At 58.9% G+C, this 57,671-nt stretch carries 51 protein-coding genes, 1 rRNA gene and 6 pseudogenes; 42 read left to right on the forward strand and 16 right to left on the reverse strand.

The annotated features are described in order from the left end of the window. Positions 1–847 (reverse strand): 16S ribosomal RNA (locus MA07_RS09610); the annotation flags it as partial. Between the two features lie 381 nt (positions 848–1,228). Next, positions 1,229–1,471, reverse strand: coding sequence for a hypothetical protein (locus MA07_RS09615; protein WP_152568804.1), 243 nt, complete (start codon positions 1,469–1,471; stop codon positions 1,229–1,231). A gap of 718 nt (positions 1,472–2,189) precedes the next feature. Here MA07_RS09615 and MA07_RS09620 point away from each other — a divergent pair. Next, on the forward strand, positions 2,190–2,552 hold the full coding sequence (locus MA07_RS09620) for a hypothetical protein (protein ID WP_152568805.1): 363 nt from the start codon (positions 2,190–2,192) through the stop codon (positions 2,550–2,552). A 31-nt stretch (positions 2,553–2,583) separates the two neighbouring features. On the opposite strand, the gene MA07_RS09625 is transcribed toward MA07_RS09620, so the two are convergent. Next, on the reverse strand, positions 2,584–3,237 hold the full coding sequence (locus MA07_RS09625; RefSeq protein WP_036349960.1) for an SOS response-associated peptidase: 654 nt from the start codon (positions 3,235–3,237) through the stop codon (positions 2,584–2,586). 209 nt (positions 3,238–3,446) lie between these two features. On the opposite strand from MA07_RS09625, the gene MA07_RS09630 reads away from it, so the two are divergent. Together MA07_RS09630 and MA07_RS09635 are read left to right on the forward strand one after the other, a co-directional pair. Further along, positions 3,447–6,344 (forward strand): DEAD/DEAH box helicase family protein, encoded by a 2,898-nt coding sequence (locus MA07_RS09630; protein ID WP_081928881.1) that lies wholly within the window; start codon positions 3,447–3,449, stop codon positions 6,342–6,344. 216 nt (positions 6,345–6,560) lie between these two features. After that, on the forward strand, positions 6,561–10,505 hold the full coding sequence (locus MA07_RS09635; RefSeq protein WP_036349963.1) for an Ig-like domain-containing protein: 3,945 nt from the start codon (positions 6,561–6,563) through the stop codon (positions 10,503–10,505). 206 nt (positions 10,506–10,711) lie between these two features. Here the strand turns inward: MA07_RS09635 and MA07_RS09640 are convergent, their stop codons facing one another. The 3 genes from MA07_RS09640 to MA07_RS28810 form a co-directional block, all read right to left on the reverse strand. After that, on the reverse strand, positions 10,712–10,984 hold the full coding sequence (locus tag MA07_RS09640) for an SWIB/MDM2 domain-containing protein (RefSeq protein WP_036349964.1): 273 nt from the start codon (positions 10,982–10,984) through the stop codon (positions 10,712–10,714). A 106-nt stretch (positions 10,985–11,090) separates the two neighbouring features. Beyond that, the gene (locus MA07_RS09645; protein ID WP_036349965.1) at positions 11,091–11,354 is read right to left on the reverse strand and encodes a hypothetical protein; all 264 of its coding nucleotides are present in this window, start codon (positions 11,352–11,354) and stop codon (positions 11,091–11,093) included. Between the two features lie 471 nt (positions 11,355–11,825). Continuing rightward, positions 11,826–13,421 (reverse strand): HWE histidine kinase domain-containing protein, encoded by a 1,596-nt coding sequence (locus MA07_RS28810; protein ID WP_244445214.1) that lies wholly within the window; start codon positions 13,419–13,421, stop codon positions 11,826–11,828. Between the two features lie 236 nt (positions 13,422–13,657). On the opposite strand from MA07_RS28810, the gene MA07_RS09655 reads away from it, so the two are divergent. Continuing rightward, positions 13,658–14,002, forward strand: coding sequence for a hypothetical protein (locus tag MA07_RS09655; protein WP_036349967.1), 345 nt, complete (start codon positions 13,658–13,660; stop codon positions 14,000–14,002). Between the two features lie 10 nt (positions 14,003–14,012). On the opposite strand, the gene MA07_RS09660 is transcribed toward MA07_RS09655, so the two are convergent. After that, the gene (locus MA07_RS09660) at positions 14,013–16,346 is read right to left on the reverse strand and encodes a bifunctional diguanylate cyclase/phosphodiesterase (protein WP_052003012.1); all 2,334 of its coding nucleotides are present in this window, start codon (positions 16,344–16,346) and stop codon (positions 14,013–14,015) included. 333 nt (positions 16,347–16,679) lie between these two features. Here MA07_RS09660 and MA07_RS27690 point away from each other — a divergent pair, with 333 nt between their 5' ends. From MA07_RS27690 to MA07_RS09680, 4 genes are all read left to right on the forward strand, one after another. Next, the gene (locus MA07_RS27690) at positions 16,680–18,356 is read left to right on the forward strand and encodes a cache domain-containing protein (RefSeq protein WP_152568807.1); all 1,677 of its coding nucleotides are present in this window, start codon (positions 16,680–16,682) and stop codon (positions 18,354–18,356) included. 246 nt (positions 18,357–18,602) lie between these two features. After that, a complete protein-coding gene (locus MA07_RS09670; protein ID WP_036349971.1) occupies positions 18,603–20,300 on the forward strand; it encodes a HAMP domain-containing methyl-accepting chemotaxis protein in 1,698 nt (565 codons plus the stop codon). A 108-nt stretch (positions 20,301–20,408) separates the two neighbouring features. After that, complete coding sequence (locus MA07_RS09675) at positions 20,409–20,630, forward strand: hypothetical protein (RefSeq protein WP_036349973.1); 222 nt, start codon at positions 20,409–20,411, stop codon at positions 20,628–20,630. Positions 20,631–21,093: 463 nt separating this feature from the next. Beyond that, the gene (locus tag MA07_RS09680) at positions 21,094–21,570 is read left to right on the forward strand and encodes a YiiD C-terminal domain-containing protein (protein WP_036349975.1); all 477 of its coding nucleotides are present in this window, start codon (positions 21,094–21,096) and stop codon (positions 21,568–21,570) included. A gap of 181 nt (positions 21,571–21,751) precedes the next feature. Here the strand turns inward: MA07_RS09680 and MA07_RS09685 are convergent, their stop codons facing one another. The 3 genes from MA07_RS09685 to MA07_RS30085 all read right to left on the reverse strand — a co-directional run bounded on the left by MA07_RS09685 (position 21,752) and on the right by MA07_RS30085 (position 23,081). Beyond that, positions 21,752–22,207 (reverse strand): nuclear transport factor 2 family protein, encoded by a 456-nt coding sequence (locus tag MA07_RS09685; RefSeq protein ID WP_036349977.1) that lies wholly within the window; start codon positions 22,205–22,207, stop codon positions 21,752–21,754. A 141-nt stretch (positions 22,208–22,348) separates the two neighbouring features. Next, entirely contained in the window at positions 22,349–22,825 is a 477-nt protein-coding gene (locus tag MA07_RS28815; protein ID WP_244445215.1) for an acetyltransferase, read from the reverse strand. 112 nt (positions 22,826–22,937) lie between these two features. Beyond that, entirely contained in the window at positions 22,938–23,081 is a 144-nt protein-coding gene (locus tag MA07_RS30085; RefSeq protein ID WP_160195414.1) for a hypothetical protein, read from the reverse strand. Positions 23,082–23,540: 459 nt separating this feature from the next. Here MA07_RS30085 and MA07_RS09695 point away from each other — a divergent pair, with 459 nt between their 5' ends. Further along, complete coding sequence (locus MA07_RS09695) at positions 23,541–23,795, forward strand: hypothetical protein (protein WP_152568808.1); 255 nt, start codon at positions 23,541–23,543, stop codon at positions 23,793–23,795. 311 nt (positions 23,796–24,106) lie between these two features. Here MA07_RS09695 and MA07_RS09700 read toward each other — a convergent pair whose 3' ends face one another. Then, a complete protein-coding gene (locus MA07_RS09700; RefSeq protein WP_152568809.1) occupies positions 24,107–24,529 on the reverse strand; it encodes a hypothetical protein in 423 nt (140 codons plus the stop codon). A 415-nt stretch (positions 24,530–24,944) separates the two neighbouring features. On the opposite strand from MA07_RS09700, the gene MA07_RS30445 reads away from it, so the two are divergent. From MA07_RS30445 to MA07_RS09715, 3 genes and pseudogenes are all read left to right on the forward strand, one after another. Next, entirely contained in the window at positions 24,945–25,163 is a 219-nt protein-coding gene (locus MA07_RS30445) for a winged helix-turn-helix domain-containing protein (RefSeq protein ID WP_036349984.1), read from the forward strand. A 99-nt stretch (positions 25,164–25,262) separates the two neighbouring features. Beyond that, positions 25,263–26,132: pseudogene (locus tag MA07_RS30800) on the forward strand (site-specific DNA-methyltransferase). Positions 26,133–26,760: 628 nt separating this feature from the next. Continuing rightward, positions 26,761–27,144 (forward strand): hypothetical protein, encoded by a 384-nt coding sequence (locus MA07_RS09715; protein ID WP_036349986.1) that lies wholly within the window; start codon positions 26,761–26,763, stop codon positions 27,142–27,144. Between the two features lie 86 nt (positions 27,145–27,230). Here the strand turns inward: MA07_RS09715 and MA07_RS09720 are convergent, their stop codons facing one another. Next, positions 27,231–27,629, reverse strand: a complete 399-nt coding sequence (locus MA07_RS09720) for a hypothetical protein (RefSeq protein WP_036349988.1) — start codon at positions 27,627–27,629, stop codon at positions 27,231–27,233. A 790-nt stretch (positions 27,630–28,419) separates the two neighbouring features. Between MA07_RS09720 and MA07_RS30460 the strand changes: the two genes are divergently transcribed. The 8 genes and pseudogenes from MA07_RS30460 to MA07_RS09760 all read left to right on the forward strand — a co-directional run bounded on the left by MA07_RS30460 (position 28,420) and on the right by MA07_RS09760 (position 33,525). Continuing rightward, positions 28,420–28,560, forward strand: coding sequence for a ribbon-helix-helix domain-containing protein (locus MA07_RS30460; RefSeq protein ID WP_200879350.1), 141 nt, complete (start codon positions 28,420–28,422; stop codon positions 28,558–28,560). 175 nt (positions 28,561–28,735) lie between these two features. Next, a complete protein-coding gene (repC, locus tag MA07_RS09730) occupies positions 28,736–29,890 on the forward strand; it encodes a plasmid replication protein RepC (protein WP_036349990.1) in 1,155 nt (384 codons plus the stop codon). Positions 29,891–29,974: 84 nt separating this feature from the next. Further along, positions 29,975–30,157, forward strand: a pseudogene (locus tag MA07_RS30805) (helix-turn-helix transcriptional regulator); the annotation flags it as partial. A 172-nt stretch (positions 30,158–30,329) separates the two neighbouring features. Further along, positions 30,330–30,631 (forward strand): annotated as a pseudogene (locus tag MA07_RS09740) (HU family DNA-binding protein). A 154-nt stretch (positions 30,632–30,785) separates the two neighbouring features. Continuing rightward, the gene (locus MA07_RS09745) at positions 30,786–31,064 is read left to right on the forward strand and encodes a hypothetical protein (protein WP_036349992.1); all 279 of its coding nucleotides are present in this window, start codon (positions 30,786–30,788) and stop codon (positions 31,062–31,064) included. Between the two features lie 107 nt (positions 31,065–31,171). Continuing rightward, a pseudogene (locus MA07_RS28820) lies at positions 31,172–31,399 on the forward strand (GapR family DNA-binding domain-containing protein). Positions 31,400–31,813: 414 nt separating this feature from the next. Continuing rightward, positions 31,814–32,560, forward strand: a pseudogene (locus MA07_RS30810) (phosphatase PAP2 family protein). 311 nt (positions 32,561–32,871) lie between these two features. Continuing rightward, entirely contained in the window at positions 32,872–33,525 is a 654-nt protein-coding gene (locus MA07_RS09760; protein WP_052003014.1) for an outer membrane protein, read from the forward strand. An 86-nt stretch (positions 33,526–33,611) separates the two neighbouring features. Here the strand turns inward: MA07_RS09760 and MA07_RS30090 are convergent, their stop codons facing one another. Beyond that, complete coding sequence (locus MA07_RS30090) at positions 33,612–34,112, reverse strand: DUF1236 domain-containing protein (protein WP_052003015.1); 501 nt, start codon at positions 34,110–34,112, stop codon at positions 33,612–33,614. A gap of 1,445 nt (positions 34,113–35,557) precedes the next feature. On the opposite strand from MA07_RS30090, the gene MA07_RS30095 reads away from it, so the two are divergent. The 16 genes and pseudogenes from MA07_RS30095 (at position 35,558) to MA07_RS09865 (ending at position 50,648) form a co-directional block, all read left to right on the forward strand. Beyond that, positions 35,558–35,986 (forward strand): hypothetical protein, encoded by a 429-nt coding sequence (locus MA07_RS30095; protein WP_160195416.1) that lies wholly within the window; start codon positions 35,558–35,560, stop codon positions 35,984–35,986. 240 nt (positions 35,987–36,226) lie between these two features. After that, positions 36,227–36,496, forward strand: coding sequence for a hypothetical protein (locus tag MA07_RS09775; RefSeq protein ID WP_036349998.1), 270 nt, complete (start codon positions 36,227–36,229; stop codon positions 36,494–36,496). 61 nt (positions 36,497–36,557) lie between these two features. Continuing rightward, the gene (locus MA07_RS09780; protein WP_036349999.1) at positions 36,558–36,992 is read left to right on the forward strand and encodes a low affinity iron permease family protein; all 435 of its coding nucleotides are present in this window, start codon (positions 36,558–36,560) and stop codon (positions 36,990–36,992) included. Positions 36,993–37,034: 42 nt separating this feature from the next. Continuing rightward, complete coding sequence (locus MA07_RS09785; protein ID WP_036350002.1) at positions 37,035–37,259, forward strand: hypothetical protein; 225 nt, start codon at positions 37,035–37,037, stop codon at positions 37,257–37,259. A gap of 745 nt (positions 37,260–38,004) precedes the next feature. Then, entirely contained in the window at positions 38,005–38,343 is a 339-nt protein-coding gene (locus tag MA07_RS09790) for a hypothetical protein (protein WP_036350004.1), read from the forward strand. Positions 38,344–38,814: 471 nt separating this feature from the next. Continuing rightward, entirely contained in the window at positions 38,815–38,970 is a 156-nt protein-coding gene (locus MA07_RS30100; protein ID WP_160195417.1) for a hypothetical protein, read from the forward strand. Positions 38,971–39,040: 70 nt separating this feature from the next. Next, the gene (locus tag MA07_RS30815; RefSeq protein WP_244445216.1) at positions 39,041–39,601 is read left to right on the forward strand and encodes a hypothetical protein; all 561 of its coding nucleotides are present in this window, start codon (positions 39,041–39,043) and stop codon (positions 39,599–39,601) included. Between the two features lie 62 nt (positions 39,602–39,663). Continuing rightward, positions 39,664–40,251, forward strand: a complete 588-nt coding sequence (locus MA07_RS09805; protein WP_036350011.1) for a DUF1643 domain-containing protein — start codon at positions 39,664–39,666, stop codon at positions 40,249–40,251. 45 nt (positions 40,252–40,296) lie between these two features. Further along, positions 40,297–40,596: a hypothetical protein gene (locus tag MA07_RS09810; RefSeq protein WP_036350013.1), complete on the forward strand. Its 300-nt coding sequence runs from the start codon at positions 40,297–40,299 to the stop codon at positions 40,594–40,596. 203 nt (positions 40,597–40,799) lie between these two features. Next, positions 40,800–41,171 (forward strand): annotated as a pseudogene (locus tag MA07_RS09815) (response regulator); the annotation flags it as partial. Between the two features lie 772 nt (positions 41,172–41,943). Continuing rightward, entirely contained in the window at positions 41,944–42,612 is a 669-nt protein-coding gene (locus tag MA07_RS09820; protein ID WP_036350014.1) for a response regulator transcription factor, read from the forward strand. 450 nt (positions 42,613–43,062) lie between these two features. Further along, positions 43,063–43,332, forward strand: coding sequence for a hypothetical protein (locus MA07_RS09830; RefSeq protein ID WP_036350018.1), 270 nt, complete (start codon positions 43,063–43,065; stop codon positions 43,330–43,332). A 2,498-nt stretch (positions 43,333–45,830) separates the two neighbouring features. Further along, the gene (locus tag MA07_RS09850; RefSeq protein ID WP_036350025.1) at positions 45,831–46,961 is read left to right on the forward strand and encodes a sugar ABC transporter substrate-binding protein; all 1,131 of its coding nucleotides are present in this window, start codon (positions 45,831–45,833) and stop codon (positions 46,959–46,961) included. A gap of 81 nt (positions 46,962–47,042) precedes the next feature. Further along, complete coding sequence (locus MA07_RS09855) at positions 47,043–48,572, forward strand: sugar ABC transporter ATP-binding protein (RefSeq protein WP_036350026.1); 1,530 nt, start codon at positions 47,043–47,045, stop codon at positions 48,570–48,572. Then, on the forward strand, positions 48,565–49,665 hold the full coding sequence (locus tag MA07_RS09860; RefSeq protein ID WP_081928890.1) for an ABC transporter permease: 1,101 nt from the start codon (positions 48,565–48,567) through the stop codon (positions 49,663–49,665). Before MA07_RS09855 ends, MA07_RS09860 begins: the two co-directional genes overlap by 8 nt. Positions 49,666–49,685: 20 nt before the next feature. Beyond that, positions 49,686–50,648, forward strand: a complete 963-nt coding sequence (locus tag MA07_RS09865; RefSeq protein WP_036350090.1) for an ABC transporter permease — start codon at positions 49,686–49,688, stop codon at positions 50,646–50,648. Positions 50,649–50,891: 243 nt separating this feature from the next. Here the strand turns inward: MA07_RS09865 and MA07_RS28845 are convergent, their stop codons facing one another. Further along, entirely contained in the window at positions 50,892–51,179 is a 288-nt protein-coding gene (locus tag MA07_RS28845; RefSeq protein ID WP_081928891.1) for a tyrosine-type recombinase/integrase, read from the reverse strand. Between the two features lie 1,238 nt (positions 51,180–52,417). Between MA07_RS28845 and MA07_RS09880 the strand changes: the two genes are divergently transcribed. The 4 genes from MA07_RS09880 (at position 52,418) to MA07_RS09895 (ending at position 54,683) form a co-directional block, all read left to right on the forward strand. Then, entirely contained in the window at positions 52,418–52,618 is a 201-nt protein-coding gene (locus MA07_RS09880; RefSeq protein WP_036350032.1) for a hypothetical protein, read from the forward strand. A gap of 91 nt (positions 52,619–52,709) precedes the next feature. Beyond that, on the forward strand, positions 52,710–53,075 hold the full coding sequence (locus tag MA07_RS09885; protein WP_036350034.1) for a nuclear transport factor 2 family protein: 366 nt from the start codon (positions 52,710–52,712) through the stop codon (positions 53,073–53,075). 498 nt (positions 53,076–53,573) lie between these two features. Then, positions 53,574–54,170 (forward strand): hypothetical protein, encoded by a 597-nt coding sequence (locus MA07_RS09890; protein WP_036350036.1) that lies wholly within the window; start codon positions 53,574–53,576, stop codon positions 54,168–54,170. 54 nt (positions 54,171–54,224) lie between these two features. After that, entirely contained in the window at positions 54,225–54,683 is a 459-nt protein-coding gene (locus MA07_RS09895; RefSeq protein ID WP_036350038.1) for a hypothetical protein, read from the forward strand. 174 nt (positions 54,684–54,857) lie between these two features. Here MA07_RS09895 and MA07_RS27695 read toward each other — a convergent pair whose 3' ends face one another. After that, positions 54,858–55,310, reverse strand: a complete 453-nt coding sequence (locus tag MA07_RS27695; RefSeq protein ID WP_052003018.1) for a hypothetical protein — start codon at positions 55,308–55,310, stop codon at positions 54,858–54,860. A gap of 829 nt (positions 55,311–56,139) precedes the next feature. On the opposite strand from MA07_RS27695, the gene MA07_RS09905 reads away from it, so the two are divergent. Then, a complete protein-coding gene (locus MA07_RS09905) occupies positions 56,140–56,838 on the forward strand; it encodes a hypothetical protein (protein ID WP_052003019.1) in 699 nt (232 codons plus the stop codon). Between the two features lie 14 nt (positions 56,839–56,852). After that, complete coding sequence (locus MA07_RS09910; RefSeq protein ID WP_036350040.1) at positions 56,853–57,107, forward strand: WGR domain-containing protein; 255 nt, start codon at positions 56,853–56,855, stop codon at positions 57,105–57,107. A 25-nt stretch (positions 57,108–57,132) separates the two neighbouring features. Here MA07_RS09910 and MA07_RS09915 read toward each other — a convergent pair whose 3' ends face one another. Next, positions 57,133–57,474, reverse strand: coding sequence for a hypothetical protein (locus MA07_RS09915; protein WP_036350042.1), 342 nt, complete (start codon positions 57,472–57,474; stop codon positions 57,133–57,135). Positions 57,475–57,671 lie beyond the last annotated feature (197 nt).

The following is a 57,671-nucleotide window of genomic DNA, read 5'->3' on the forward strand; positions in this document are numbered from 1 at the left end:
AATCTTGCGACCGTACTCCCCAGGCGGAATGCTTAAAGCGTTAGCTGCGCCACTGAGCAGCAAGCTGCCCAACGGCTGGCATTCATCGTTTACGGCGTGGACTACCAGGGTATCTAATCCTGTTTGCTCCCCACGCTTTCGCGCCTCAGCGTCAGAACCGGACCAGTCAGCCGCCTTCGCCACTGGTGTTCTTGCGAATATCTACGAATTTCACCTCTACACTCGCAGTTCCACTAACCTCTTCCGGTCTCAAGCCATACAGTATCGAAGGCAATTCTGTGGTTGAGCCACAGGCTTTCACCCCCGACTTATAAAGCCGCCTACGCGCCCTTTACGCCCAGTGATTCCGAACAACGCTAGCCCCCTTCGTATTACCGCGGCTGCTGGCACGAAGTTAGCCGGGGCTTCTTCTGCGGGTACCGTCATTATCGTCCCCGCCGAAAGAGCTTTACAACCCTAAGGCCTTCATCACTCACGCGGCATGGCTGGATCAGGCTTGCGCCCATTGTCCAATATTCCCCACTGCTGCCTCCCGTAGGAGTTTGGGCCGTGTCTCAGTCCCAATGTGGCTGATCATCCTCTCAGACCAGCTACTGATCGTCGCCTTGGTGAGCCATTACCTCACCAACTAGCTAATCAGACGCGGGCCGATCCTTCAGCGATAAATCTTTCTGCTCTCGCACGTATCCGGTATTAGCCCAAGTTTCCCTGGGTTATTCCGAACTGAAGGGCACGTTCCCACGCGTTACTCACCCGTCTGCCACTCACCCCGAAGGATGCGTTCGACTTGCATGTGTTAAGCCTGCCGCCAGCGTTCGTTCTGAGCCAGGATCAAACTCTCAAGTTGAAGAATTTGATCTCGACTATAGTCACTACGCAAATTGACAGAGTACCTCCATACTCCAGCGTTTCCACTGAAGCGGTGTACTCACCAAAGCATAGAACTGGTCGATGTATCTTACAGCAGCTCGTAAAAGCTGCCCGCAAGGACACCGCCGCCTACGCTTCTCTTCCCCTCTCAACAATGTCAAAGAGCAAAATTCCCCGCCACCAAAGACGAAGAACAGAACCTCGAACCATCCTGCCGCTCGAAGCGCCAGGATCCTCAAGGCCCCGTCAGGCCAGCCACCTCAGTGGCCGCCGTCGATGAACCCTATTTAGTCAAAGCCCGGACCGGTGTCAACAGCATTCGAAAAGAATTTCGAAGAGTTTCTGAGATTTGCCGTCTCTAGAAAAGTGCAGACACAGCGATAGCCTTCACAGAAATGATGAAATTTCTGTGTTGTTCTTCAGCAAAAGACATGAAATCTTCAGCTAATTTGCGGATTGTCGCCAGAGGAGCCGGATGAACGCTTCGAATGACCTTCGAACCTTCATCGCTCATGGAGTAGCCAAACACACAGAGCTTCACCCTCAGAATCTGCCCCCGAGCCGTCAGGTCTCGAACTGCATGCGTCTGAAGGCGCAACATCGCTCCCAGGCAAGGGCTTAGGAACTGATCGTCGCCGTGTCTAGAAAAGGACGCCTGCCTGCTCTCGCAGCGGCGCGGGAGAAGACACATAAGCGATCTCCCGGCGAATGCAAGGGAGATCTATCGCGCATCCACAGAGCCTCATGCCGCAGGGTCCAATCGAGCTGATCGATCAAAATCCACGGGCAATGCAGAGGAGGCTTCGAAGCCTGCCAAACCGGCAGCGCCCACAATAGATATCTGGTAACGGATCTCGAAAATCCAAGGGGTGAGCCAACGGGCGCTTCACCGGAATCGCTCATCAGGCAGCCTGGCGTCGGCTCCGGTCATGCCGGGTTGGCACAAACACCAACTGCCAGTGCCAGTAGCACCAGCTGGACATTTCCGATGCCGGCGCCCCGCAGCAGACTGCCTCATCAGCAGCCGCATCGGAGACGATGAACCGGCACTGCCTGCCCGGGCATCAACAAATCGCGTCTGATAACGCGCAGACGGCTCCGCGACATTGCTTGCAGCCATAGGTCTGAACTCAATGTTAGGAAGGCAAAAGCTAATGACCACGCTGGCCGAGAGGTGCGCGCAAATCCGGCGTCGTCTCTCGGCTCGTGGCCGTCCTCCGGCCAAGCGCAAGATCGCAACCGGCTGAACCTCAGATGGGGACAACGCCCGGATTTGCAGGACGTTGGTCGAAACGGGCCTGAACGGAACCAGACCGCAAATGATCCGTCTGACCGGCATGTCGCATCACGAGCCGAAGCGCTCTAGATCCCGGCGCAACCGGAACTGCCATCCCTCAGGCCGTCCCCTCCCGGTGCCCAGGTCAGAGATCCTGGCCCGCGGCCCTGTGGCCGGCGCCATCGGCGTGACGGTCATGGCCCTGGCTGAGAAGCTGGGGCAGGCGTTCGCCAAACAACCGAGCTCCTACGTTCCAGCTCATATACTGGAGCGGCTACTTGGTCTGTCACACCGGGCCGATCACGAGCGGCTGCTGCTGAACTGGGCCATGCACGTGTGCCTGCCGCTCCTCGATAACGGGCGCATGGAGCCTGTTCGCCGAACTAGACTTCGAGAACGAGGTTAGCGCCGCGGATTCCTGCTGTGACAGTGAGCATTCAAACCGGCACCTTGGCTTGATCTGATCTTTCCCCCTCTGCAACAATTCGCAACATTTCGTCGGGAAGCGGTCTCTGAAGTTTTAGGGCTTCTTCAGTCGGTGCGTTGAGCCAGACGTCATATTCCTCCGGCGTGGTCAGGATGACCGGCATCGCCTTCGGATGGATCGGCCCCACCACGCCATTCGGCTCTGATGTCAGAAATGAATAGAGCAGGTGTTCGCCTTCAACAGGATCAGCCTTCGTTCCACGTACGCCGGTCCATGGCCGCCAAATACCAGCAAACGCGGCAAGGGGGCGCTCTTCATTGAGGGCAAACCAAACGGGTGTCTTTCGTGGACGAGTATCCTTGTATTCTGAGAACGATGTTAGGGGCACTAAGACGCGGTACTGTGGCTTGAGCCAGGCACGCCAGAACGGCGAGGCAACATTCCGCACGTTCGTCACCGGATGATTGCCAACCTGCGGGGGAGGGGGGAAGCCCCAGCGCATCTGGATCAGCTCTCGCTCTCCATCATGCATTCTGATGACCGGCGCCATCTGGTCCGGGAAAATTGCCGACAGGGGAGGGACGTTGCCCGCGCTGTCACGGGTCACGTTGAACGCCTGGCGCATCGCGGCTTGGGTGGCATAGGAACTATAGAGATTGCACACGGGTGGAACCTTTCGTCTCGGCATCCTTGAGTTTTGTCTCGGTCCGGCAACTGTGTCGCTGTGAACCTGACAATAACCGCTGCCTCGCGCAACCCTCTGGAGTATAATCAGAGCTCCTAACCGGCGGCGTTTATGATTTGCGAATCATGATGCGCGGCTTGCCCGATCCGCCCTTCTGATTTTTCGATTGTTTCTCAAGAATTTGACTGATGCGGCCCTCTTCGAATTCCTCTGATGCTTTGTCCCAAACGTCTGTTCCGGCGCTGTCCCGAAGGATCGGTGACAAGCAGGCAGAGCCCTATCAAGCCCGGATTGCCGCGTCAGTACGAGAAGCCATTCAGCGTGGACGCTCGGGCGCGGTCTTAGCTCCCACGGGAAGCGGCAAGAGCCTGCTTGCGGCCGGTGCGGCAGAGGACGCGGTATCCCTCAGCAAGCCGATCCTGGTCCTGCATCCTGACGTCTCCCTGCTGCGCCAGAACTATGCCCAGTTCCAGACCGTTCCCGCGGTGAAGAGCGCGCAAACAGCATTCTACGTTGCCAAGAACGAATCCATCGGCGACAGCCCGATGCTGCGTAATTCGCTGGATGCTGACGTCATCCCTGCGACGAACATGTCGCTGGTCAACAAGCTCGATGACGAGGACTTCCTGCGCTCCCTCGATCGCTTCGGCAAGAGGGGAGGAGTCGTCCTCATCGACGAGGGCCATAAGGCCGCGGCGGACGAGCTCGCAAGAGTCCTCTCTCGCGTCGCTCTTGCCGGCGGCTCGGGTATTGTTCTGACCGCCACACCATTCAGGACCGACGGCAAGGATCCGCTGGACGCTTTCGGCGCCAGCATCGAGCACGACCTGATCGACGTTGCCACCTATGACGAGGTCCTGGCGACGGGCCGCACGGTTCCCACCAGGTTTGACATCGCCACCGGTGAGTTCGAGGCTCACCTGGGTACGGATGCGGTCCGGCTCATCGAGAGGGCATTTCTCGCGCTGCTGGCCGAGAACAAGTCGGTCGATCAGGCCTCCCAGCAGGCGTTCTCCCGGTTCTTCAAGGAAGGGGCCAGTGAGGGCGACAAGGCGATTGCCGCCCTCATCGTGGCGGCTGTTGCTCGGATCTGGGCCAAGCGTGCAGCCAACTCCACCCTGGCGATGATCCATTGCGACAGCGTAGAGTTCGCCAAGGAGCTCTCCAGCTACCTGGCTCAAGAAAAGCTCCCTCCCAGGCATGAAAGGGCAGAGGAGAAGCCCCGCGTGGCCTTTGTGGTGGCCGGCGAAATCCGGATCTGGCGCAACGGCGCCGAGGAGGGGCTGAAAGAGGGCGAGCCCGTCGGTCGCAAGATCAAACGCGACGATCTCCTCGACGCGGCCCGTGCCGGCGGCTTCGACATTCTGGTCAACGTGAATGCTCTTGGCGTTGGTACCGACGTTCCCCAGACAGACCTCAACATCCTGGCCTGCCAAGAGCGTTCCATCGGACCGGTAAAGCAGATCAGCGGGCGAGGCGAACGCGCTCACAAGATTTCCGGCAAGACACACCAAGTCCTCGTTGATGTCGGCAACTCGATCCTGCGCATATTCAGCGACATCGACGCCATGCGCCGGAACGATCCGGAGCGCTGCCGCCGCCAGGTCCGCGGGCTAGCGGCTCCGATCCGGGAGCAGTTCGAGGCTTGGTTCGACAAGGATCCCAGCCTTCGCGAGCAGATCGAGGAGCGCCAGCGTCAAATCCGGCTGCGGATGGGCGAGGGCGACAGCGAGCAGTACGACGATCCTCTCGACCCGACCATGGAGATCGGCGAGGAGGAAACCCTCCCGGTGCCAAAGCCTTTCGCCCGCGGTCTCATGACCACTGGCATGCGCCGCTACGACTCCGAGACCAAGAAGTTCTCCAGCCGTGTAGCCCTGTTCTGCGATCTGCAGGAGTTCGGCCTGTTCGACCAGGACACTGCCCCGGACCTTCCACGCTGGCTGGTAGCCACGCACGATGAGCGAACGGGTGCCCAGCAGGCGTTCCTGTGCAAGACGCAGGACGTCGCCCGTAAGTATGTCGCCTTCGTGGGCATTCGGCACGATGGCGATTATGAGAGCGCCAGCCCGACCGACAAGCAGCGCAAGTTCCTGAAGAGCCTACAGCAGGCGCGGCCTCTGGCCTTGCCCTGGCTCACTGGCTTTGCCGACCCGTCCAGCGCGACCCACATGTCAGCCGCTATCGATCTCCTGAAGGACAAGGCGGCGCTCCTGGCCAGGTTGCTCAACATCGCTGCAACCCGTCTGATCGAGCGTGCTACGGGCGCTCACAGCCTCCGGACCGACCTGCGCTCGGTTGTCTTGGATCGCCCCAACCAGCTCACGCCGCAGCGTCGCGACCTACTCGCGGCCTATTGCCGGCTGCGCCAGCGCTTTGCCGACCTTTACCCTTATGCCGTCGGCGGCAAGGCCACGGCTTTTTCCATCACCACCTTCGACCCGTCGGTCCTTCCCGAAATCAAGGAAATCGTGGCAAACACGAGCATCCGCTTCTTCATTATCGACAACGCGGAGAAGGAAGAGCAACTCCGCCCCAGCCTGGCCGAGGGACTGATCAAGTCATCGATTGTGGCGGTCGGCCCTAAGGGGCCTACCGAGCAGTGGATCCGGCAGAAGGCAGGCTTTGGTCGGCACGATGAAGCGGCTCGGGCGCGGGAGCAGATCTTCCGACAGGCTCTCCACGACCTTGCCGATGGTCCGCTCACCAGGGACCACTCCCTGAGCATCACGCTATCCCGCACCGAGTATCTTGAGATCGCCGCTGCCACACCAGGCAAGGAGCTCGTTCGCGCTATGCCATCGGCCGTGATGAACCTGCTGCTCTTGACTGGTGGGGAGAGCGGATCACCGCTGCCCGAGGAGCAGGTGGGTCTGATCCAAGCGGCCATACCAAAGAACCGGACCGAACTCGCTGTCCCATTCTCGCTCCCGCGTCTGTGCGCCAGATATGCCCAGCAGCCGGTACCAGCACAGAAGAAGCTTCTGAAGGATCTGGAGAAAGCCGCCACATTCAAACGCAATCGGGACGCCTATCTTCAGGCACAATCAAGCATAGAGAGCCGGGCGCATCGGCTCCATGGTTGATACCGCCATGTGGAAGTTGCCATCTGATCTTGGCTGTGAACTCGTAAGCGCTCTACTAAGGCATGGTCCAAAACCTACCTCTTTCGAGATAAGATTATTGTCTTGATTCCTCCGGGTGGGTCCCTCATAGGTAGTATTCCCGCGCGAAACATCCTGATCCGCCCTGTCCCTTGCGACAGCAGGCCTTGGTAGCCCTTTCAGAGAGCGAACGTTCCTATGGCAAGCACCATCTACCCGGCTCTGACGTTCACGAGCATCGGAGGCTCCGCATGGAGCGATGGCATCGCCGAGGATGGGGAAGGCGGATCGTACAATCTGCCACTGGACATCCAGATCGGACTGCTTGGCACCAGTCCGGGCACGCCGATCGAGTGGAGAGACAACTACGAACTAGGAATGCCCCGCAATCAATTCACGGGGCTGACTACCTTCTGGGGACCCGACGGGTATTCGCCGTGGCAGGGCTTCTTCGTCAGAAGCAAGGACTCTTCCGCATTCCAGTTGGACAGTTTTCAGTGGTACGACTGGAACTATGAAGGCGCCGTGGTCACGGTCCAGGGCTTTCTGGACGGTGCTCAGGTTGCCCAATCCAGTTTCCAGGCGAATTTTGATGAATCTGTTGTGACGGTAAGCCTCGGCACTAACTTCGACCTGGTCGACGAGGTCCGCATCACCTACGCAACTACGGGCTACGGAACCATCAACAATCTGCAGATCGCGAGTGCCGATACTTTCGGTCCGTCGGTCACATCCCTCTCCGTGCCCGCGAACGGCAGCTACGTTCCTGGTCAATTGCTCGAGTTCCGGGTCAACTTCGATGAAGTTGTATTGGTCAAAGACAATGGAGGTCGACCGCAACTGGTGCTGGTGATCGGCGAACAGACCGTTTACGCAGATTATGCTTTTGGTTCGGGATCAAGTGCTCTGGCCTTCCGTTACGCGGTGCAGCCGGGCCAGTTGGATGCAGATGGCATCACTATCTCGTCTCTCCAACTCAATGGTGCGACCCTCATCGACCTCGCCGGCAATGCCGCAACGCTGACCTTGAACAATGTCGGCTCCACATCTGGCGTGCTGGTTGACGGAGTGCCCCCGGCCAATGTGATCAGCAGCGCGGCCCTTTCAGCCGATACTGGGCAGTCGGCGACTGATTTCGTGACCCGCACGGCGGCGCAGAGCATCAGCGGTACTCTCTCAGGTCCCTTAGCTTCCGGCGATGCCGTTCACCTCTCTCTCGACAACGGCAGTACGTGGATGGCCGCTGCCGCCTCCGTAGGCTCGAGCGTCTGGTCACTGGCAGGAGTCACGCTTTCTGGCAGCAACACCCTCCAGGTCAAAGTAACCGATGCTGCTGGCAACAGCGGCCCCGTTTACACTCGGGCCTATGTGCTCGATACCACGGCACCGACCGTGACGATCACCAGCAACCTGTCATCTCTCAAGATCGGTGAGACGGCGACGATCACCTTCACCTTCAGCGAGGATCCAGGTCAAACCTTCACATGGAACGGAACTGTCGGCGATGTGGTCGTCTCCGGAGGCACGCTCAGCGCGATTTCCGGGAGTGGCACGACGCGGACGGCAACTTTCACGCCGGCAGCGGGGATCAATGGCGGCACAGCCACTATCGCGGTCGGCGCGGCATCCTATATTGATATGGCAGGAAACTTCGGAGGTGCAGGTGCGACGCCCAGCATCTCGTTTGATACGCTCCCTCCTGCCGCGCCTTCTGCCCCTGATCTGATCGATGCGAGTGACAGCGGGATCTCGGTTGCCGACAACCTGACGAATGATACGACGCCGACCCTGACCGGCACCGCCGAAGCTGGCACGACCATTACCCTCTATGACGGCGCGACAGTGGTCGGCTCTGGTGTTGCGGTCGGCGGGGTTTGGTCTATCACCACAACCGGCCTGGCGAGCGGGGCGCACCAGATCACCGCAGTAGCGCGCGATACCGCGGGCAATGTCAGTAGCGTATCCTCATCCTTTGCCTTGACCATTGATACCAACGCGCCGATTGCCATTCCCTCGACCTCGACGCCAGCGGACGACGTGACGGAGATCCCGCCGGACAGCAAGATCGTTCTACGCTTTGATGGCCCGGTCGAGATCGGGCCGGGGGGCAGCATCATCCTGTACAACGTGACAGATGCGACAGCTCTCGAGACCATCGCCTCCGACTCAGCCAGGGTCAGCGGCTGGGGATCCGCGGCGCTGACGATTGACCCGTCTTCCCGCTTGCCAGGAGGAAAGACCATTGCTGTGATGTGGAGCGGTTCGGCTTTCCAGGATCGGGCGGGCAACTTTGTCGCTGCGAATGCCACCGACACGTTCTACAACTTTACCGTCAAGCCGGATCCGGTGGCTCCCACGGCCACCAACCTGACACAGACTGTCGGCTTCCTGGAAGATGGCGGACCTGTTGCCCTGGGTGACATCGTCATCATGGACCCGGATTGCGGGGAGACAGTCACTGCGACGCTGGCGCTGAGCAATCCGACTGCAGGCTCTCTCCGCTCTGGAACGTACGGATCGGCCGTATCAAGCTTCAATGCGACAACAGGCGTGTGGACCGTCACCGGATCGCTCGCGGACGTGAACGCAGCTCTCGCGGATGTTGCCTTCACGCCGTCACCTGATTGGAGCCAAACGGTCACGATCGCCACTCGGATCAGGGATGCCACCGGGACAGGGCCGGCCGACGGCATCATCACGCTGATTGCAACTCCGCGCAATGATGCACCAACTTCAGGCAACGGCACCCTGACCCTGCTCGAAGATAGTCAGTATGTCATCGAGATTGCGGACTTCGCATTTGCGGACCCTGTCGATGCACCTGCGCCGAATGCCATTCTCTCGATCATAATCGACGCTCTCCAGGATCGAGGTGCCCTGGCGCTGAACGGAGCAGCCGTTGTGGCCGGGCAGGAGATCAGCGGTGCCGACATCACCCGCGGAAAGCTGGTTTTCACCCCAGGCACCGTTGAGAATGGAGCTGGCTCGTCGTACGGCAGCTTCACGTTCCGTGTAAGAGACAACGGCGGCACCGCGAATGGCGGCATCAACACGTCTGCGCAATACACGATGCGTATCGACGTGACGGCAGTGAACGACCCTGCTGTTGTCGGAGGTGACATAGTTGGATCCGTCAAGGAGCACGTCGTCACCATAGCCACGGGCGTGGTGACGGTCTCCGATGTGGACACGGGCGAGGCAAGCTTTGAAGCCATGGCCGATACGCGCGGCACTTACGGCACGTTCTTCTTCGATCACCTGACGGGCCGATGGACCTACCTGCTCGATATCAGCAACCCGGCTGTCCAATCGCTCGAGGACAGCGAGGTCAGGCAGGAGACTTTCACGGTCAAGACCATCGATGGCACTGAGCAGATCATCGCTGTTCTGGTCAACGGCACCAGCGACACCAACGGGACAGATGGAAATCAGACAATTTCGGGAGGAGCTGGTCAGGATATCCTCTTCGGTGGCGCAGGCTCCGACCGCCTGTTTGGGCGCGCCGGAAACGATCGCCTCGATGGTGGCTCCGGCAACGATAGCGTGTTCGGCGGGTCCGGCAATGATAGGGTCTACGGCGGCAGCGGGAACGACAGGGTTTCCGGTGGGAACGGCACCGACAAAGCCTATGGCGGAGCAGGGCATGATCATGTCTATGGGAATGCTGGGAGCGATCGGCTCTATGGGGATGCTGGTAACGACCGCCTTTCCGGCGGGGCAGGTCATGACATCATCATGGGCGGCAGCGGCCGTGACACCATCAGCGGTGGCTCGGGCGATGATCGGATCTATGGCGGCTTAGGCGCCGATATCCTCAGTGGTGGGGCAGGCCGGGACTCCTTCGTGTTTGACACTAAGCTCGGCAAGGGTGAGGCCGATACGATCCAGGGGTTCAACCCATGGGAGGACAGAATCCTCCTCGATAACGCCATCTTCAAGAGTGTCGGCGGCCGCGGAGGACTCGATTGGAACGCGTTCCAGTGGGGTGATAAAGCGATCGGTGCCGAGGTGCGCGTCCTTTACGACTTTGCAACGGGCGCACTGTTGTATGATGCCGACGGGAATGGGTCGGGTGCGGCGGTGAAGTTTGCTAAGATCGACCCATGGCTATGGCTCACATATGACACCTTCAGGATTATCTAAGATTTCAGATAGTCCGGCATCGCTAGGAGCTACTTCGTCATAAAAAGGCCCCAGCGGAGAGGGTAAGTGTTCTCCACCAGGGCCAGCTCCAAGCATTGGGGGCTATGGAGATTGTACGGGCTGATACGCAACGCGCCCGTTGCCTGCAACATCAAACAGCCAAGCTTAACTATTCGTGCAGGTCAGCCTACCCGTACAAGGGAATCTCAGGTGAGGTGCTGGGCGAAGTGCTTGTTCATCTCGAACATGCTGACCTTGTCCTTGCCACCAAAGACTGGCCGGAGCTTGTCATCGGCCAGGATCTCGCGCTTGTTCTCGGGGTTCTGAAGATTGTTCGCCTTGATGTACTCCCAGACCTTGCTCACCACTTCGGTGCGGGGCAGGGGAGACGAGCCGACAACGGCTGCCAACTCATTCGAGGGCTGCAGCGGCTTCGCCAGCGCCCCATTCGGCTTCTTGGTTTTGGTGGCTTCTGCCATTGTGAATCTCCTTTGTTACGCTGTACTTCCCCCCTGCAGGGGGAAAGGGGCCGGACCATTGCCGCTGAGGGTTGAACGATCGGATAATGGAGCTCTAGGCGCTCACCTAGCGACGTTTGCCCTTGGGATTCGCCATCATCCGCCGCATCGCCGCTTCGGCCTGTGCTCGAGCCTCTGCATCATGGTTCAGAGAGCGCACTTCTGAGGCTTCTTCCTGCTCCCGTAGGCCATTCTGGCGGGCTCGCCACTGCCTCGCCTGAGCGGCTGTCGCTGCCGTGTTGGCAAGCTTCTCGAGCCGGTCGAGTTGAGGGGTGCTGGCCTGAGCCTTGGCGTCGGTTTCCTCTTCTTCGTCCTTTGGTTCCCTCCCCATGGGGTCTCCTTGGTAAGTGCCTGCTTGCGGGTTACTGATGCTGCGGCCACACGAACGCTACACCGTGTCGCTCTCCACTGCTCCATCTCAGGTGAGCCGCAACCATAAGGTCCAGATCGGGAATGGCCAAGACGAACCCTGCCGTCAACTCGGTCGGTTCTGCGAAGGCTAGCCCAGCCCCACCTGCCGAGATGTCGCGAACGGTACAACTCAGGCCTGGAGATCCGATCCCCTGCAGAACCTGGGCCATGAGTGACGTCGGCCGCCGATGATGCGCGCGACGCTCGCTCCTTCCAGCCACTATTGCCTGTGAATGACGGCTTCCATTCCAATGCATAAGATCTTGAATGAGTCTGCCAAAGGATGAGTTCCACAACCGCCGCCACTGGCTCCTATGACAATTTCGCGCAATCGATAGGTGCCCTCAGCCGTCAAAGCCACACGGGCCATCAGATTGGCAGCCCACCTACCCTAACAGACGCAGTAGGTGGTTTGGCAACCGCATGTCATGAGGCGAGTTCTGCCCACCGTCCTCGGTTGGATGAATGTCGACCCCACGAGCGGAGCCCTCACGGAACAGACCACGCCCGTGGGCTCGAAGGCCAGATCGACCTCACCGGACAGCTCGTTGGCCAGCATTCTCTCGATCAGCCGAGTTCCGAACCCCCTGCGGGTCGGGGGCGTCACCAAGGGGCCATCCCGCTCCTGCCAGCGCAGCGCCAGATGCGGAGGATCGCCTGGAGTGACCCTCCAGGTGATTGCAACCCGACCTTCAGGAGTCGACAGGGCCCCGTACTTCCCGGCATTGGTTGCAAGCTCATGGACTGCCATGGCCAGCGCAAGGGCTGTCCCCGGCGGCAGGGCAATGGCCGATCCGTTGATCTCGATGCGTGAGCCTAGCCGACGATAGGGTTCAAGAACCTCCTCCAGGATCTCGCCCAGTTCCGCCTTTTCCCAGTTCTCCCGGGTCAGTACGTCATGAGCACGAGCCAAGGCGAACAGACGCTCTTCGAAGCTCTTGATGCTTGGTTGATCCTCCTTACTGATGCGCCTGAAGCTTTGGGCGGCAAGGGATTGTACAGTTGCGAGCGTGTTCTTGACCCGGTGGTTGAGCTCATTGATGAGAATGCGCTGATGCTCCTGCGCCTTCTTCTCGGCGCTGATCTCCCGCACCTCGACGATCGTGCCGATCGTCTTGGCGTCAGCGTCCCGGATGGGGCTCGCCGTGAACGCCACCGGATAAAAGCTGCCGTCTTTATGGACGAACACCTCCTCGCCCTGCATCTGGTTGTCCTCAGGGAAGGCGCGGTCGATGGCGCACTCCTCCAGGGGAAAGTGACTGCCGTCAGGACGGGTGTGATGGACTACGTCATGGAGTGGCTGGCCTTGCACCTCCTCCAGGGTGTAGCCTGTCATCTTCTCGGCCGCGGCGTTCATGTAGACACACTGTTGCCCCTCATCCATGAGGAAGATCGACACGGACGCGTTGTTGAGCACGGCATTCAGGCGCCGCCGGGTTTCGACCAGCCGGGCGTCCGTTCGCTGATGGGTCACATCGTTGCACAGCACCAGCACTCCGCCGACTCCGCTAGGGCGGGTGCTATCATCGATGGGGCTGTAGCCGTAGGTCCACCACACGTCCTCCCGTCGGCCGTTGCGTGTCACCGGCACGAGTTGCTCCTCCTGCCAAGTCGCTCCCCTGCCGGCCATCACGTACTCGATCTGCGGGCCGATGATGTCCCAGACCTCCGCCCAGCATTCCCGTCCACCCTGCCCAAGGGCACTGGGGTGGCGCTCTGGGCCCATGGTCTGCCGGTAAGCGTCATTGTAGAACTGGATCAGATCATCTCCCCACCAGATGAACACCGGATGGTGGGTGCTGAGCATCAGGCGCACGCTGGTCTTGAGCGTCTGTGGCCATGAAGCCGCCGGCCCAAGCAGTGTGGATGCCCAGTCATAGGCTCGGATGAGTTCGCCCATCTCGCCCCCACCACGCAGGAATTCTTCCTTGCCTCGGCTCGTGCTTCGGCCAGCAGCCGGCATTAGTTGGGTTAGTTCGTTGGTCATGGGGATGAGTTCTGATGAGGAGGCGATGGAGTAGGGATGGGTCAGAATTTTACAGCTGGTGGGAGCCTACCGCGCCAAAGCCAGCCCAACCGTTCTAGAACCTAGTGCACGCGGCTGTTTCAGCAAAGGTCCGGCGGCAAACTGCATCGGCCTTGCTGCGCTTCCAAACGGCCTGCCTTCATAAAGGCCAGAATCCGATTAACTTGGCCTTAACCATAACGGTTCGAGGTAAGCCAATGCGGAAAATCCACCATGGCTTTACAGCCCTCGCCATCCTTCTGGGCCCTGCCTCCATTATCATTGCCCATCAGAAGATCACCGACACTTCCCAGCAGGAACAGGTGAGCTCCTCCAATTCTGCCACTATCATCCGGCAGGCTTATACCTACTGCTCCGAACTGCCCTCGTTTCAGCGCCCCTCTCGCTGCGACGAGTATCTGGACCACTTCGAACGATGTTCCGCGCAGAAGGAGCGCTGTAATCCAAAATCTGTCTACGAGGTTCTTGTCCGCCTGAAGCTCTCCCCAGCGCTCTCGGAGATGGCAAAGATCGACACGGTGGCGGTGACAGGGGACGAGTAGCGGGTGGGGCCTATGTGCCCATCAGTTGCGGAACCTCACTCGCCGGCAGCGCCTGGGCAAAGAAGTGCCCCTGCACCAGCTTGCAGCCATTGCGCTTCAGGAACTCCATTTGGGCGGCGGTCTCAACCCCTTCGGCCACAACTTCGATGTGGAGACTCTGGCCCAGGCCCAGCAAGGCCTTTACGATGGCAGCGTCCCCATCATCCCACTCGATGTCCCTGATAAACGAGCGATCAATCTTGATCACGTGCACCGGAAACCGCTTCAGGTGGGTGAGAGAGGCATAACCTGTGCCGAAATCATCCAGTGCGATGGTCACGCCGGCAGCGCTCAGGACCTGGAGCGCCTTCTCCACGTTGCCGGCATTGCGGTCGAGGAACACACTCTCGGTCACCTCCACCTCAAGGCAGGAGGTTGGGACACCCCACTCATTGAGTTCCGACAAAACGCGCTCGGCGTAGTCGCCATGCCGGAACTCGGCGGCAGACACATTGACCGCCACTCGGCCGAAGGTCAGCCCTGCATCAAGCCACTGCCGCATGTCCTTGAAGATCAGGGAGCGCATGCGGGCGCCAAGCGCCGAGCCGAGTTCCGTTTCATCGAAGGCCGGCGAGATCGGACCTGGATACTGGATGCCCTGCCGCGGATGCTCCCACCGCAGCAGGGCCTCGAAGCCGACCGGCTCCTCTGAGCCCAACGAGATCTTGGGCTGGTAGAATGGCTTGACCCAATCCGAGGAGAGAAGCCTGCCGGCCGTCTCCAGAGCGGACGCCACCTTTTGGGCTTCCTCGCTCATGGTCGGGGCATACATCATGTATGTGCCGCGACCGGCTGATTTGCTCTGGTAGAGCGCCAGATCCGCCTGCTTCTGCAGATCCTCAACTCTCATGGCAAAGCCCTGAGAGACGACCATTCCGATGCTAGTGCGGCAATCATGGGCTGGGTCATCCTCCGGATGCGGGGTCTGCATCCGGCTCAGGATGAACCGCGCTACTGCAACGACCTCGTCCTCATGCTCGACCTCAGGCAGAAGCAAGCCGAACTCGTCGCCACCCAGGCGCGCAACCGTGTACCTGTCACCGGCCAGCGATGCGAGGCGCTTGGCAAACTCCCGCAGAAGCGCATCCCCGGCATCATGACCGAACCGGTCGTTGACCAGCTTGAGGTGATCCAAATCCATCAGCAGCAGCCCGACCTTGGTCTGAGCCTTGGTTGCCTGGTCGAGGGCCCGCTGAACCTGCTCGTAAAAGAACCGGCGGTTCGGCAGGCCGGTCAGGTCATCGTGATAGGCAGCCCAATGCAGCCTTTCCGCGGCGAGCTTCCTCTCATGAATGTCCTCGATCATCCCGTACCAGCGCAGGACTGCTCCGTCCTTGCCAAGGCGAGCCGATGCGTGCCCGCGAAACCAGCGGTAGGTGCCATCAACGAGCCTCACCCGGAACTCCGACACATAGGGCTTTCCCGTCTTCAGCGACTGATCCGCCTTTTCCCGAAGGAGCGGCACATCGTCGGGATGAATGGCCGCCATCCACCTCCATCCCAGTGTTTGCTCGATCGGCAATCCGGTCAGGCTGTGCCAACGCGGTGAGACGTGCAGGAGGTTGCCGTCAAGATCCGAAGTCCAGGGGATCTGGGGGCTGAGTTCCACGGAGAAGCGATAATGCTCCTCGCTCTCCCGGAGGGCCTCCTGCACCTCCCGGTATCCAGCCTCGATGCGCTCCTTGGCCATTCCTAAGAACATAAAGGCGAGCGCGGGAACGTAGACCGTCAGGAACAGGGCCATCTCCGATGACCAGCTCCTAACGAATGCGTCGACCCAGAACATCGACCCCATCGGCAAGCCTGCGAATGCGCGAAGCAAACTAAAGCCGGTGAGCACCAGGAGGAGTGCCACGGCGGTACGCTGAGAAGCCAGACGGTGAGGATCGTGCTTCCAGAGCTCCAAAGCAGACAAGGCCGCATACCCGCCGGTGATCAGTGAGATCACCGTGACCCGTGCTGCGATGTTGTCGTGAAACATTGGATAGGCCAGCATCCAAAGCGCTGGACCAACGACAAGAGCCAGTTTGGAAACCGACCGTTCGTTGAAGATCCTAGCTCCGATGTAGAGAGCCCCGTAGCCAAGTGCGACCAAGCTGTTCGCCAGCATCAGCTTTGGATGGACAGGAAGCCCCGGAACAAGATTGGCTATTCCGATGCCGATAGCATTCAGGATGAAGGTGGCACTCCACCAGGCAAGGGCACTGATCTTCCGATTGCGGGTCCAAAAGAAGAACAGCAGGCCCCCGAGGATTGCCAAAGTCAAAATGAAATCGAATGCGAGGGTACGAGGGTCGAGGTTCATGGCTATTTCTGGGGCGAGTGGTACGCCAATGGTAGCTGTATCGCTTGAGCATTGGCCGATGGATCAAGTCAGCCAAAGGTCGCAATTGTGCTGATCAAGTTCGAATTTTGCAATATAGTTCTTTACGATGCATTTCCTTGCGACAGCGGGCAGTGGGGGGAAGCCGGGCTCCCCGAATTTACGTTTTCTAGAACAGCTCCAGACAAGGTGTGCACTCTAAGGAGTAAAGGCCCGATTTATGCACGCTAAGGGGGCGTGCGCTTCCCGCGGTGATGCAGGCGGGCCAACACAGAGGAAATGTCACACTCGATTTCTAATACTCGCAACCCATTGATGCGAGCGTTCTCCGGCGTTACAGGCAGATTTTACGCAGGCATTGCGGCAGGCATCTTTGCGCTGATCGCGCTGTCCATCTACGGATCACTCACGATCTCGAGCATTCTGCTTGAGCGGAAGCAGGCGGAGTTGAAGAGCCTTGCCCAGACCGCCACCACCCTGATCGCAGGGTACGAAGAGCGCGCAAAGAAAGGTGAACTGACGGTCGAGGAGGCAAAAAAGCGTGCTGCCGACACCCTGCGCACAATGCGCTTTAACGGGAACGACTACTTCGTTGTGCTCGACTATACCAACTTCGTAATCATGCACCCCAACAAGGCGACCGAAGGCAAGAACCTCTCGGACGTCAAAGACGCAAACGGCACCTATGTAACCCGCGAGCAGGTTGAGGCAGGCAAGAGAGGCGGCGGGTTTGTGAACTTCCTCTGGCCGAAGCTCGGCGAGACCGTGCCGTCTCCGAAGACGGTGTATGCCGTATCCGTTCCGCAGTGGGAATGGGTTGTGGCAGCGGGCATGTATATCGATGACCTCGCAGCCATCAACGCCACCTACCGGAATGTGTTCCTCGCATTCGTAGGTGTGTCTGCCTTGATCCTGATGGGCATTGCCTTCGGTCTCGGCCGGAGCATCTCCAAGCCGATCCAACAGCTGGTCGCTAATATGCGGTGCCTAGCCAGCGGTGACCTCAGTGTGGCGGTAGAGAGCACCGGACGTCGCGACGAGATTGGCCAGATGGCTGGCTCCGTTCAAGTCTTCAAGGATGCCATGATCGCCAAGAAGCTTGCAGACGAAAAAGCTGCTCTTGAGGCTGACGCCAAGACCCGGCGCGCTGAGGCTCTCGACCAGCTCACCAAGCACTTTGAGGTAAACGTCTCTTCCCTGACGCAGAGCTTGTCAGCGGCAGCGACCGAGATGGAAGCAACTGCTCAAACCATGACCTCCGTGGCGAACCAGACGACCCATCAGTCGGTAACCGTTTCGTCAGCTGCGCACCAGACATCGGCCAATGTGCAGACCGTCGCGGCTGCGACGGAAGAGCTGTCCGCCTCAATCCGTGAAATTGCGTCCCAGGTGAGCCAATCCTCGCAAGTGGCAGAGAAGGCCGTGGCCGGCACCCAGCGCACGAGCGCAACGGTCCAGGAGCTCGCAGCTAGTGCGGAGAAGATCGGTAACGTGGTTCAGCTGATCAACACCATCGCCGGTCAGACGAACCTACTGGCCCTCAACGCCACCATCGAGGCGGCCCGCGCCGGTGAAGCCGGCAAGGGCTTTGCCGTCGTGGCATCCGAGGTGAAGGACTTGGCTACCCAGACTGCCAAAGCGACCGAGGAGATCTCTCAGCAGATCGGTTCGGTGCAGCAGGCCACCCAGCAGACGGTGGAAGCCATCCAGGAGATAGCGCGCACGATTTCCGAGATGTCGCAGATCTCGACTTCGATCTCGGCCGCGATGGAGCAGCAGGGCTCGGCCACAGCCGAGATCGCCCGCAGCGTCCAGGAAGCCGCCCGCGGCACAGAGCAGGTAACGGGTAGCATTCGGAATGTTCAGAACGGGGCAGGGGAGACTGAAACCGCAGCCTCCCAGGTTTTGGGAGCCGCTCAGGAGCTAGCACGCCACTCCAACGATCTCAGCCGCGAGGTCAGGACGTTCCTACATGGCGTGAAAGCGGCATGATCTCCGGATAAACTTATCCTGCAAACCGACACGAAGAAGACCGGCCTCTCATAACGGAGGCCGGTTGTTTCGATTCTGAACTGTCTGCATCGGCTGCAAAGAGTTTTCCGCATATAAGCAAAGTTTTTAGCTCTTCCAATCAAGCATTACGTAAGCTTCGTCAGCTAAGTGGTTCTTCACCTGGTAATCTGTGCGCTAAAGTGGCGCGCGCCTCCCGCGGCGATGCGGGCAGGTCATTGTTGGACAATGCGTTTTCTTGATAATTTGAAGCTAATTGTAAAACTCGCTATTCCGGCCGCCGTCTTTATGGCCGTCACAATTGGTTTGGTGATCATGGCTGAGCGCGGCCTGTCCGCCATGTCGGCCGACACCAAGGAACTGGCTGACATCGAAACCGCCCGCCTGACCACGATTTTGAAGATCAATGCCGAAGTCAACGAAGCAACTATCCAGGAAAAGAACCTGATCCTAGTCTCGTCCGAGGCTTCTGATCGGCTCAAGAGCGGTGAAGCAACGTACCAGCAGTACAAGAAGCTTGCGCTCCAACACGCGGACGAGCTGATTGCGCTCTCCGGCTCCCCAGAGCGCCGTGCCATTAACGAGAGCCTGAAAACGGAGATCAGCAAGTACTTCGCTAAGATGGACGCCAGCGTCAGTTACGCCGTCAGGGATCAGGACTCTTTTGCACTCGAGATCTCCAATGGAGAAGGCCGTGACGCACGCCGCAAAGTTCGCGATCTTCTCACCGAACGCATCGAAGCCAATCAGAAGGGCCTTGATGTTGCCGCTGAGGAGGCGGAGGCCCTCGCGTCGTCGACCGCCATGACACTCATGGCCTCCTCCGTGGTGGGCATCCTCTTTGCCATTGCGCTGCTGGGCTCCATCGTTGTGTTCGCGGTCGTCCGTCCCATGGGCGCCATGACAGGAGCAATGGTCCGTCTTGCAAATGGGAATCTTGCCGTTGATGTTACCGGCACAGACCGCAAGGACGAGGTGGGTGAACTGGCCCGCTCGCTACAGGTGTTCAAGGACAACGCCGTTGAAGCCCGCCGCCTCGCCACCGACCAGGAGGTTGAGAACCAGGCCAAGATGCGTCGGGCCGAAGTGCTGGATAACCTCACCAAGCGCTTCGAGCAGAACGTGTCGTCCCTGACCCAGGGCCTGTCGTCCGCCGCGACGGAAATGGAAGCCACCGCTCAGTCGATGACCCAGGTGGCCGGCCAGACCACTCAGCAGTCGGTGACCGTCTCCTCCGCTGCCCAGCAGACATCGGCCAACGTTCAGACGGTTGCCGCCGCCACCGAGGAACTGTCTATCTCCATCCGTGAGATAGCCTCTCAGGTGGCACAGTCCTCGCAGGTGGCAGATAAGGCAGTCCAGGGCACTCAGCGCACCAGCCATACGGTCCAGGAGCTTGCCGCAAGCGCCGAGAAGATTGGCAACGTGGTGCAGCTGATCAACACCATTGCAGGGCAGACTAACCTGCTGGCACTGAACGCCACAATTGAAGCGGCGCGTGCGGGTGAAGCCGGTAAGGGCTTTGCGGTTGTTGCCTCTGAAGTAAAGGAGCTCGCGACCCAGACGGCCAAGGCAACCGACGAAATCTCTGCCCAGATCGGCTCCGTGCAGCAGGCGACACAGCAGACAGTCTTCGCAATCCAGGAGATCGCTCGCACGATCACTGAGATGAGCCAGATCTCCACCTCGATCGCGGCCGCCATGGAAGAGCAGGGCGCTGCGACCGCGGAGATCGCCCGTAATGTGCAGGAAGCGGCGCGTGGCACCGAGCAGGTGACCGGCAGCATTGTAAACGTGCAGCACGGGGCAGGGGAGACAGGCGCTGCGGCTTCGCAGGTGCTTGGCGCCGCCCAGGAGCTTTCACGCCACTCCAATGACCTCAGCCGCGAGGTCTCAACCTTCCTGTCCGGTGTGAAGGCTGCATAGGGTTGGAAGTTGCCGCGTTGCATATGCTAGCAGGACCGGGCCCACCAAGGGCCCGGTTTTTTTGTTCTCATCAACGCTTTGTCCATCCTCTGAGGTGAAACACTAGGCATGAGCAGCTATTCCGGCGAGACGACCGCCATCTCCGAAATCACTGGCCAACCGGTCAACACCTGGTCGGAGGAATGGCAGCGCGAATGCGAAGCCCGCGCCATTCTGAAAATGTCGAAGGTCCAGCGCGAGGAGTTCTTCAATGGCAAGAAAGATGAGAACGGCAAAACCCTGAGAGCGGGATTGGTGCCTTGCGCGGTCCATAGGCTGTCGAGACTCTAAGGGCTCTCATGCAGCAGCTCTTGGATATCCGCGCCGGCAAGCGCTAGTGCAGCGCGTAATAGGCAATCCCGCCCGCCACAATCAGCCCAGCGAAAAAGTACGGGAACCACGAGGGGAACGGCCGTTCGTGACCATCGAAGCTCATGAGCACCTCCGGACAAAGGAATCTTCGCCTTGCCCTGGGAAGTGATCATGGCAATTTCGAGAAGGTTAGCCGAACAAGGCGAAGCGGGCCGCACGCTGAACTCGCCACTCCATAGAGTTTTCCGCGGAACGGGGGCTATGGAACGCCAGCCTCTTGAGGCGTTCGGGCGCCGTATCGCCGCGACCGACGGTAGAGCGGCACAGTGCTTGTCTCATATAGTTCGCCATGTCTCATTTGCTTTCAAATGATCCGAACCGCCTTCATGGAGTGATGGCTCCTAGGCGATCAATTCACTCTGCGCCATGAAGGAAGCCTAAGATGACAGCCTTCGCCGCTCTTGAGAAGTTACTGCATCAAGAAATCCCCCTGTCACGGGAGATGGGGGTCAGCGTCGTAGCTGCTTCGGCGGACGGGGTCCGGATCGTAGCTCCGCTAACGCCAAACATAAATTATTCTGGTACGGGATTTGGCGGCAGTTTGTATTCGGCGGCGGTGCTTTCCTGCTGGCTTCTAGTGCAGGCCACCATCAAGTCTGCCGAGCTAGAGCTTGATATGCTCGTGATCCAGTCCGGCAGCATGGAATACTTGCATCCGGTAGACAGTGATTTTGAAGGCCAAGCATCGTGGTCTAGCGACGAAGCACGGGCACGCTTCTTAAGTGGGCTACGGCGGAGGCGGCTCTTTCGTACAGAAGTTTCGGCGCAGATCATCTGCAAGGACATTGTCTGTGCGCAGCTGGCTGGCCGATTTGTCGCACAACTCAGAACATCTCCTTACGAAGTTCAACGGGGCTGAGTGCGATTGCTCCGGGACAGCTTTCACAGGAGGCTAAGTCCCCGATTTCACAAACCAGCCGCCGCTCCGGGTCCCGCCAGCATTCAGGCACAGCTAGGGTAGAGCTGCCGCATCATTTCCAGATAAGCGCCTTTACAGGACCTGAGTAGGAGCTGGGCAAGGGGCCCCGCCACCCGCACCTTCATGGGGTGCAGGCCTCGGCGATCGACAGGCTGTTCTCGTAGAGGCGGTGCCGAGTGATGCGGCCGTTCTCGACGGTGAGGTGGAGCGCGAACGGACCCGCAAAGGACTTTCCCGTCGCGCGCACGGTCCCCGACAGGTGCCCCATCAAGACAGCGTCGGTGCCGTCGACGAGGAAGGTGTCGACAGAGGCACGCGCATCCTCGGGCACAACGTGTTCCATCAATTCAGTGAACTGGGCTGCGCATTCGGCGGCGGTGGAGCGCGGGCGGATCCACGGAGCGGCGGGGTTCTCGGCGAGCACCCAGTCGACCTCGTCGGCGAAGAGCGCAACGAGCCGCTCGGTGTTCCCGGCTAGCCGGGCGGCAAGGAACTCCTGCACGACGGCCCGGGTGGTCTCGGAGTTGGAGCTTGCGGCGATAGCTGAACTCTCTGTCGTGGCAGTCTTGACGGTCATGGTGCTCTCCTCGCTGCTGCCGCATCCCGGCAGGGGTTAGTCGCTAGACCCGGTTGTGCCAGGAAAGAGAAGAGCAATCGATTACCCCGGAGGTAATGTACGGTGTCTGTCCGCAAATTGCGCGGAATGCCCATGCAGCTGCTATTTGGCTATCTTCATATGGACAACGGGGAATGGGCGACCACTCCCATCGAGCTCGGATCGACCTGTCTCCTGAAAGCCAAGCCTTCTGTAAAAAGCCCGCGCTCCTTCATTTTGTTCATTAACATCGACCGTGAGAACGCCTTCTCTTTCCCGGGCATGTTGAACAAGTAGGCGGCCCACTCCTTTCCCATGCTGCTCTGGAGCGACAAACAGCGCGTCGATCATGGCTCCTGTCATGCCCATAAAGGCTACAGGAGCATCCAATACGTCGACCGCAACCCAGAGCTCAGCGTGGGGTAGGTAATCACTGCGGACCACGTTGGCATATAATTCAACATCGGCCTCACTCAGGAAGGAATGGGTGGCTCGGACTGCTGCGAGCCAGATGTTGAACAAAGTTTCGAGGTCGCTGGAGCGGGATTGGCGAACTGTAAGCATCAGCAGGTTGGTAGGTATAAAATCATTATCGTTCAAGTGGGAAATCCGGCCTAATGGGTAGCTCAATCTTCCGATAAGCCGCTTACTGGATGTCCTGTGCTTGCGGATTACTCAAAAGGTCGGCCTATAACTGTGTTGGATTGATGACTCACTCGTTCCAAGCTTGGAGGGCTGCCCTGTAGGCCTCCTCGTCCGTGCTGGCACCAACAACGGGGCCTTCGGCATCGTCTTCGCAGCCGATGCACACGTAATAGGCGTGATACGTTCCCCCGATGTTGAAGCGGCTGGTCATGCCGGAGGTTCCGCTGCCGAGGGGGCATGGCAGGGGGCAAGCTCGATCATTGGATTTCCGCAAGCCTTGCTTGGCGGTTACCATACCGCCATTTCGCCCCTCGTTCTCGGACGAGTAGGTGTTAGGGGCAGCGTAGTTTCCGGTAAGCCCTCTATGAACCTGGATGGCTGCGACCTACGGTGGAGCGGCACAGCGGTTGTCTCATATCGTTCGAGATGTCCCATTTGCTTTGAAATAGTCGATCCAATCAATCAGTAAAGCAAGCCATTATGGCCAAGCTTTACGCTGCTATCCAGTCGCGATGTTTGTCTCTATTTCGCAACACTCCCGCTGTGAGCGCACACGATTGCGGGTACTACTTATTGTTTCGAATTTTGGCGTGTGATTTCTCGATCGTAAATATTTCGTTGACTGAAACCCGTTTCATAAAACAGCGATCTTCTTTGCGATCTGGCCATTATGCGTACGACTTCAATTACTCTGTATGAACTCGGCAGCATTCTTGATCGATTGACTGTCACGACCAGCACTTATGCTGGCATATTTCACATTATTAGCGGCCGTCATCCAGAACTCGGCAGGATTACTGTGGTGCAAGGCATTACTGACATCATGATCATTACCGAAGAGGTGAAGTCGGAACAGATTCCGATACAGGCTGCTGTTCTAGGTGAGCAGTCCAAGCGCGAACGTCCACTTCTGCAAGCAGCCTGAATGTGCCGTTTCTAACGGCTTAACCGGCCAGTTCGCTCGCGGGTTTGCTCGAAACGGCTTCAAGCCAGGAACCAATGAGCGCTCCTCCAAATGATAGTATGGCAGGGCAGCGCATGTCCAAGGGATACGGCTAGCAAATCCTGGCAGGCCGGCAGCTTCAGGTCCGTACCCTGCGAGGCCAAAGATTTGCGGAGGGACTTCGCGAGGCGATTGGCGTGCTTCGCATCGGCAAAGGTGACGCCGTTAGGGCGAGTTCAGCCTATGTTTTCTGGCCCGTCAAAGCATCGGAGCGGAAACTGCTCGGCGCTCCATCAAGCCGCCAGGCGCTCCTCTGCTGCCCATTCAACAGCCGCAACCGTAGCACCTTGTTCACAAAGAGCCTGGGATAAGGTGATAAAACGCTCTGCCAAGTCGCCCGCTGCAATCTGCTGGGATCCTGACGCCTTCTTCTCGTGAAAGCGCATCCGGTAGAGGTTCTTCAAGATCGAGCAAGCCGTTACCAGGTTATCGGCCATCTCGAATGCCTGCGTTCTCGGCTGAAGGAACGTACGGCACCGGCGCGCGCTACTAAATAGATCCCGATAGATGAGATCCATCTCGTCTACGGTCATTCCGCGTGCATTGAGTGCATCGGCTTCCAGCACATCGAAGGCGCTGGAAATCAGGCTCGCTACATGCCGAAGCGCTTGGCCATACCCATAAACTTTGTCATGACCCTTTGAGTCGATCTTCACTCTCAGAGAGAGCAAAGTCGAACGGGCCCGAGCAATATCGTCCGCGACGACTGGGCAGTCGTCACGCCCCAACCATGGTCTGTTCATTATTGTTTTTGCCTTCGGAATCAGACGCCGAACTAACGTCCCCGAAATGAATCGACGAAGCTTCATAGGCAAGGAATAATTGTGGTTAAGCTCAGGGTTGCGACACTATATGCCTGCCGCGATGAAGTTGCTCCTAGTCTGTTCTTGATGCTTGTGAGCATCAAGGTTTAGGCAGAAACAATAAAGTTCTGACAGAAACAACAAAGTTCGTACTTATCTCGCCTAGCTTTCCCAAGGCTGTCCTGAACCCGCGCGACGGCTTGGCTTGGACTAAGCATCAATCTATCGGAGCGACCTTTCTGGAGTGGATCGAACGAGGTCAAACCCCATGAAAAAGAAGATCAGCCAATCGCAGCTCATCCTTCCGCTGCTCGATGCGATCGAGGAAAGGGGCGGGGCAGCCAAAGCCCGAGACGTCTATGACCTCGTGGCTGAAAAGATCAACCTGGCGGCTGAAGAACGAGCAGCCCGCATCACTATCTCCGGTCATTCCTACAACGCCTTTGAGCGCGAAGTGCGCTGGGCGCAGCAGCGGGCGAAACTCTAGGGCTTCTTAAGACCGGCGGAGTCGGGCCTATGGGCACTCACCGACAAAGGAAGCTCCGCGCTCACAAAAGCAACACCCGGTCTCGTTGTCACGATCTTCATGACCGACAAGGGAGCCGCCCTGTGGGGGCATTGCGAGGATGCCGTCGGCCTCTTGGACGATAAAAGCATCTCACTCATCTTCAGCAGCCCGCCATACCCGCTTCTCAGGAAGAAGGAGTACGGGAATCTCGATGAACGGGAATACCTGGACTGGATGGTGCGTCTGGCGGAAACATGGATGCCGAAGCTCGCCAGCGATTCTTCTGTGGTCCTCAACCTGGGTGACGCCTGGCGACGGGGCGAGCCCACGCTGTCGCTCTACCAGGAGCGGTTGCTCATCAGGTTTGAGGACGAGCTCGGTTTGAAACTATGCCAGCGCTTTGCATGGTAGTCACCATCGAAGCTCCCGGCGCCCGCCGAGTGGGTCACAGTACGGCGGGTTCGGGTAAAGCCCTCGCTCGAAAACGTGTTCTGGCTCTCAGCCTCAGACAATCCTTATGCCGACAACCGTCAGATTCTTGTCCCGTATTCCGACAGCATGAAGGCAGTGCTGAAGAGAGGAGGGCAGGAGGCCGCAAGCCGTCCGTCAGGCTACACGATGGCCGCCGGTGCATTCGGTAACGGCAATGGTGGGGCGATCTCGGGCAACTTGATCGTTGCGGCCAACACCGAGAGCAACTCTGACTACATCCGAAACGTAAAGGCTGCCGGACTTCCGGTTCACCCAGTCCGGTTCCCTGCCGCCCTTCCAGAAACGTTTATCAAATTTCAGACCCGGCTGAAGGATCTTGTGTTCGAGCCCTTCGGCGGATCACTTACGACAGCCGCTGTAGCCGAGGCGCTCGATCGCCGCTGGGTCGCCTCGGAGTGCATGCTCGAATACGTCCGAGGTGGTCAGCTTAGATTCCCGAGCGCAAAGGCTGCGTGACCTGAAGCCGTGTTAATTCGCTGTTAGTCATGGTTGGGCCACTCTGGTTGCGAGGTCGAGGCTCAGTCGATCTCTCCTCCCGTGAAGTTGGCCCCGTGCAGTTGTTTCCTTGCTGCGCGGGGCTTTCGGTTTCAGCCGGACGGTTCGCTCTCTGGGGTTCACCCTTCTGATCGATGTCCCGGACCCAAGTGCGTATCGTGCCAACAGGTGATAGCCGCTTCTTAAGCTCTGACGCCTACCCATCGCACCTGAAAGGATCTTCGAACGCAGATCCTTCGCCCCCAGGAAACCCCGCATAGCTGTTGCCCTGCTATGCGGGGTCTTCCGTTTCCAGGCCTGCGGTTGCGGCCTCCCACTACGAGCGGCCCAGCAGATCATCCGCCGTTCTCGCACGGCTAGATTGTTCCCCTGCCTTCACATTCCCATGGCTGAGACAGTGTCGATCTCATTAACGAGTGATCCGCTCACCAGCTGGGAGCCTGGGCGCTTGCCGCCTCGGTTCTACCATGCTAACCCACTTTATCGGTATGATCCTCAGGCCACCAGCAATCACGGCATCTGGGATCCGGCTGTTTAAGGCCAGATCAAAGGCTTGGGATTAAAGCCCTGTACCCTGTCCGGCAGGGATATGGCGGCTGTCTTCCTCACGGATGAAATCGGCATTGCCCTCAACTATGCCGAATGCACTCGAGGCGAGGACTGGCCGGTCGACCGGGTCATTCTGGAGATCAACGGATCGGCCATCGATGAGGCTCACGTTTTGCCAGATCTGGACCAGGATGCTCGCACGATGGCCGACGACATCCTCGCGCAGGGTTTACCCAAGCTCAGTGGGATGCCGGCGAAATCCCCTAATTCGCGGTTCTCAACGTGGCCGGTCAGATCCGATACACAGCGCCCATTCCAGATGCCGCGATCCGGACCGCCCGAACTCTGCCATTGCCGACTCGGGCTCGGTAATCCACGGCCCGTCCCAACCTGCTTTTTGATTCGTTTCTCAGGCTTTCGATGACCCAGCTCTCGCTTTTCGATCTGTCGATTCGGTGGAACAGCCGTCGCGCATCTTACCGCCCCTCACAGGAGCCAATCGACCCCAGCCTATTTTCCGTTGCGCCGATTGGGAATGCGATCGCACGTAACTTCGTTGTCAGGCACCACTACTCGGGACCCTATCCGGCCGCTGTTGCGGCCTATGGCATGTTCAAACGCATTGCCCCATTCCAGGAAGAACTTGTCGGGGTGGCCGTCTTCTCTGTCCCGATTCAGCCAAAGGCAGCCGCTGCCTATGGTGCGCCCATCGAGGCGAAATTCTGCGAGCTTGGTCGGTTCGTATTGAGAGACCACGTTGGCGGAAACGGAGAGACCTGGCTCCTCAAACGGGCTTTGGCGATGCTGGCAAAGGATAATCAGCGCCCTGATCGGAGGCCCTACTACGATCTGCGCCTGTCCTACAGTGATCCCGTGCCACGGACAAACGCTGCCGGCGATCTGATCCATGTCGGGCACGTAGGACGGATTTATCAAGCCTATGGAGGGGCTAGTTCCTATCTCGGCCGCGGGAAGCCTCGCACACACTGGCTCACCCAGGATGGCTCCATTGTCCCGCCGCGGGCTTTATCCAAGCTCCGGAACAGGAAAAGGGCGTCGCCTACGCCTCCTATGCCTTTTTCAGGGTGCATGGAGCTCCGGCCATTGCGACTGGTGAGAAAGAGGCCGACTACATCCGTCGAGCCCTACAGGAAGGTGCATTCCGCAAGATGCGCCATAATGGGAACCATGCCTATGTGTTCCCGTGCGGAACCCACTCCAAGCGCCAGGAGATCCGTCGGCGCATGGGCGAAGGGCTGCCTCGTCCGACAAAGACGGACCTGCTCACGGCAGCCTAGAATCTAGTTTAAATATCCAAGCCTGTTCGTGGTTCCGTTAAGAGTCATTAACCACACCCTTGCCCCCGTTCCCGAATCATAATGCCGGATAGCGAATCCAACTTCAGACCGAATACTAGGCAACAACGAATCAGGTGCGTAACTGAGAATCACCCGGAACCGGGCTTTTACATGCGAATTGACTCAGCCTTTTTGGCTAAGTGAGTCATTTCAAAGAAGTTTCCCACTGCTGAATCGATCTATTGTGAATGGATTCTTGCTAGCCGACTCCACAGCGTAGTTGGAATCGGGCATCTCTCGATATGGCACGAGTGTAACGGGTGGATGCCATGCCTGATGCTAAGCAGATCGAGCGCGTTCAACGCTTTCGTAAGTCTCGCCGGGAACGGGGAGATCGGGAGATGAACGTCTGGATCCCAGGACTTCTCGGGGCTGCAATCGACCAAGCCGTCGAAAGCGGCCGCTTCAAGTCCCGTCAGGAAGCCATCACCCATGCCCTCGAGGCCACTTTTGCCCAAAAGGAGCGAAATGTCGTGACGTAAACCAGGCAAAGCAAAAGGCCCACGAAGCTGGAAACTTCGAGGGCCTTTGGAGCTACCCGCGAGGGGCGGCGTAAAGATTGGTGTGACAACCTCCTTATGCCATCCCGACAAGCTGAATGTCAAGAGCATCGGTTACGGTGAACGCTCCCGCTTTGCCCTCACATAGGAGGGTACGATGCAACTCGCATCGTCAGGAGGCCGGCGGCTGAGACATGCTGCTTTGGTCGCGAGAGAACTCGCGCTCGAAACCGGGCGCACGGTGACACGAAAAGAACTATCGGCTGCAGCCCGGGACGCGTCAAAAGCCTTGAACCTGCCTACCACACCTCGAGTGGTGCTGGCCGAGCTCGTGGCCTGCTGGGGCGAGCAGGAGTGGGAACGGTTGCTGGTGTGGCCATCCAATGACTACTTGGTCGGCCGGACGGCGCTGACAGATCGCGCCATTAGGAAGTCGATCCGCAAGCTCGTGGATCTTGGGCTGATCGTTCCCAAGGACTCCCCGAACGGGAAACGCTATGCCCTCAAGGACTTAGCCGGTGAGATCATCGATGCCTTTGGCTTTGACCTGACACCCGTCTACGCCCGGAGAGGGGAATGGGCCAGGCTGTTGATCGAGCAGAAGCAACTGCGCCAGGCTCAGAAGCAGGCCTTTGATGAAGTCACCATCTGCCGGCGTGCAACGGAAGAGGCCCTCACTGCCCTTGCCGAGCACTCTCCAGACATCGACCGCTCCACTCTGGAGGATGATCTCAAGGCCCTGAAAGCCAAGACCCCAGTTCGGTCGAAAACCTCTCTTCCTCCGGATCTGCTCGGCGAGTGGAGCCTGTTGAGAAGTCGAGCTGAACAAGCTTTTCTAGATGCGGGCAATGGCGGAACCTCGTTCCGGCACAATAATAACAACAACGGATCCCCTAGTGAGTCTTGTAACAAGGGCTTTCCGAAGAAAGCTGAGGCGGTTCGTCATAGCGAACAAATGCCGGAGCACCTATCACCGGAATTGATCCTTGAGGCTTGCCCCACCGTCAGCAATTACGGCCAACCGGTGCGGGATCTAGCGGACATCGTTGCCGCTGGTCGCTACCTCCGCGCGTCCCTTGGCGCCAACGAAAGCGCCTGGGCAGAGGCCGTGGAGGGCCTTGGCACAGTCAGAGCTGCTATTGCTGTGCTCTACACCCTGCAGCTGTATGAGGACGATCTTGCCAAGAATGGCGGCGAGAGTCGGATCAAGAACCCGGGCGGGTACTTCCGCGCCCTCATCCGGATGGTGAAATCCGGCAAAATCGACCTCGGGGTCGAACTTCTCGCCATGAGGAGGCGGCGCATGTCGTAATCTCGGCGCAATCTCCGGAAAAGCTTCCTGTATCAACTCGGGCCCGCCGGTTATTAGCCGGCTGTTGCGTGCGGATTTTACATGATGCTTACTCACAAGAAGCTTTGGCAAGCGATTGATAAAGTTGCCGAAAATTGCAGCCTGACCGCATCGGGCCTTGCCCGGAAGTGCGGCTTGGATGCGACCACCTTCAACGCGTCCAAGCGAACCAGCCCGGATGGGCGTGAACGCTGGCCGTCCACTGAGACCTTGTCCAAGGTGCTCGAGGTCGCCGGAATGGACCTCGTTGCGTTCGGAGAACTCGTGAATTCACTGCCCGATGCCCCCCAACCTCAGCCCCAGAAACGCCGACGGGAGATCGTACTGGAGCCGGCCGAGCCTTGACGATCTAGAAATATTCCCATCTGGGAGGCATCGAGAGCCATCCGAGAGGAATGTCATGAACAAGGCTCAGCTGGTTGAGAAGCTCGCCGAGGACTATCAGTTCACCAAGGTGTTTGCGCGTGAGCTCGTCGACACTGTCTTCGATTCCATGGTCGAGACGATCCAGAAGGGCGGCGAAGTCTCCATTTCAGAGTTTGGCAACTTCAAGGTGGCCGAGCGTCAGCCCGCCTGGGCCGGGAACCACGGACGGGCGGGCCCATCAAGATTGCGACCTCAAAGAACATCAAGTTCAAGCTGGCGACGCCGCTCCGCATTTCCTTTAACACGAAGCGGCGCTCCCGTTCGAAACAGTCCTGAATACCGCCAAGCTTTCCTTAACCCTGCTGAAGACTGTTTCCCGATCTGTCCGATAGCGGAGATGTCCAAAACCAAACGGTAATGATTTGGGCCAATTGATAGGGCTCAACGCGCGCCAAGCGGTCGAGCCTTCCTTGCTGCCCAGAGACCCCGCGTGAAAGACTACAACCATAAGAAGATTACAGGCATAGCCCGAGTTGCCGATTATCTCGGGAAGCATGCTGCGGGTCGCGGCGATACGATCAACGAAGCCTACTTGCAGGGTATCGCCGAAGGTCTCGCTCTGGTCGAGCTTCTCATTTCGGACGATGTGCATCTCATGACGAGCTGGGTTCATATTTTTGCGGCGCAGCGGGTTCACTCTGCCGGCCTTGATGCCTCTGTTGTTTCGGTGCCGCCAGTCGACCGGAGAACGCTTCTAAATCCGCATTAACGCCACGAGTGAAAACCGGGCCGCGCTTCCAAGCTCCTGATTTAGTTTTTGATCGCTCCGAATTATAATTCGTGCATCAATCACGCCAAACCAGGACGATTCGTGAAATGGACGACGCCGCTTTCAACACATATTTCATAGCAGACGATCAGTTAAAAGCGTCCATAGAACGTATTGGAAGGCTTGAAGAAGAGAGTATTGGAATTGATTCATAAATCAAGGATGTCTACGCTAAAGCGTCTAGAAACGGCTTCGATAAGAAGGTTCTTCGGAAATTAGTAGAACTGCGGAAGAAAGGCCATTCAGAACCAATGGAGGAAGAGGCCGTGTTGTAATTATACATGAAGGTACTTGGTATGGTCGGATAATAGGCTTGAGCTATACATTTATATGAAATCCGTAAGAGGACGAGGTGAGGCCCGCCGTCGTCCTCTTGTATTTCGGCGAGACGAAAAATTGCAAACCTTCGGAGGGCAAATGAAATCGGGACCCGACCCCAAGCTCGCTTGTGTCGCCGGCGTAGGCGGTGACAGAGATCCCAGCGACATCGTTCTAGGGATGCTCCTAGCGGGGGCTCTGTGCCTAGCTGTCATCCTCTTCCGGCTTGTCGTGGTCGCCGTGACACCGCGGGAGCTTGATCATGCCCTGCAGGTGGCCCTTGCCGTCCTTGGCCTCATCCCGACGGCCGGCGCGATTTCTACAGCCTGCCTGGACGGTACCGACCGAGAATGGCCTGCTTGTATTTTACGGTGGCGCTGGGCCCCTGGACTGCGATAGCATTCGGGGATTTGGGGCATCTGATCAGTTGCCTGTCAAGGGACCTCCCGTTCTGGGATCATCTGCTTGCGAAAGGTGACGCCATCCTCGGCTTCGATTGGCTTGCGATGCTCGCCTGGTCCCATGCGCACCCGGTCCTGACGGCTGTCGCGTATGGGATCTATATGTCGGCAGCTTTCCAGTCCGTCGTCATCCCTATCCTCCTCGCCGCTCTCTGCCGGTTCCGCGCCCTGCACATCTCGACGATCGCTCTCTTCCTGACCCTCATTGTCACTTACACAGTGGCGTGCCTGTTTCCGGCTCTCGGTACCTATGAGTATTATGCCGTCGATCCCACGCAGCACCCCGACATCGCGGTGCGGGTCGCCAGCCTCCCTGTTCCGGAAATCATTGGTGTGCGTGACGGCGCGATCATCAATATTTCTCGGCTGGCGCCGACCGGACTTGTGACGTTTCCCAGTTTCCATGCCGCCAGTGCGGTACCTCTCGCCTGGTCGGTCTAGCATATACCCTACCTTCGCTATCCTGGCCTGATACTCAACATCTTGATGCTCTCGGCAACGCCTCTTCACGGCAGCCACTTCCTAACCGATGTGCTGGCTAGCATGGTCCTGGCGGCGATCTCAATCGCCACAGCCGCATCCCTCTTGAACAGGGTTCGAAGTTCATACGCAGCTCTGGCCCTTCCTGCGACTGTTCCAAAACTCGCAGGTGTCTAAAGCGATGTAGCCTGTTCGACACATTGATCGAATCAACAGCCTGATCGCACAGCGCATAAAAAACCCTGCCCCCGAGAGGGCAGGGCCAGTTTCTCCTCGCCTTCGGAGATCTCCGAAAACAAGAAGAGTAAGGCACGCGGGTCCCTTCGAGTCAAACTGGCCTTTATTCAAGTAATAACATGCGAGATCGCATTTAGAATTCATTAAGCAAACCTACTCAACAGACGCGCCGTGGCATTTATGTCATAGCCAATCTCATCGGCAGCACCATAAATAGTGTCAGTTCTTCTACCACGACGGATGCATTGCTCATGAAAACCCTTGCTCTTCGCCTTCTCGCTGCCACCGCCATTGCAACGGCAGCTGTCTCTGCTGCCTCGGCTGCCGACCTTCCGATGCGCGCTGCTCCTCCGGCTGTTCCGTTCGTTGCCGCGGCGCCGATCTTCACCTGGACCGGCTTCTACGCTGGCGTGAACGCCGGCTACGGCTGGAGCGATGACGATAACGACACCATCGCCCTTGCTGATGAAGATGACGACGGCGGCTTCGTGGGCGGCGCTCAGATCGGCTACAACTACCAGATCGGCTCTTTTGTGGTGGGCCTCGAAGGTGACATTCAGTACGCCGACTTCGGCCGTGAAGGTGCCTTCGACCTCGACAACAACGGCGAAGAGGATGGCGTGTTCGAATCCAGCGACTGGTTCGGCACGGTGCGGGCTCGCGCTGGTGTGGCGCTTGGCCAGGCCCTTATCTACGGCACCGGCGGCTTCGCCTTTGCTGATGACTCGACCGGTTGGACCGCCGGTGGCGGCCTTGAATACGCCTTCACCAACAACCTCTCGGCCAAGATCGAAGGCCTGTACGTCAGCCTTGATGGCGACGACAACGACATCGTCGGTTTCGACAACGAGACCGACTTCGGTGTGGTGCGCGCGGGCCTGAACTTCCGCTTCGGTTCGTACTAAGAGAGACATCTTTTCAGGCATAAAGAAGGCCCGGAATGTCCCGGGCCTTTTCCATGCTTGCGATTGCGTCATCTCGCTAAGGCGACTTACTCGATCACCTCGATGACCCGGCGTGTCTCAGGTTCGACCAACGCAACTTCATCGCCGATCACCACATACCGATAAGTCCGGAGTTCCGGAACCTCACTGATGACCGTCTGCGGGACCTCAAGGATCTCCACATCCTGCGGCAGCGTCACACCTTCGCGAATCTCGACCTTGGAGGTCGTCTGACGTGTCGATCCAGTAGTCTCGACTGACGTTCTGAACTTCTTGCGCTGTTCACTGCTCAGGCTGACCGAGGCTGACTTGCGCGACCCTCCGGATTTGTGGATCACCTCCACGATCTTCTTGGTCCTGGGCTCGACGATCACAATCTCATCGCGCACCACCACATACTGGTAGTTCCTGTACTGCGGCACGATGCGAACTACATCGGCGGGCAGTGGAGCGAGGCGAACTTCATCCGTGATGGTCGTACCGACCGACACGTTGAAGGTCACGTTGGACACTGTGTTAACGTTGGTGCTGCTGAAAGCCTGCGTCACCTCAGAGCGCTGCTCGGTATTCAGGTTGGCGGTAGCACCTGATGCAGTGCTGGATGAAGATTCAGTCGTCGAGGTGTTAGCCGACGCTCCGGCAGATCCACTCTGCTGCGTGGTCGATCCTTGCTGCGCCGTCGAACCCGATTGCTGTGTGCTAGTTGCCGATCCCGACTGCGTGCTCTGCTGCTGGGACGTGCCCGTAGTTGCACTGTTGGTCGCGCTCGATCCTGTGCGCTGAGTGTCCTGCGAGCCGGTTGCCGATTGCGAAGAGCCCTGCTGCGGACGCTTTTGGCTGTCCGAGGATTGGGTTGAACCCTGGGAACCTGTGCCCGCCCCTGCGGCAGTCGGCTGCTGAGCCTTTTCCGACGAAGTCGCGGATGATGTGCTGGAACTTCCTTGTGAAGAAGCCCCCTGACGCTGCATCTGGCCTGGTTGCTCCGACGAGGATCCAGAGGAAGCGGTTGATCCACGATTCTGTCCGGGAGCGGTCTCCGACTTGCCCGGAGCGTCGGACGAGGCGCTGGGTCGGTTCTGGCTCTGGCCTGGAGCACTCTCGGATTTACCTGGAACCTCCGTCGACGTCGCCGGTGGCTTGATCTGCCCGGGAGCGGATTCCGATGAGCCTGGAGCCTGTGACTGCGCCAGAGCAGGGGCTGTTCCAAGGATTAGGGCGATGGCGGTGGCTGTTGTGAACAGAGTGTGACGCATTGAACGCTTTCCTTCAGATGAATCTCTGATGTTGACGGGTCCAACGAAGCTCCTCGGTTTGCGGTCCAGCAGCGCTGGAGGACCGGGGGGCCGCAGTTGGACGTGCATAGATCAACGTGAAAAGCGCCGGTGATGTCCCTGCTTTTATTTTTCTGCGGCGAAGGAATAAACCGCATGGTCATTTCGTTTTTCTCCTTTCCGCCAACAGACAGACGGCGTTCTAGCTGAACCCCAAAGCCGCAATCAGGGCCGCGCCCGATTTACAGTTGATTTACCCAACAAGCTTTAGCTCAAACGCAAGCAGGAACCTTAGCCGCACACATGCGTCTTCATCCACATACAGGCTGATGTTCTTCAGTCTTTTCACATGATGTTGAGTTTAGTAGGTGAACCCATGAAGCGTTCGCACGCTGTTGCTTTGTCCAGTGCTGCCCTGTTCCTGGCCTTTTCTGCCCCATCCTCCGCTCAAAGCTTCAGATCCGGCCAGCAGTGCGTGCCGGCGGTGGCCCAACCTGGCATGTACCACAACTGCCGCCTGCGCGTCGTGCAGGGTCAAGAGGTGTGCCGTTGCACCATCCGCCCCCAGGCGTCGCGCCGGATCGAACGGCAGAATAGCTGGGACCAGAACGCCTCCACGACCGGATCGATCGCCACCCGACCTGTGGCTGGCTCAGGGTTTGCCTTGCCGGGGTCTGGCACTCTCGGGACGGGCACCACTGGTACGGCAGGAGCGGGTGCGGTTGGCACTGTCGGCAGTGCAGGCCCGAGCCGCGGAGGGGCAGTCGCAGACAGCGGCAACTCTGGCGGCAACAACAGCGGCACGGGTAACGCAGGTAGTTCGGGTGGTGCGTCAGGCAACGCTGGCTCCGGCAATGGAAGTGCCAGTGGTAATGGCGGGAACAGTAACGGGAACGCCGGCGGTCATGGCAACAACGGCCATGGCAACGATCCTGATGGCAATGACTCATCCAATCCAGGCGGCTCCAACAACGGCGATGGCACCGATGCTGATGGTCCCGCTGGCAACGGCGGCAGCAATGGTGGCGGCCGTGGTGGAGATAACGGTGGCCGTGGTGGCGGTGGTGGTCAGGGCAATGGTGGAGGCCGCGGTGGAGATGGCGACAACGGCAATGGCGGCAACGGTGGTGGAAGGCGCTAAGCCATTTTGACAGCTGACTTGTTCAACGCCCTTGGCTCCACCCGCGCCGAGGGCGTTGTTCGTCGCGTGCTGTCGAAAGCACGAACTGTGCTCTTAATCGATTTGCCAATAACTTAATCCTGTTGGATCTCACCCAAAGTAGAAGGTCCCGGCTCAGAACGAACAACCGTGATCCTGGTTATTCTTCACAGGCAGCAATTTTTAGGGTGAGGGGGCAATCTCCCTCTCCCGGATCAGGCAGCACTCAGGTATGCCGCGCTTTTACATTGATCTAAGAAGCCATTTTGGAACAACCGAAGACCCGGAGGGTGTTGAACTCCCTGACATCGCGACTGCAAAGGCAGAGGCTTTGAAGATAGCGGCAAGCCTGTCGGGGAACTGGGCTCATCTCCCTCCCCAGTATAGCGCCGATATCCGGATTGAGATCATGAGCGAGGACCTGCGACCGCTCCTGATGATCCCATACTTTGAGATCGCCTCAAGCAGTCTCGAATCAAACCTCTTGGATCAGCAAATGTAGACCCCTCGCTGCCAGGCCATCCGACCAAAGAGGAAACTAATCGCAGCTTCTGCGGTTAGGCATCAATGCGGGTGTCGAAGGCTTCTCAGATTTTGCTGGAAAGGTGGCGCAGGCAGCAGGGCGCCCGACCACCTTCTTATTGTGCCTGCTCGTTATCATCGCTTGGGCCGTAACTGGCCCGATCTTCGGGTTCTCCGACACTTGGCAGCTCATCATCAATACCGGAACGACCATCGTCACCTTCCTGATGGTCTTTCTGATTCAGAACACACAAAACCGGGACGGCGCCGCGATCCAAGCCAAACTCGATGAGCTTATTCGGACCAGGGCTGCTCAGAACACGTTCATTGGAATCGAAAACCTCACCCCCGACGAGCTCAGCGAGATCCGCAACGCCTGTGAGGCCCGGGCCCACGCGGCAATGGCAGCCGATCGGGCGGAAGCACACGCCAACCGCAGGGCGCGGCAAGCTGCAGATCGCGCAACCGATGTATGAGCTTGGTCAAAGGAACGAGCAAAACAGAAAGGGACATCGATCATGCACCTTCTTGGAGCCTTGGAACTCGACATCAGGCCAGGAACGCCGGACAATCCGGCTGTCGTCAAAATTGCTCTCCTGCGCTACACCCAGGGCGAGGACGGGCGACTGTTCATCACGTCGGAATGCGTCTCCTTCGAGGAGATCGAGGGGCAGATCAACGCCCTCCAGGATGAGTTAGATGAGTTGCGCGACAGAGCCCGCAGAGCTTTCCAGGGCACCTAGCGATGACCTATCAACGCCGATCCACAGACCATATTCCTTGAGGCCGGCGGGTAAGCAGCCATTAAGTCGACAGGTCTAGAGCAACCTGCATTCAAGGGAGTTGCTCATTATGAAGGGCTTGAAGCTCGACGCTGAAACACGCGTCACGGCCACGATTTATGTTGGACAAGTGATTATCTTCGCCGTGGGCGTATGGCACCTGGGGCTCTGACCAGAGATTAGAAAAAGGCCGCGTCGAGGATCTTAGCAGACGTCGGCGCGGTCCCGGTCCGTGTTTACCCCCACGGGAGGCTCTGACTCAAGGACCAGCCTTGACTGGAACAGGACACCCTTTTGGGAGAGTTTCTTTGCCTCTGCTCGGAACCTGAGCCGTTCGTCGGTGTTGTCCGGGTCTCTGGCTCACCGGTTGCCCCAACGATCCAGGAACTTGAAAAGCGCTTCCTGATCGGGGGCGCTTTTCCTTTCTCCTCTCACATGATCCGGAGTAGCCGAAATGACCACTGGTACGTCACGCCGCACCTTTCATGTCGAAGTTTCTTCGGCTGTTAATTTCTTCTTTACCCCGTCAGCCGATCTAAAGAGTTCATCTGACTTTCATCCCTTCGGCCTTGCCGCAACACCGCCCGACCATGATGGATCGGGGTGCCGCAATCCTATTGTCATGGCACCTGGGTAGTAGCCGCTTAGGACGACTAATCCGTTTGAAGGGTGACTATTCAAAACCCCAGAAAGAACTGCGAGGATCATGTTCAGCATCACCGACTCCGTCACAGCAGCGATCAACATCTTGAGCGCCATCGACGCTCTTGAGACGGCGCATGCACGCACGAGCGCCGATGCCGACATGATTCTTTTGAGCGATCACGAGTTCGATCTCTTGAGCGAGGGCATCGTCAACGCCCGCTATGTACTCACCTCCCACGGCAGACCGGTTCCAGCCATCCTCTCATTGATGGCCATCCGGATTGCATCGTCCGACGGGCTTCCGCGCCCAAAGGTCGACGCTGTCTTGCGGGATCTAAGGGCCGTCGAGCTTCTCGCCGAGGGCGACACAGACCCTCCGGCTACCGCCATCGCAGCATAAGGAGAGCCAGATGGGCTTGTTCCGGCACGAGAACATGCCCGGGTTCCGTTAGGTCCACCCCTAACGGAGAACACCCGTGTTCAGCACTACCCCATTCCAGCTCCAAGTCCGCATCATCAACCGCGCTCAGGAGATCTGGACCTACGACAGCCTTGAAGATGCTGTCCTGGCTCTTGGACGAGCCGCCCGTGAGCAGGGCTTTTTCCTGTCCGACGTCCTTGACGACCATTTTTCCCAACGAAACTCGTGTCGACATCAGCGGCGTCCGCAGCACGGACCGGGTAGGGCACCTCATCGTCCGTACGTGCCTGGGCGATGTCGTGTCCCGCGAGCAGGTCCTGGACCTGTTCTATAGGCTGCAGTCCAGACCCGTTTCACCGAGGGCGCCTACCGCTCCGGCCCCTGGCCCGGTATCCGCCGCCGGCGCGGCCATCGAGGGACCTCCATCCGCGTCGTTCGTACCAAAACGCAATGACCTGGCACGATGCGGACAGGGTGGAAGTCGGAGAGCTTGGCATTCGTCCTGGCCGGATCCGGCGGCAGCGCAGCCTGCCGACCTACTGGTCGGACATCCCACGCCAGAACGAACGCTCCTGGAAGAGCCAGCGCCCGACCCAGTGGCGCTAACGCACCCAAAAGAGCGGTCTGAGCGATCAGGCCGCCCTTTGTCATGGAATCACAGCATCAAGGGCTCTCCATGCTGCTCCACGTTTATGTCCCGAAGCACGGTTCCTCGGCCGCCGCTCTTGTCCTGCCCGGAAGCGGGATCGTCGGGACAGAGGAGAAGGATGGTCGGGTGCTCTGCTACTATGGAGGCAATGCCATCGGCTCCCAGGACCTCAAGAGCTATTATGAGAGGCTGCGGCGGGCTGCGGGCCGCTTGGTCACCAGGTACCCGACAACGGCCATGGCAGCGTTCCCGGTTGAAGATCTACAAGGCGTAGCGATCTTCGATGCCGAGCGCGAGTACCTGCCTGAGGTCAAGGATTACCGGACCCTCGAGCGTTGGGCGAAGGAGCCTGCGTTGACCATCCAAGGCCCGGATCTGCCGGAGGGCGCCCACCTGACCAGCGCAATCGGCGTTCGCTTTGAGAAGGCCTTCCCGCGGCTCCTGATGCGCGACGGCTCGGTTCACACCTATGCCCTCCGATGTGGTCAGATCGTGGTCATCAACATCGCTTCGGGTATGTCAGAGGTCATCAACCCAACCGATAAACTCGCCGACAGCATCCGGCAGGAGGTCAAATCGCGACGCTAGATAGGCGATCCCACCTGGAGGGTGCTATAACAAGGCAGTTAAATTCTTAAATCAGAATTCAAATGCTGCCTCTTCAGCCTGCACCCTCAGATGAGCTCCACGACGCCGGAGGCAAAAGCCGGCTTCGGCTCAAACCTGACGTCGTTGCCGATGCTGTCTTCTACGACAACCTGCGCTACCGGCCCATCTTGACGCGCCGCTGGACGGACAATCCGAACGCGCCATTCGTCCTCTGGATCGGAATGAACCCAAGCGTCGCCGGATTTGATGTCGACGATCCCACGGTAGCCCGGGAGCAGGAGTTCACTCGCCGCTGGGGTTATACGTCTTATGTCAAATGCAATGTCATGGATTACTGTGTGACAGAGCAGAAGCGGTTGCGCGATTCCGGCGTCATTCCTTGCAGCGAATACAACCTCCCAGCCATCCGGGATCAGGCCGGCCGCGCCGCCATGATTGTTCTCGGCTTTGGAGCGATTCACCCGTCCCTCCAGCACTACGCCGACGCCGTGTGTCAGGCGCTGGTCGACGACGGGCGTAGCCTGTGGTGCCTCAAGCTCACGAAGAACGGCAACGCCGGACATCCCCTCTACATTGCCGGCGATACAAAGCCGGTCCCGTACGTTCCAAAGCTGAAGCCTGCTGTCTGAGGCAGCGCCTCGGTGTTCACCCCTCCCGCCATGAGGACTCTCTATATGGCTGCCAAGTTCTGGACCCTCCTGACCGGGGTCGATACGGTTCAGCCCTTCTATAACCAGACTGAGGCTGAGACTGTGGCGGCCGACTTCGTTCAGTCCTGCGATGACAGCCGGACTGTGACTGTCGAGAACTGGCGGGACGAGCTCGCCGCCCTGAACAAGGAAATGGATGATGCCGGCGAGACTGGCTACCTCTGCACGCTGGCCGAGCATTCTGTTCCTGAACTCAAGGCTGTTGCCGTGCTGGAGGAGGGGGAGGTCTGCCGCATCGAGACCGCTTCACCGTTGCTCCAGTAGCTGAAGGTGGCTGTCGTCGAGACGAAGTTCAGCCCGATCGACTACCATTCTGACGATGTGTTTCAGGTTGAGACCCCGCACGGACCGATCAATGCTGTCGTCGGCCATATCCAAAGTATTCAGCCTGAGGAATGGCCAATCGCCACCGTCTTTGAATGAATCTCCGCTAGTGATCCAGCCTGCGTGAGTTGAGTAGAAACGCCATGGCCCTCGATACCTCCGTTTCAGTTCTGATCATTGACGACTATCAGACGATGCTCCGGATTATCCGCAACCTTCTCAGGAAGATCGGATTCACAGACGTGGACGAGGCTAAGGACGGCTGTGAGGCACTGGGCACGCTCCGAGAGAAGCAGTATGGGCTCGTTTTCTCTGACTGGAACATGGCGCCCATGACTGGGTTCGAGCTGCTCTAGGAGGTCCGCGCCAACCCCGCACTTAAGCAAGTGCCTTTCATCAAGGTCACCGCCGAGGCCAGAACTCAAAACGTGATCGCAGTCAAGCAGGCTGGCGTCGATAACTATATCGTCAAACCATTCAATGCCGAGACACTTCGGGCCAAAGTGAGCGCCGTACTCGGGTACGCTCCGTTGCGCAGTTTACAGAACGGCAAGGGAATTGGTTACATCAAACACAAAGTCTTGAGGGCGAAAGCAGCAGTGCCGAGCCAAGCGGCGCGATCTAGGAGGATGAGCCACCTAGACGGATGCGGACGGCTCCGCCCTCAAAGGGAGGACAAAGCATGTGGTTTCTACCCATTAGCTTTGCCCTAGACATGAGAAGGACCCGGACAGCTTGGCGGCTGCGGTTCCGGGTCCAATTCTAGATCGTCTAGGAAACGGAAAGGGGGCAAAAGCCCTTATCCCACTCCGGACCTCAATATAGCGCAGTCCGCATACCTATCCAAGTCTGTATGCCTAGGGTTGGTTTGACAAACAGCCGCCCCAAGGCGTCCGACTGGTCCTGTTCGGGCCTCATGCCATGCGAGCGCCAAACCCCGCTGGTAAGAGCTTTATTTCAGGAATGAGGCAAGCTGACGCTCGTCCGGCAATAACTCCGTTAAGTATTCGTTAACTTTGATTGCCAAAACCACCTGTTCTGTCGTCGAAATACAACACCACTCCGGAAGGGTGTCTTGTGCGGATCTTACCTAATTGACCCAAGCCAACTGTGACGACATCTTCAGGCAAGCTTAGTTGATTCGAAAGAATCACGACGGCAGCGACGGGCACACGTTCTATTCGACAATGAAGACCAACGGAACTGTAGATCACTTCATGATCTACAGGAGCCGGAGAATAGACATCGTGGCGTTCGAATGTTTCTCTGGGTCGGGGCATTACTAATATGTTTATCGTTGTTGCTTCGCAGCAATCGGCTGCGGCTGCCTATGTGTCTGAGTTTCAGCATGAGGGCATCCCCTCGATGGGCTTGTTCTCCAACGATTTCCAAACATGGCTTGAAGAGCCATCCAAGACGGACCTTAACGACGTCCGCGGCTTCCTGATTGACGAAGGTGAAGTCCCGGTCACATTCGCAAAGAGGATTCGGGAGCGCACGCCCGCCCCGATCATAGCCTTCAGCGAAAGTCGCTCGCTCGAGAAAACGCTTGAACTGCTGACCGCCGGGATTGACGACGTCGTCCGCAGACCGATCCACGTAAAAGAGATTCTTGCCCGCTCAGAGGCCGTGTGGCGCCGTCACCGGGAGAGCCAGCCTGTGGCCTCAACTGACCGGGTTCGTGTCTACAACAACGGTCAGGATGCCGAGATCGACGGCATGCCACTGATCCTGCCCCGGCGCGAACTCTGCATTCTCGAATACTTCCACCGCAACCGCGGCCGCTCTGTGACGAAGACACAGGTCTTCAATGCTGTTTATGACGTCAACGAAACCGGCGTCTCCGATACCGTCGTCGAAGGCCATATCAGCAAGCTGCGTAAGAAGCTGCGGCAGCGCCTCGGGTATGACCCGATCCTCGCCAAGCGGTTCGAAGGCTACACCTATCTGGGCTGAGTTTATCCTCAACTGATCTGTTCCTGTAGGAACGACAGAATCCAAAACCCCAAACAAATCTTGCGAGCGCCGTCCGAACCACCTCGGGCGGCGCTTTTGCTTGTCATGAGGTCAACATGCCTGATGTGAATGTTCGCACCCTTGCGGATTTCAAGCGCTTCCTCGCCATCCCTAGAGCCTCCATCGAGACGCTCCGCAACGACGTCATGGCGAGGAACGGCCAAACCCCGCAAACGCGCCCTCAATGCTATGGCATCCGCCAGGTGAAAAAGCTCCAGACAAATGCGGTCCAGTTCACGGGCGACAACTGGCTCTGGTTCGACAAGGCCGCCAAGTACCGGTCTGCCGGCGATGTCGTCACGATCGACGTCAGCAAGGCTGAGCCCTTTTGCGGAAGTAATCGACTACAAACTCTCCATTCAGCCAACGGCCTAAAACAGGGAGGCATCCATGGGTTTGACCTGGATCCGCAAGGACGACGTTCGCAAGGCTCTGCTCGATACGAGCAACCAGCACATCGATGCCACCTATCGGGAGGTTAAGAAGCGCAACGGCAGGCCCAACACCTTCAGGGTCGAAGGGTACGCCCAGTGGCACAAGAAGCATCCGACCGAGGAGATCGAATGGCCGGACGAGGGCAACGCTCAGGCTGCCTGCCTCCGCATTGCGGCCTGCTACACCCAGGCCGCCGTTTCCTCGGGGCAGGGCTCCGCCACGTAAGGATCACCACCGATGACCTCCAAAGCACAGGTTCGTGACCAGAAGCTCAAGCAGTTCGTCGAAGAAGCTCTCGATGCCGGCGTCTTCTATGAGCGGGCGCCCTGACAGTGAATGCCGCAGCAGCAGCCTGCGATGACTGGGCGATTTCCTCTCTGATCGACTCGTCCTCTGGCAAACTTCCGAATAGTAGACACTTGCTTAAACTCATTATTGTCTCATGGCTTGACAGATAGCCATTATGATGACCGACCCTCCGGCCTGCAACCAAGACCGCGGTCTTAATACCCTCTTTGCGGTTCCTATTACACGTCCTGGCGCTGTTAACCTCATTCTAATCGGGATCGGCGGATTGTTCCCATGCAGATCATCCATGGCCATGAACCTTGGGCCTGGCGACTGCGTCCCTGTGAGTTTCCCGTTGGGAAGATCCAATGGCTAAAGAACATCCTGCTCCATATGCGATGGAGCTAAAGCGGTCCTGGCGTGTGATCGTCCCGGTTCGCGGGAAGCTGACGCCGAAAATATGTCCGGAGCGGTTCGCCTGCCGGGCAGAAGCTGAGACTTGGATGGGTACGGCCGATGGTCAACGGATGATCGCGGCTGTCCGTGAGGGTGAGACATCCCTGCTATAAAAATCGAGGCCTGCAAAAAATGAAGGGCAGCCGTGCTGCCCAGTGTTCTTGCGTGCCGTTTAGGCACGAACTATATTGTGCAGTGCAGCACAGCGATTGACGTTGCTGTGCTGCAGCCCTTCTTGGGCGTTTCCTCCCTGAACTTCGGGCCGCTTTCGAGCGGCCTTTTTTCCTTGGGGGTGAAACTACAGGCCAGCCATACCCACGCAATAGCGAAGAAGTCGTAGCTGTCCGCCACTTGCCTTCGCTCTGGAACCGCCTACGGCCCAGATTGCCGCTTACCATGCCGCCTTGGGCAAACGCCGCTTCCACCGATCCCCACGGGGCAACTGGTCGACTGCTGCCGCTTTACGTGTGGATCTCGACAGCCGAAGGGGGATGACTATGCCCGTCTCCGCGGCAACTCGACCGCTCTCGACGATGTGCTCCGCCGGCGGTGCCGCCCTCTCTTCGGCAGCCATCACGGGCGCAACTTTGCGCTTGCGTCTAATCACAGGCGCCGGTGCCGACTCTGCCGCCTCAGTGGGCTCCTCAGCAGGGGCCGCAACTTGGGGCTCGAGAGGCAGCCTCGGTAAGCTCTCCAGAATCCTGCGTTCTACCGCGGGGGGCTTTTTTCTATTCTCCTGCGACAATTCCCTGTCAGCAAGACGTGCAACTGGCGACGATAGCTTTTGCTTCGGCTCCACAACAAACCGCTCGAATGAAGACGGTTTGTGAGAGGAAAACTTGGAGCGTTTTACTTCGAATGTGAAAGATGGGGATGTTTTCTTCATCTGAGAAACAACCATGTCCCGCGTATCGGCATGGACCGTATCGGGGAATGGATAAGAGATTCTTTCTAAGCGGATCGGGAGCGGACCTGACATCTTGAACACAGGTCTCGGGAAAACCCAGAATGTGCATCAGCCAAGCCTGCAGATACATAGCACGGCCCGTAGACGAGGCAACATCCACAATGCTCGATCTCTTTGACGCGGCTGGCGATCTCTCCGCCTGCTATCGAAGCCCTCCATGCTGCCACTGCCCTCTATACGGCAGAACCCGTCGTGGAAGTCCTGATCGACCGGATCGGCTGGCCCGATGCCGACGGCAGGCTCGTCGACCCCAGCGCTGGCGACGGCATGTTCATGGTCCGCGCTCTGAGCCGCCTTGACCTCGCGCCCGATACATTTCCAGGAAGTCGCCCCTGTTCAGAGCTGAGAGCTTCATCCTGGTGCTATGCAATCTGCCCGGGAGCGGGTGCAATCCCACCTGATCGGCAACGGCTTGTTGATCGCTTCTGCCCATAAAGCCGCGCAAGCCATCGTTCACCATGGGGATTTCCTCACTGGGAGCCCCGCGCCTAGCACCTTTCGGTTCTGTGCAGGCAATCCCCCTTACCTGCGCTACGGGCATCTGCCTAGGAAGGCTCGCACCGCTTTAGCAAGGGTAGGCTGGTTGGCGGACAACTGTCATATGTAACTTTGCTGCGATGATCTCGTTGGCACTGTCGCATGTCCAAAGGAGGAGTTTCCTGTTCACGCAGGGCACAGGAGACGCCGATCACTGCTCGTGAAACAGGGCTGATTTGAGCTCAATGGCTGCAATCCTCGTTAAACCGGACGTTCCGAAAGCCTAAGGAACCCCGGTTCCTGACCCGGAGTGGAGTTCTCCTTTACCAGGTGGAGGCCTCTTCTTGGAAATGGGTCAATGAAACAGATCTACGGCCGCTTAGTCGAACCTAACAATTGGAAGGCTCTACGTCTTATCAACTCGAGTTCGGCAGGGTTGCTTGTTTTACCCGGCGGCGGGAACTAACATGTTAATAGGTCAAGGTTCGCGACAGACGAACCAGATCTGGGAAGAACGCTGTCCTAGGAGGATCGTATGGCATGCACTGCTCGCCTGTCCGCACTTGCTCTCACCGGTTTTCTGCTCACGTTCGTTGCGTCCCACGCCGCGCCCAAGACCGTCTCGGGTCCGGGGCCGGATCCGAACTGCTTCAAGCCGTGGAATGCCCAGACCAAGTACATGCAATGGGATAAGAAGCCCGGGCCGTACCGCCTCGCCGTGGTGAACGGTTTCGTCGGCAATACTTGGCGCATCCAGATGATCCAGACCGCCAAGGCTTATGCCGAGCAGGCCGGCATGAAGGACAAGATCAAGGAGCTGAAGGTCGTCTCAACCGGAACCGACGTCGCCGCGCAACTCGGCGCCATCGAGGACTTCATTAACCAGGGTTACGACGCCATCATCACCATCGCAGTGGCGCCCGAAGGCTTCGACCGCGTGATCCGTCTGGCTGATCGCAATAACGTGGTGATCGTGCCCTTCGACAATGTGCTCGACACCGACAAGGTCATGCAGGTGAACGAGGACCAGCTCGAAATCGGTCGCCTCTCGGCGCGGCATCTCCTGAAGGAGTTGGGGCAAAAACGCGACGGCAAGATTCTCGAAGTACGAGGCCTGCCTGGCAACTCGGTGGACCGCGATCGCCACCTCGGCTTCCGCGAGGTAATGGAGAAGGAAGGCAAGTTCCAGATCGTCGAGGTGGTGGGCAACTGGGACGATGGCACGGCCCAGAAGGCTACGGCCGACGCGCTCGCCGTGCACGGCAAGTTCGAGGCTGTGTTCACGCAGGGCGGATCGACAGGATCCGTGCGCGCCATGATGGACGCGAAGCATCCCTTTGTGCCGATGGCGGGCGAGGGCGAGAACGGCTACCGCAAGCTCATCGCGCAGCATGCGGGCGAGGGGCTCAAGGGCCTGTCCTACAGCCAGTCGCCGGGTCTTGTGGCCATTTCCATGAAGGCCGCGATCTCGGCGCTCGAAGGCAACCCGATGCCACAGCTCATCTCGGTACCGATTCCGGTTGTCGACTACACGACCCTCAAGGACAACGTGAACTATTGGTCAAACCTCTCTGATAACTTCTTCGCGGCCAACGAATTCCCGGCCTGCGGCGTGAACGTGACTGCGCCTGAGATCATGGCGAAGGACGCTAAGAACACGCAGTAAGAAGCACACCGTCAGAGCACCTCGGCTCCTGTCCTGACCTTCGCCCGGACAGGAGCCTTTTCCGAATCTCGAAGGGGTTCCATGCTCGAACCTGCACCCTTCTTCGCCCTCGAAAACATCTCCAAGCGCTATGGCGGCATCCATGCTTTGCGGGATGTGGATTTCGCGTGCAGTCGCGGGTCGATTCACGCTGTCTTGGGAGAGAACGGCGCCGGGAAATCGACTCTCATGAAGATCATGGTGGGCGTCGTGCAGCCGGAGGACGGTCGCATGGTGCTCGAAGGCGCACCCGTCACGTTCCCAAACCCTTCGGCGGCGAACCGGGCCGGGATCGTGTGCATCTTCCAAGAACTCTCGCTCATGCCGGAGCTCACGGTTGCCGACAACATCACCTTATCGAGCCCGCCGCGCCGCTTCGGCTTCATCGACGGCCGCGGGCAGCGCCGGCGTTCGGAGGAACTGCTCGCCCGCATCGGCTGCGAGGACATCGACCCCCTGAGCCGCGTGTCGGACCTCCCGCTTTCGCGGCGGCAGATGGTGGAGATCGCGAAGGCGCTGGGCCGCGATCCGAAGCTCCTTATTCTCGACGAGGCGACCTCCGCGTTGACCTCCGCCGACGTGGATCGCGTCTATCGAATGCTTTTCGAACTGAAGGCGCGCGACCTGAGTATACTCTACATCTCCCATCGCATGTACGAGATCGAGGCGCTGGCGGACCGCTGCTCGGTGTTCCGCAACGGGCGGCACATCGAAACCTTCGTCAAGGGAGCGCGCAGCCACGACGAGATCATCGGGCTCATGATCGGCCGCGAGATCGAAGGGCAGTTTCCGGCAAAGCCCAGGCGGCCACGCCCGGAACCCCTCATCAAGATCCGCGATCTTTCCTGGGAGAGCCGGCTCAACGGTGTCGGGCTTGAGGCGGGACGCGGCGAGATCGTGGGGCTGGGCGGTCTCGACGGGCAGGGACAGAAGGAGTTGCTGCTTGCGCTCTTCGGTGTGCTGCGGGGCGTTCGCGGCACGGTGACCCTGGAGGGCCAACCCACGGCGGCGAATTCGCCGAAGGCTGCCATGAGCGGACGGGCCCGGATGGCGCTCGTACCAGAGGACCGCAAGAGCGAAGGGCTCATCCTCTCCATGTCAATTGCCGACAATATCTCTATGGCCTCGCTAGACCGTCTCTCATACGGGATGTTCATCGATCCGGGCCGCACCCGTCAGGCAGTGGAACGGGCCATCGAGCAGTTGCAGATCAAGATCGGTAGTGCGGGCGACCCGGTTTCAACCCTGTCCGGGGGCAACCAGCAGAAGGTGGTGCTCGCCAAGTGGCTTGCGACGAATCCCGATGTTATCCTGCTCAACGACCCGACCCGGGGCATCGATGTTGGAACGAAGCAGGAGATCTACAGGCTCATGCGTGAGCTCGTGGAGAAGGGCGCCTGCATCCTCTTCTACTCGACGGATTACGAGGAGCTGATCGGCTGCTGCGACCGGGTTGCCGTCATGTATGACGGCCGCATCGTCCGGGAACTGGAAGGCGATGCCATCACAGAGCGCAACCTCATCGCCGGCGCGCTCAACATCGCCGAACGGCGGGAGCCTGCTCATGTCTGACACGGTGCTCCCTCCCGCTGCCGCGGAGCCGCACGAGAAGACCCGCCGCTGGGGCGAGGGCTTGAGCCTGCGCTGGCTGCAGCACGCCGGCATCCTCGGTGCGATTGCCCTCTTCGTCGTGCTCTACCTGTTCTACCAGCTGAACCATCCCCGAGGATTCACGGGGCAGATCCTGATCCAGAACGCCAACGAAGTCTTCGCCCTGGCGCTCGTGTCCATGGCGCAAACCGTTCCCGTGCTCATGGCGGGCCTCGATCTCTCGGTCGGTGCCGTGATGACCCTCGTGGGCTGCATCGCGAGCCACCTCGTCGCCGGGAGCCCAGGCGAGATCGCGCTCGGCATCGCAGCCTGCATCGTCGCCGGCGCGGCGTGTGGCTTCGCCAATGGCTGCGTGGTCGTCTACGGGCGCATTCAACCGATCATCGCGACGCTCGCCACCAGTGCGATCTATATGGGGCTCGCCCTCATCCTGCGGCCGACGCCCGGCGGAAAGGTTCACGAAGATTTGTCCTGGGCCGTCACGAGCGACCTGCGCGAGTTCGCGGCAACCTTCGGTCTCTTCGACAATGGCGAGGCCGCCTGGCTGCAGCCCTTCGCGTGGATCCCGGTGCCGCTCGTGCTGCTTGCGATGATCATCCTTCTCGTGTGGGTGCCATTCACCCGTTCTGTCACGGGGCGCACAGTTTATGCGATCGGGTCGTCCGAGGGCGCAGCCTACATGTCGGGGCTGCCGATCAATCGGGCGAAGCTCGCGGCCTTCACATTGGCTGGCCTCTTCGCCGGTCTCGGCGGCCTGTTCCTGGCGCTCCAGACTTCGTCCGGCAATGCTGACATTCCCCAGGCAGGCGCCTACACGCTGAATTCCATCGCGGCCGTGGTCATCGGCGGTACCTCGCTTCTCGGGGGCACCGGCAGCGCCATCGGCTCCATGATCGGCGCGATGGTGCTGCGCACGATCTCCTTCAACTTCCGCATCTTCGACGTGGCGCCCCTGCTGCAACCTCTCTTCGAGGGGCTTGTGCTTCTCGCGGCCGTGAGCCTGGGTGGACTGAAGCTGCTGCGTACCAAGAACAAGCTCGAGGTGTTCCGGTGAGCAGAACTGCCGACACGATCATGGCGCCAAGGATCCTGCGCCTTGGGTCCGACGACAAGCCTGTGGTCTTCGCGGCCGGGTTCGTCCTGCTCATTCTGCTCGTCGGAACGGGCTACACGCTCTACACGCAAGGGAGCGCGCCGCTCTTGCAGCCGCAATATCTCCTGCAGCAGCTTCAGGTCGGATCCTTCCTCGGCATCGTGGCAGCCGGGCTCATGGTCGTCATCCTGCTCGGCCACATCGACCTTTCGGTGCCCTGGACCCTGACGGCCGCGGCCATGATGGCAACGGCGGTCGGCGGCCCCTGGGCTATTCCCGCGGGCATCGGGCTTGGTCTTCTCGTCGGCATTGTCAACGGGCTCGGCGTCGCGTATTTGCGGGTGCCGTCCATGATCTTCACGCTCGGCATGAACGCGGTGATGCGCGGCCTCATGGTAGCTCATACGGGCGGCTTCGCGCCGCAGACGGCAGCTACGGACCTGATGCAGTACCTTGCGGTCGCCCGGATCGGTGGCATGATTCCGGTTGCGCTCCTCGTCTGGCTCGCAGTGTCCGTGGCCGTTGTGGCGATCCTCACGCGCACGACCCTCGGTCGCGGCATCTATGCCATCGGCAATCGTGAGCGGGCAGCATATCTCTCAGGCATTGACACGAACCGCGTGATCCTCATCGCCTTCGCGCTTTCAGGTGCGGCGGCGGGCCTTGCCGGCGTGTTGCTCGCCGGGTACTCCACCAAGGCGTATCAGGGCATGGGCGACGCCTACCTTCTCCCGGCTATTGCCGCTGTGGTCATCGGCGGCACCAACATCCTCGGCGGACGCGGGCGCTATATCGGCACCCTAGTGGGTGTCATCCTGATAGTGCTCTTGAACTCGGTGCTCTCCATCATGCAGATGCCCGAGGCCGGTCGGCAGATCATCTATGGCTGCGTCATCATATCCATGCTGCTCGTCTACGGACGCGGGGGGCGTGTAACTGGATGATGGTTTGTCATATGACCTCCTCGAAGGTCGAGAGAGTGACCGAGGCCGGTTCTCACCAGCCACAATCATCATCGCTAGGTTGAATGCGCCCGCCCTAGTCGCGAGGTTCGGCATCAAGCTGAAGATCCGAAACTGGAACGCCACGGTCGTTTGTTTAGTGGCTTCTTAAGCTCCAAGTCCGGATGTCGCATCCGTGATCTTCGGCGACCTCTAAGGCGGCTCGTCGGGGAGCCGCCCGTGTGTTTAGATTTCAACCTGTTCTGAAATCAGAAGGGCATCGTCTGCGTCGATCCCAAGATACCGAACAGTGCTCTCGATCTTAGTGTGGCCGAGCAGAAGCTGGACGGTCCGGAGATTGCCTGTCCTTCGGTAGATCATTGCGGCTTTGGTAGGCCGGAGTGAATGCGTGCCGTAGACCGAAGGATCGAGCCCAATCGCGCGAAGCCAAGATGCCAGCAGGTGAGCGTACTGTCGCGTCGTTGACCTGATCCCTGGAAACCGGACCAGCCAAAGGGAGAATTTTCCCGTAATGTCTCACGGCTGGGGAGAAGGGGAAAGGCCACGAAGGTGTCTAGGTTCTCAGAGCAGCAGATCGCCGTTCGACAATGGCCAAGAAAGCCCTCGCTGTGCTCCAGGAGGGCGGGGAGTTCCGCGACGCGCTTGAGATGAACTCCTATACCAGGCGCGAGCAGTTCAAAGCCCGTCCCAAAACTGCCCCCGGCCGGATAGTCCGTGGCATCGGCGCTAGCACGATGTATGAATTGAAAGGGCACGGGTTGATCGTCCGCGCAAACAGCACATCGGTATCCACTTATGACCGCCTGAATACATCGCCCTGCAGTAATCAAGCAGGCGAGCTCAACAATTGTGCATCTCAGGGCTAGTCTCGACAGGCGAATTCTGGTATTGAGCCTGCCCCGCGGATCTTCCGCGCGGTTCACAGCCCCAGCCAGAGGAGGCGTTACATGTTTATGCGACTTTGCACGTGCCAACGCGCCGCTCTCCTCGTCACATCTTTTGCTGCTGGTAGCTCCGATGAAACCGACCGTATTCCCTCTGCCCTTGGTAGGGTTAGCATTCCGCTTTGAGTTCATTCGCGTTCCGCGAAAGGCCGCGAAAGATTACAAGCAGCCCGTACTGACCTTCGAGTTTGTCGAGGCGCTGAAGCGAGAAGTCAGCCCTCACATTCTGCGTGACATAGGCGTCGACAGGAGTCGGACCGATTAGTGGTTCGGCTGAGTTGTCTTCTTCGATGATCTCGCTCTCGACTGATCGTGTGCGTCGCCACACATCGGCACGGAGGAGCCGTGTCTACATAGATCTTGCGATGCCGGAACACATCGCAAGCGCCCTGGTGGGAGGTCTGGTGCTCAGCCTCCTGCCGGGGCAATTCTGCTTGTGCACAGGCTGATGTTGAACCCACGAGGCACTTGGCGTATTATCCCGGCGTGGTATTGCAACCGGTGCCACAACAATTCGCCCTGACAGTGAGCTCCGCACGGCTAACTCTGTCAGGGCGTTTTCGTTTGAAGATGCATTGACGCGATATTCAGGCATCCTATCTACTCAGTCGTGGTCTCTCCCTAATAGACCGCGAGCGCCTTGGCTGAGGGTAAAAGACAGCACCTCTGCCAAGGCGTTTTCGTATCCGCCGTTCGGAACAGCGGATCCACGGCAGTTTTTCCAATTCAGATAGGACACACGTTCAGAGAAATTGCTCTCTGGTGAGGCAAACGCTTGCATCCGCGATCCGTACAGAAGGACCATCGATGACGTACTACACCAACACCAGCCTCCTGGAGACCGCATTCACGAAGGGCAATATCGAGTTCTCACCGTGGTGGCTTGCCCTGAACGGGGAACTCGCCAAGCGCAACTTGCCTGAGGCCCGATATGGGGATGCGTGCGATTACTACGAGACGGGCCATTCACCGGAAACTGCTGCGGACGATATCGTGGCTACCGCGTAAAGCATTACCTCGGGCGTAATCGACCCGCCTCTCCGTCTCCTTCATGGTCCTCATGCCGGGATTGCCCCAGCCTACCATCAGGAGACATCTCATGACCGACGCCACAACCATCGCCCGCCGCTACATCGCCCTCTGGAACGAGACAAACACAGCCCGCCGGCAGGATCTGTTGGCTAATCTCTGGACCGAGGACGGCACCTACATCGATCCGCTGATGCAGGGCAACGGCCATAGCCAGATCGATGCGCTCATCAGCGCGGTGCACCAGCGCTTTCCCGACTTCCGCTTCTCCCTAAACGGCCAGCCCGATGGCTACGGCAATCAGGTTCGCTTTTCCTGGCAGCTCGGGCCCGAAGGGACCGACGGCCCGATTAAAGGGACTGATTTCGCCACCCTGGACAACGGGCGCCTGAAGCACGTTGTCGGTTTCCTCGACCACGTTCCTGCCAGTGCCTGACACTCTCCACCGTTAACCATCCCGAGGCTGGCCCTGATTGAGTTCAGGCCAGCCTTTTTCTTTTTCAGTTCTGGTCATCTGCCAGTCGGCATTACTCAACTCCCAAAAGAAGAATCTCCAGGGCGCGGGCTCGACGCATGGTCGATCGAACCGCAACCCACGCTTACCGGCACAGAGTTGACCGGAGGATCCCACGACAGCTGATTTCAAACTCAGGAACGGGGACCGGACCTGCTCGCTTTTGCACGCGCTCTCACTGATCAATGCCCAGGCCTGCAAACCCCTGTACGAGCGTCGCACTCGACTTCTCAGCGACATTGTTCATTGCGCATACTAGAGCATCGGACTGTTACGTGGACGCACCCTTGACCGATTCCGAAATGGACCCGCTATCGCGGGGTACAGAACTCACCGAGTTCAACTTCTCGTCCGATGCTCTAGATCGGAGCCATCGCCTCTGAGCGCTACAAAGTTTTCGAGGAGTTCAGCGCCGCTGGGTTGGCCGAGCACACCTCCGACCTTGGGATCGGAGCGCTGGTAAGCCACCTGCTCGGGTATGTCGAAATCGCCCAGACCTACCGCAGTGTCTGGCTCGACCACTGCTTGCGTCCGGGTTTCCTGACCTTCCAGGCACCGGAAGGAGCAAGAGCCCGTCAGCCGATGGCCGGCGAGATTCTCAGCTTCAAGCGCCTTACCAAGGGAGGGCAGAGCGGAAGTGCCTCCTTTCTCCCCGTAGCGACGCTTTCCTGGGCCCTGTCGACGGAAGCCCAGGGCTCGAAGCGTACCAAGCGAGCCTCAGGGAACACGTGCGGGTTCTGGAAGAAGATATCTGCTCACGCCATGCGGCAAACGTCCCCGTATCCGTTCCCGCGTCCCTCCTGCGTTGTGTCCAATCTCGCCGGAACCCATTGGATGCCGATCAACGGCGGCTTGATCACTGCCGATGGCCACCGCTTGGAGCGTCATGAGATCGTGAGCGTGGCTCTCGATTCCTATAGCATCCAGGAAAGCGGTTACCTGGAGTCCAGGCTGGAGAACATCGTCGGAGATCACGGCTGCCCGGCCGTCACTCGGGTCATGTTCGAGGACCGGTAAATCGAGCAGGCGCTTGGAAAGGGTGTCGTTCCCCATGTCATCGGCAACACCCTTGTGATCGAAGAAGGAGACGAAATCCTGGTTCCGCTCGATGATGGGGAATCCGGCTATGCCCTCGAGTATACCGAGGTGGAAGGCGCGATCGGCGAGGCCAAGACCGATATCAGCGACCTTCACAACACCGTTGTGGAAGATCTAGCGCTGATGTTCCGGATCGAGGACCCTCACGGGGATGAGAAGACGCTCTCGGCTCCCATCACGGCGATCTATTTCAATCCTGACTGGGACACCTACGATCCCTTAGTGATTTTTGCCAAGGACGAGAAGGCGAAGTTTATAGACGCATGCTGCGCGGCGTGCCCTGGTAGAACGATTAAGGCGGGGATTATGCCCTCCAGGAGGAGAACCACAGCGCGTCATTCGCCACGCTGGTTGCGAGGATCACCGGCGCGTCCTGCTCCCACTTCCAGAGAGAAGTGCAATCGGCTGTGCTCGACAAGGCCTATTCCTTGATGAGCGGAGTGGAAGGCGACTGGGAAACCATCGTCTTGAAGGTGATGGTGCACCTCAAGAAGGGTGGCTCTCCGATTGTCACCGTAGAGCGGGAGACGTCGCCCCAATCCGAAGCGGCCCAGAAGCAAAAAAGGGCGGCCATGACGGCCGCCCATTCTTACTGCTCAACTGAGATTACCAGCCGCCGTAATAGCCTGAGCCGTAGTACGGTGAGCCGTAGCTGTAGGTTACCGTCCGGGTGCTCACCGGAGCATAGCCATGGTCATAGGACCGGACCACGCGACGGGTACGGACCGGGCGCGGCTCCTCGTAGTAGCGGACCACACGGCGCTCCCGATAAGCCGGCTGGGCGTAATAGCCGTCATCGTAGCTGTAGCGGTACGAAGTGACCGGGGTCGCATAGCCATAGGCGGGTGTCCGGTAGCCATAAGCAGGCGCACCGTAGCCATAGGCCGGAGCCGCATAGGCCTGCGAGGCAGCGCTGGCGATGGCCGCGCCCGCCGCGAGGCCGACGACACCGGCTGCCACGGCAGCAGTACGGCGGCCCTGACGGGCCTCAGCGTCCGACGTTGAAAAGGCGCCAAGGGCCAGGACGCCCACTGCCGCAAGAGTTGCGATCTTACGCATCTGATGTCTCCAGAATAGTTCTGGGGCTATTAACGTAGAACCCCCGACTTAAGTTCATCACAACACGGCTGGCATGAATACAGGCTGAACCATATTGTTGTTGGATTGTTCAAGATTCCTATTCTCACTCCCGTTCGTCTTGGTTCGTCATGGATTATTGTCGGCTGTCCCAAAGGCGCAGCGCCAAGGAGGGGAGGGGTAGGGCGCTGCGCCTTGCCAAAATCTAAGCCGGTGTGAGCGCAGCAGATCGTGTCGTGAGGTTTCAAGTCGAACATTGGGTGAACCCGACAGTTGGTTAAATCCTCAAAAGGGTAAAGGTAAATCCCGATGCAGCCCACGCGCCAGAACCGCAGTTTCATCCGTCGTCCGTTCCGCGAGTTGAACCGCAACAAAGTGGATTTCCTCGCCCGACGGGCCGATCTCAAAAACGAAGATCGATCAGCTGCGGGAAGGCGGCGTCGCCGCCGTTGTCTATGGCGGCATCGACTGTGACGGTGGCCGGTGGGACAACCGGGTCTCCGGGGTTCCCTCGATCCCAGTACCGGACGACCAGATTGCGCTGTTCGAGCCTCGGGAAAAGGGCTCCTCTCAGTACCATTTCGTGCCACTGTCGAGCATCGTTGCTTGGTCTGATATGCGCGGCGAAGACGCTGATCCGCTGTTTCTCTACAATGGCCAGTACCTGTCCGAGCGCCAGATCCTAGAGAAGGAGAAGTCCAGCGCCAGCGGCTGAGCGGAAACCATATTGCCGGGTTCAGGGTTGTCTCCCCCTTTCTCCGCCATATACGAATGGAAGCCTTCCTCAATTCCCTATCATCCTCAGGATTTCATGACCATTCGCCGCCGCTTTCTCCTCGCCTCGTCGCTTGCCCGCCTGATCCAACGGGAACGAGGCGGGCTGCGCCAGATCGAGGGGTTTTTCCCGGAGCAAAGGGACCGCATCGCCTGGGTCCGGCTCGAGGAGGCCCGGGCCCTTCTCATTCTGAGGACCATCGGTCCTGATGGCGATGTCGAGCAGGAGACCGAAATTCCGGCAGGGCATGGCCATGCTCTGCTTGATGTGAGCGCCGGCGGGATCGACTACGCCCGGACGAAAGTGCGTATTGGTGATCGTGAGGCCTTGGTCGATCAGTTCAACCGGCCGCGCGCTTTGCATTTCGTGACCGTTGAATTCGATAACGAGGACGAGAGCAGGGGATTCCATCCCCTTCCTTGGTTCGGGCCTGAGATCACGGCCGACCCCCGGTTCAGCAATCAGGCCATCGCGCTCAGAGGGATTGAGCAATACCCAGACGTTCCCCTGTCCGACCTGGCGCTCAACAGCTTGCTCGATACCCTGGAGAACCGCTTTCCAGTCCAGGCAAGGATGTCCATCAAGCGCCCCTCCGCAAAGCAGGCTTCTGTCACCAGAGCTCAGGCCGGCCCGGCACAGGCCGACGGGCAAGGCGTCCCGGTCAACCTTGATGACATCGAGGCCGCCATGATGCGGGAGATGGAGCGGACGCGCCAGAAGGGCAAACCCGAGTAAGGCCTGCCGGCTCGATGCCCGACGCTCGCTCCCCCATCCGGCACCACCTGGCGCTCTACCGGCGAGATCCCGAGCAGGGCAGGGCCCGTTTCTTCAGCCTGATGATCGAGCGGGACCTGTTCGGCACGATCCGGCTGGTGCGAAACTGGGGTTATATTGGCACCAAGGGTCAAGAGAAGGTCGATATCTTCCCCAGCGAGCCCGAAGCTTCCCGAGCGCTGGAGGGCTGGGCCGAGACCCAGCGACAGAAGGGCTATACCGACCTCTAACCCTTCGGCTGGACACGAAGCAGCCTCAGCCGCCGTCCGCCTCGTCAACGCATTCGCCGCCCTGAATGTCGTGGAAGCTGACGCGCACTTTCGCAATATGCCTGATCCGGTCAGATGGTGCGCCCAAACCAAGGGACGGGTTCATCTCGCCCCTGATGCATTCGTCGCTCCCGGCCAATTTGAGTTGGACCTGGCGGCGCCGCAGGTGCGCCTCAAACTCATGGATTGCCCGCAGGGTTGCCGCATCGACATCAACATCAATGCGACAGACCTGTTTGCCATCGTCGTCAAAAGCGATCTGGGCCTCTTCCAGCAGAGAAGCAAGCTCCGCGGGCCAGTCCACAATAGGGGTCTGATCGAGCGGCATGCAGTACCCTCACTTCACATTTTGGCCTCCGGCGCGGCCTGATGTGAGTAAAAAGGAGTCAAGCTCACGGGTTCCACAGCTACCCATATCGGGTTGGGCCGTCCAATTCGCCCTTAATGGAGTGCGTCGGTCCCTTTAAGCGCTGCGCCCTGTCCTTGGATCCTCAGCACGCCATCTGCCATAAAATCGAGCCTGAC

This window comes from Microvirga sp. BSC39 (genome assembly GCF_000739015.1).
Classification (GTDB): domain Bacteria; phylum Pseudomonadota; class Alphaproteobacteria; order Rhizobiales; family Beijerinckiaceae; genus Microvirga.

Coding starts and splice junctions, on each gene's coding strand:
- MA07_RS09655 (WP_036349967.1), top strand. CDS start 13,658: ATGCGGAAAATCCACCATGGCTTTACAGCCCTCGCCATCCTTCTGGGC.
- MA07_RS28810 (WP_244445214.1), bottom strand. CDS start 13,421: ATGACCAACGAACTAACCCAACTAATGCCGGCTGCTGGCCGAAGCACG.
- MA07_RS09860 (WP_081928890.1), top strand. CDS start 48,565: ATGTCTGACACGGTGCTCCCTCCCGCTGCCGCGGAGCCGCACGAGAAG.
- MA07_RS09775 (WP_036349998.1), top strand. CDS start 36,227: ATGCCGCGCTTTTACATTGATCTAAGAAGCCATTTTGGAACAACCGAA.
- MA07_RS30085 (WP_160195414.1), bottom strand. CDS start 23,081: ATGACCAGCCGCTTCAACATCGGGGGAACGTATCACGCCTATTACGTG.
- MA07_RS09885 (WP_036350034.1), top strand. CDS start 52,710: ATGACCGACGCCACAACCATCGCCCGCCGCTACATCGCCCTCTGGAAC.
- MA07_RS09680 (WP_036349975.1), top strand. CDS start 21,094: ATGACAGCCTTCGCCGCTCTTGAGAAGTTACTGCATCAAGAAATCCCC.
- MA07_RS27695 (WP_052003018.1), bottom strand. CDS start 55,310: ATGCGTAAGATCGCAACTCTTGCGGCAGTGGGCGTCCTGGCCCTTGGC.
- MA07_RS09830 (WP_036350018.1), top strand. CDS start 43,063: ATGGGTTTGACCTGGATCCGCAAGGACGACGTTCGCAAGGCTCTGCTC.
- MA07_RS09810 (WP_036350013.1), top strand. CDS start 40,297: ATGGCTGCCAAGTTCTGGACCCTCCTGACCGGGGTCGATACGGTTCAG.
- MA07_RS09675 (WP_036349973.1), top strand. CDS start 20,409: ATGAGCAGCTATTCCGGCGAGACGACCGCCATCTCCGAAATCACTGGC.
- MA07_RS09820 (WP_036350014.1), top strand. CDS start 41,944: ATGTTTATCGTTGTTGCTTCGCAGCAATCGGCTGCGGCTGCCTATGTG.
- MA07_RS09850 (WP_036350025.1), top strand. CDS start 45,831: ATGGCATGCACTGCTCGCCTGTCCGCACTTGCTCTCACCGGTTTTCTG.
- MA07_RS09635 (WP_036349963.1), top strand. CDS start 6,561: ATGGCAAGCACCATCTACCCGGCTCTGACGTTCACGAGCATCGGAGGC.
- MA07_RS09760 (WP_052003014.1), top strand. CDS start 32,872: ATGAAAACCCTTGCTCTTCGCCTTCTCGCTGCCACCGCCATTGCAACG.
- MA07_RS09640 (WP_036349964.1), bottom strand. CDS start 10,984: ATGGCAGAAGCCACCAAAACCAAGAAGCCGAATGGGGCGCTGGCGAAG.
- MA07_RS27690 (WP_152568807.1), top strand. CDS start 16,680: ATGCGAGCGTTCTCCGGCGTTACAGGCAGATTTTACGCAGGCATTGCG.
- MA07_RS30100 (WP_160195417.1), top strand. CDS start 38,815: ATGACCTGGCACGATGCGGACAGGGTGGAAGTCGGAGAGCTTGGCATT.
- MA07_RS09720 (WP_036349988.1), bottom strand. CDS start 27,629: ATGGATCAGATCGCCGGCAGCGTTTGTCCGTGGCACGGGATCACTGTA.
- MA07_RS30460 (WP_200879350.1), top strand. CDS start 28,420: ATGAACGTCTGGATCCCAGGACTTCTCGGGGCTGCAATCGACCAAGCC.
- MA07_RS09855 (WP_036350026.1), top strand. CDS start 47,043: ATGCTCGAACCTGCACCCTTCTTCGCCCTCGAAAACATCTCCAAGCGC.
- MA07_RS09695 (WP_152568808.1), top strand. CDS start 23,541: ATGCGTACGACTTCAATTACTCTGTATGAACTCGGCAGCATTCTTGAT.
- MA07_RS09785 (WP_036350002.1), top strand. CDS start 37,035: ATGCACCTTCTTGGAGCCTTGGAACTCGACATCAGGCCAGGAACGCCG.
- repC (WP_036349990.1), top strand. CDS start 28,736: ATGCAACTCGCATCGTCAGGAGGCCGGCGGCTGAGACATGCTGCTTTG.
- MA07_RS30815 (WP_244445216.1), top strand. CDS start 39,041: ATGCTGCTCCACGTTTATGTCCCGAAGCACGGTTCCTCGGCCGCCGCT.
- MA07_RS09660 (WP_052003012.1), bottom strand. CDS start 16,346: ATGAACCTCGACCCTCGTACCCTCGCATTCGATTTCATTTTGACTTTG.
- MA07_RS09905 (WP_052003019.1), top strand. CDS start 56,140: ATGACCATTCGCCGCCGCTTTCTCCTCGCCTCGTCGCTTGCCCGCCTG.
- MA07_RS09670 (WP_036349971.1), top strand. CDS start 18,603: ATGCGTTTTCTTGATAATTTGAAGCTAATTGTAAAACTCGCTATTCCG.
- MA07_RS09715 (WP_036349986.1), top strand. CDS start 26,761: ATGGCGGCTGTCTTCCTCACGGATGAAATCGGCATTGCCCTCAACTAT.
- MA07_RS09645 (WP_036349965.1), bottom strand. CDS start 11,354: ATGGGGAGGGAACCAAAGGACGAAGAAGAGGAAACCGACGCCAAGGCT.
- MA07_RS09915 (WP_036350042.1), bottom strand. CDS start 57,474: ATGCCGCTCGATCAGACCCCTATTGTGGACTGGCCCGCGGAGCTTGCT.
- MA07_RS09630 (WP_081928881.1), top strand. CDS start 3,447: ATGCGGCCCTCTTCGAATTCCTCTGATGCTTTGTCCCAAACGTCTGTT.
- MA07_RS09615 (WP_152568804.1), bottom strand. CDS start 1,471: ATGTTGCGCCTTCAGACGCATGCAGTTCGAGACCTGACGGCTCGGGGG.
- MA07_RS09865 (WP_036350090.1), top strand. CDS start 49,686: ATGGCGCCAAGGATCCTGCGCCTTGGGTCCGACGACAAGCCTGTGGTC.
- MA07_RS09880 (WP_036350032.1), top strand. CDS start 52,418: ATGACGTACTACACCAACACCAGCCTCCTGGAGACCGCATTCACGAAG.
- MA07_RS09620 (WP_152568805.1), top strand. CDS start 2,190: ATGATCCGTCTGACCGGCATGTCGCATCACGAGCCGAAGCGCTCTAGA.
- MA07_RS09805 (WP_036350011.1), top strand. CDS start 39,664: ATGCTGCCTCTTCAGCCTGCACCCTCAGATGAGCTCCACGACGCCGGA.
- MA07_RS09685 (WP_036349977.1), bottom strand. CDS start 22,207: ATGACCGTCAAGACTGCCACGACAGAGAGTTCAGCTATCGCCGCAAGC.
- MA07_RS09790 (WP_036350004.1), top strand. CDS start 38,005: ATGTTCAGCATCACCGACTCCGTCACAGCAGCGATCAACATCTTGAGC.
- MA07_RS09910 (WP_036350040.1), top strand. CDS start 56,853: ATGCCCGACGCTCGCTCCCCCATCCGGCACCACCTGGCGCTCTACCGG.
- MA07_RS30445 (WP_036349984.1), top strand. CDS start 24,945: ATGAAAAAGAAGATCAGCCAATCGCAGCTCATCCTTCCGCTGCTCGAT.